The organism is Undibacterium sp. Ji49W, from assembly GCF_049340205.1.
Taxonomy (GTDB): domain Bacteria; phylum Pseudomonadota; class Gammaproteobacteria; order Burkholderiales; family Burkholderiaceae_D; genus Undibacterium.
Map to the genome: position 1 here is coordinate 1 of NZ_JBMPOW010000014.1, position 57671 is coordinate 57671.

Annotated in this window: 41 protein-coding genes; 23 read left to right on the forward strand and 18 right to left on the reverse strand. The window is 51.6% G+C overall.

What is annotated here, in order from left to right:
* Positions 1-299: 299 nt before the first annotated feature.
* Positions 300-965 (reverse strand): TetR/AcrR family transcriptional regulator, encoded by a 666-nt coding sequence (locus tag ACO0LK_RS17395; RefSeq protein ID WP_422977198.1) that lies wholly within the window; start codon positions 963-965, stop codon positions 300-302.
* A gap of 42 nt (positions 966-1007) precedes the next feature.
* Here ACO0LK_RS17395 and ACO0LK_RS17400 point away from each other — a divergent pair, with 42 nt between their 5' ends.
* The 3 genes from ACO0LK_RS17400 (at position 1008) to ACO0LK_RS17410 (ending at position 4879) form a co-directional block, all read left to right on the forward strand.
* Positions 1008-1823, forward strand: coding sequence for an inositol monophosphatase family protein (locus ACO0LK_RS17400; RefSeq protein ID WP_422977200.1), 816 nt, complete (start codon positions 1008-1010; stop codon positions 1821-1823).
* 209 nt (positions 1824-2032) lie between these two features.
* Complete coding sequence (locus tag ACO0LK_RS17405) at positions 2033-2716, forward strand: NAD(P)H-binding protein (RefSeq protein ID WP_422977202.1); 684 nt, start codon at positions 2033-2035, stop codon at positions 2714-2716.
* Positions 2717-2941: 225 nt separating this feature from the next.
* The gene (locus ACO0LK_RS17410; protein WP_422977204.1) at positions 2942-4879 is read left to right on the forward strand and encodes a peptidase M61; all 1938 of its coding nucleotides are present in this window, start codon (positions 2942-2944) and stop codon (positions 4877-4879) included.
* 49 nt (positions 4880-4928) lie between these two features.
* On the opposite strand, the gene ACO0LK_RS17415 is transcribed toward ACO0LK_RS17410, so the two are convergent.
* The 4 genes from ACO0LK_RS17415 to ACO0LK_RS17430 all read right to left on the reverse strand — a co-directional run bounded on the left by ACO0LK_RS17415 (position 4929) and on the right by ACO0LK_RS17430 (position 9523).
* Positions 4929-5795 (reverse strand): LysR family transcriptional regulator, encoded by an 867-nt coding sequence (locus ACO0LK_RS17415; RefSeq protein WP_422977206.1) that lies wholly within the window; start codon positions 5793-5795, stop codon positions 4929-4931.
* A 162-nt stretch (positions 5796-5957) separates the two neighbouring features.
* On the reverse strand, positions 5958-6950 hold the full coding sequence (locus ACO0LK_RS17420; RefSeq protein WP_422977208.1) for a hypothetical protein: 993 nt from the start codon (positions 6948-6950) through the stop codon (positions 5958-5960).
* Positions 6951-7068: 118 nt separating this feature from the next.
* Positions 7069-8118: a pectinesterase family protein gene (locus ACO0LK_RS17425; RefSeq protein ID WP_422977210.1), complete on the reverse strand. Its 1050-nt coding sequence runs from the start codon at positions 8116-8118 to the stop codon at positions 7069-7071.
* A gap of 151 nt (positions 8119-8269) precedes the next feature.
* On the reverse strand, positions 8270-9523 hold the full coding sequence (locus ACO0LK_RS17430; RefSeq protein WP_422977212.1) for a glycosyl hydrolase family 28 protein: 1254 nt from the start codon (positions 9521-9523) through the stop codon (positions 8270-8272).
* A 498-nt stretch (positions 9524-10021) separates the two neighbouring features.
* Here ACO0LK_RS17430 and ACO0LK_RS17435 point away from each other — a divergent pair, with 498 nt between their 5' ends.
* A complete protein-coding gene (locus tag ACO0LK_RS17435; protein ID WP_186946172.1) occupies positions 10022-10537 on the forward strand; it encodes a hypothetical protein in 516 nt (171 codons plus the stop codon).
* Between the two features lie 124 nt (positions 10538-10661).
* Here the strand turns inward: ACO0LK_RS17435 and ACO0LK_RS17440 are convergent, their stop codons facing one another.
* The gene (locus ACO0LK_RS17440) at positions 10662-11696 is read right to left on the reverse strand and encodes a LysR family transcriptional regulator (protein ID WP_186946173.1); all 1035 of its coding nucleotides are present in this window, start codon (positions 11694-11696) and stop codon (positions 10662-10664) included.
* Between the two features lie 214 nt (positions 11697-11910).
* On the opposite strand from ACO0LK_RS17440, the gene ACO0LK_RS17445 reads away from it, so the two are divergent.
* The 4 genes from ACO0LK_RS17445 to ACO0LK_RS17460 all read left to right on the forward strand — a co-directional run bounded on the left by ACO0LK_RS17445 (position 11911) and on the right by ACO0LK_RS17460 (position 18904).
* On the forward strand, positions 11911-12801 hold the full coding sequence (locus ACO0LK_RS17445; RefSeq protein ID WP_422977215.1) for an alpha/beta hydrolase: 891 nt from the start codon (positions 11911-11913) through the stop codon (positions 12799-12801).
* A 77-nt stretch (positions 12802-12878) separates the two neighbouring features.
* On the forward strand, positions 12879-14144 hold the full coding sequence (locus ACO0LK_RS17450; RefSeq protein WP_422977217.1) for an efflux RND transporter periplasmic adaptor subunit: 1266 nt from the start codon (positions 12879-12881) through the stop codon (positions 14142-14144).
* A 35-nt stretch (positions 14145-14179) separates the two neighbouring features.
* Complete coding sequence (locus ACO0LK_RS17455; RefSeq protein WP_422977219.1) at positions 14180-17389, forward strand: efflux RND transporter permease subunit; 3210 nt, start codon at positions 14180-14182, stop codon at positions 17387-17389.
* A gap of 9 nt (positions 17390-17398) precedes the next feature.
* On the forward strand, positions 17399-18904 hold the full coding sequence (locus ACO0LK_RS17460; RefSeq protein ID WP_422977221.1) for an efflux transporter outer membrane subunit: 1506 nt from the start codon (positions 17399-17401) through the stop codon (positions 18902-18904).
* Positions 18905-18986: 82 nt separating this feature from the next.
* On the opposite strand, the gene ACO0LK_RS17465 is transcribed toward ACO0LK_RS17460, so the two are convergent.
* The 4 genes from ACO0LK_RS17465 to ACO0LK_RS17480 all read right to left on the reverse strand — a co-directional run bounded on the left by ACO0LK_RS17465 (position 18987) and on the right by ACO0LK_RS17480 (position 27144).
* Complete coding sequence (locus tag ACO0LK_RS17465) at positions 18987-20249, reverse strand: DUF2264 domain-containing protein (RefSeq protein ID WP_422977223.1); 1263 nt, start codon at positions 20247-20249, stop codon at positions 18987-18989.
* Between the two features lie 53 nt (positions 20250-20302).
* Positions 20303-22687: a beta-galactosidase gene (locus ACO0LK_RS17470; protein ID WP_422977224.1), complete on the reverse strand. Its 2385-nt coding sequence runs from the start codon at positions 22685-22687 to the stop codon at positions 20303-20305.
* A gap of 286 nt (positions 22688-22973) precedes the next feature.
* Positions 22974-24134 carry a glycoside hydrolase family 88 protein gene (locus ACO0LK_RS17475; protein WP_422977226.1) on the reverse strand — a complete coding sequence of 387 codons (1161 nt, stop codon included), beginning with the start codon at positions 24132-24134 and terminating at the stop codon, positions 22974-22976.
* A 139-nt stretch (positions 24135-24273) separates the two neighbouring features.
* Positions 24274-27144 carry a TonB-dependent receptor gene (locus tag ACO0LK_RS17480; protein WP_422977228.1) on the reverse strand — a complete coding sequence of 957 codons (2871 nt, stop codon included), beginning with the start codon at positions 27142-27144 and terminating at the stop codon, positions 24274-24276.
* A gap of 526 nt (positions 27145-27670) precedes the next feature.
* On the opposite strand from ACO0LK_RS17480, the gene ACO0LK_RS17485 reads away from it, so the two are divergent.
* From ACO0LK_RS17485 to ACO0LK_RS17510, 6 genes are all read left to right on the forward strand, one after another.
* Positions 27671-28702, forward strand: coding sequence for a LacI family DNA-binding transcriptional regulator (locus ACO0LK_RS17485; RefSeq protein WP_422977230.1), 1032 nt, complete (start codon positions 27671-27673; stop codon positions 28700-28702).
* A gap of 16 nt (positions 28703-28718) precedes the next feature.
* Positions 28719-30080 (forward strand): MFS transporter, encoded by a 1362-nt coding sequence (locus tag ACO0LK_RS17490; RefSeq protein ID WP_422977232.1) that lies wholly within the window; start codon positions 28719-28721, stop codon positions 30078-30080.
* 99 nt (positions 30081-30179) lie between these two features.
* Positions 30180-30809 (forward strand): ABC transporter ATP-binding protein, encoded by a 630-nt coding sequence (locus ACO0LK_RS17495; protein ID WP_422977234.1) that lies wholly within the window; start codon positions 30180-30182, stop codon positions 30807-30809.
* Between the two features lie 87 nt (positions 30810-30896).
* On the forward strand, positions 30897-32030 hold the full coding sequence (locus ACO0LK_RS17500; protein ID WP_422977236.1) for a hypothetical protein: 1134 nt from the start codon (positions 30897-30899) through the stop codon (positions 32028-32030).
* Positions 32027-32704, forward strand: a complete 678-nt coding sequence (locus tag ACO0LK_RS17505) for a hypothetical protein (RefSeq protein WP_422977237.1) — start codon at positions 32027-32029, stop codon at positions 32702-32704. The genes ACO0LK_RS17500 and ACO0LK_RS17505 overlap by 4 nt, the downstream gene beginning before the upstream one ends.
* A 147-nt stretch (positions 32705-32851) precedes the next feature.
* Positions 32852-33472 carry an SLATT domain-containing protein gene (locus ACO0LK_RS17510; RefSeq protein WP_422977239.1) on the forward strand — a complete coding sequence of 207 codons (621 nt, stop codon included), beginning with the start codon at positions 32852-32854 and terminating at the stop codon, positions 33470-33472.
* 40 nt (positions 33473-33512) lie between these two features.
* On the opposite strand, the gene ACO0LK_RS17515 is transcribed toward ACO0LK_RS17510, so the two are convergent.
* Positions 33513-33947, reverse strand: coding sequence for a cupin domain-containing protein (locus ACO0LK_RS17515; RefSeq protein ID WP_422977241.1), 435 nt, complete (start codon positions 33945-33947; stop codon positions 33513-33515).
* 228 nt (positions 33948-34175) lie between these two features.
* On the opposite strand from ACO0LK_RS17515, the gene ACO0LK_RS17520 reads away from it, so the two are divergent.
* Complete coding sequence (locus ACO0LK_RS17520) at positions 34176-36701, forward strand: TonB-dependent receptor (RefSeq protein ID WP_422977243.1); 2526 nt, start codon at positions 34176-34178, stop codon at positions 36699-36701.
* Between the two features lie 122 nt (positions 36702-36823).
* Here the strand turns inward: ACO0LK_RS17520 and ACO0LK_RS17525 are convergent, their stop codons facing one another.
* The 3 genes from ACO0LK_RS17525 to ACO0LK_RS17535 all read right to left on the reverse strand — a co-directional run bounded on the left by ACO0LK_RS17525 (position 36824) and on the right by ACO0LK_RS17535 (position 40960).
* A complete protein-coding gene (locus tag ACO0LK_RS17525; protein WP_422977245.1) occupies positions 36824-37867 on the reverse strand; it encodes an aldo/keto reductase in 1044 nt (347 codons plus the stop codon).
* The gene (locus tag ACO0LK_RS17530; RefSeq protein ID WP_422977247.1) at positions 37788-38288 is read right to left on the reverse strand and encodes a MerR family transcriptional regulator; all 501 of its coding nucleotides are present in this window, start codon (positions 38286-38288) and stop codon (positions 37788-37790) included. The genes ACO0LK_RS17525 and ACO0LK_RS17530 overlap by 80 nt, the downstream gene beginning before the upstream one ends.
* A gap of 221 nt (positions 38289-38509) precedes the next feature.
* Complete coding sequence (locus ACO0LK_RS17535) at positions 38510-40960, reverse strand: eCIS core domain-containing protein (RefSeq protein WP_422977249.1); 2451 nt, start codon at positions 40958-40960, stop codon at positions 38510-38512.
* 358 nt (positions 40961-41318) lie between these two features.
* Here ACO0LK_RS17535 and ACO0LK_RS17540 point away from each other — a divergent pair, with 358 nt between their 5' ends.
* A complete protein-coding gene (locus ACO0LK_RS17540; RefSeq protein ID WP_422977251.1) occupies positions 41319-42266 on the forward strand; it encodes a hypothetical protein in 948 nt (315 codons plus the stop codon).
* 114 nt (positions 42267-42380) lie between these two features.
* Here ACO0LK_RS17540 and ACO0LK_RS17545 read toward each other — a convergent pair whose 3' ends face one another.
* Positions 42381-43289 carry a LysR family transcriptional regulator gene (locus tag ACO0LK_RS17545; protein WP_422977253.1) on the reverse strand — a complete coding sequence of 303 codons (909 nt, stop codon included), beginning with the start codon at positions 43287-43289 and terminating at the stop codon, positions 42381-42383.
* 151 nt (positions 43290-43440) lie between these two features.
* Here ACO0LK_RS17545 and ACO0LK_RS17550 point away from each other — a divergent pair, with 151 nt between their 5' ends.
* From ACO0LK_RS17550 to ACO0LK_RS17560, 3 genes are read left to right on the forward strand one after another with little or no spacing between them, the layout of a single operon-like run.
* Positions 43441-43977 carry an ester cyclase gene (locus ACO0LK_RS17550; protein WP_422977255.1) on the forward strand — a complete coding sequence of 179 codons (537 nt, stop codon included), beginning with the start codon at positions 43441-43443 and terminating at the stop codon, positions 43975-43977.
* Between the two features lie 15 nt (positions 43978-43992).
* Positions 43993-44709, forward strand: a complete 717-nt coding sequence (locus tag ACO0LK_RS17555) for an SDR family oxidoreductase (protein ID WP_422977257.1) — start codon at positions 43993-43995, stop codon at positions 44707-44709.
* Positions 44710-44749: 40 nt separating this feature from the next.
* Positions 44750-45616 (forward strand): polysaccharide deacetylase family protein, encoded by an 867-nt coding sequence (locus tag ACO0LK_RS17560; protein ID WP_422977259.1) that lies wholly within the window; start codon positions 44750-44752, stop codon positions 45614-45616.
* 70 nt (positions 45617-45686) lie between these two features.
* Here ACO0LK_RS17560 and ACO0LK_RS17565 read toward each other — a convergent pair whose 3' ends face one another.
* Both ACO0LK_RS17565 and ACO0LK_RS17570 read right to left on the reverse strand, forming a co-directional pair.
* The gene (locus ACO0LK_RS17565) at positions 45687-46640 is read right to left on the reverse strand and encodes a sulfonate ABC transporter substrate-binding protein (protein ID WP_422977261.1); all 954 of its coding nucleotides are present in this window, start codon (positions 46638-46640) and stop codon (positions 45687-45689) included.
* A 73-nt stretch (positions 46641-46713) separates the two neighbouring features.
* Complete coding sequence (locus ACO0LK_RS17570) at positions 46714-47757, reverse strand: LacI family DNA-binding transcriptional regulator (RefSeq protein ID WP_422977263.1); 1044 nt, start codon at positions 47755-47757, stop codon at positions 46714-46716.
* Between the two features lie 200 nt (positions 47758-47957).
* Here ACO0LK_RS17570 and ACO0LK_RS17575 point away from each other — a divergent pair, with 200 nt between their 5' ends.
* From ACO0LK_RS17575 to ACO0LK_RS17590, 4 genes are all read left to right on the forward strand, one after another.
* A complete protein-coding gene (locus ACO0LK_RS17575; RefSeq protein WP_422977264.1) occupies positions 47958-50225 on the forward strand; it encodes a TonB-dependent receptor in 2268 nt (755 codons plus the stop codon).
* Positions 50226-50229: 4 nt separating this feature from the next.
* Complete coding sequence (locus ACO0LK_RS17580) at positions 50230-51516, forward strand: LLM class flavin-dependent oxidoreductase (RefSeq protein ID WP_422977266.1); 1287 nt, start codon at positions 50230-50232, stop codon at positions 51514-51516.
* Positions 51517-51609: 93 nt separating this feature from the next.
* A complete protein-coding gene (locus tag ACO0LK_RS17585) occupies positions 51610-52944 on the forward strand; it encodes an alpha/beta hydrolase family protein (protein ID WP_422977268.1) in 1335 nt (444 codons plus the stop codon).
* A gap of 279 nt (positions 52945-53223) precedes the next feature.
* Complete coding sequence (locus ACO0LK_RS17590) at positions 53224-54597, forward strand: BNR repeat-containing protein (protein WP_422977270.1); 1374 nt, start codon at positions 53224-53226, stop codon at positions 54595-54597.
* A gap of 86 nt (positions 54598-54683) precedes the next feature.
* On the opposite strand, the gene galA is transcribed toward ACO0LK_RS17590, so the two are convergent.
* Positions 54684-57557 carry a beta-galactosidase GalA gene (gene galA / locus ACO0LK_RS17595; protein WP_422977272.1) on the reverse strand — a complete coding sequence of 958 codons (2874 nt, stop codon included), beginning with the start codon at positions 57555-57557 and terminating at the stop codon, positions 54684-54686.
* Positions 57558-57671 lie beyond the last annotated feature (114 nt).

Sequence of the window (57671 nt, forward strand, 5' to 3'; positions counted from 1 at the left end):
AGCGTATTTCATCATGCGTCAGCAGTCATCAAGCGGCTGCAATAAAGACCGAATGTATGGCTGCAATCGACTACGTCAGGTTTAATTTGAAAATGCTCTTGCAAATGGGGGGCGTCCATGTATGCGCTCCGCGCACCGGCCCCCTTGTCCAAATTTTGAAGAGACAAGGCTTTGTGCGTAGCAACTTGGCGCATGCAGTAAAAGATGGCGCATGCATTGAAAGATGCTGCGCACCCTACCGGGACTATACGCCACCTTGCAATGAATCAACCTGCGAGGCTGTTGTCTGCAGGAGATATTTACTCCCCCGCATCCAGATACCCAAACACCGCCCGTCGCACCCGCTTGCGCAAATTGGCAGCGCTGGCGGGGGATTCTGAACCCGCGCGCGCTCCCGCCGCATCGACCATGCCCTTGATGATGCCCATTAAGTCGGCCATGACTTCTGTATCGCTGGCACCTTCAGGCATATCGGACTGAGAGAGTATGTCGTGCGCGGTTTTGTGCAGCCGGGCGGACTGGCGTTTGAGGTCTGAGGCTACTGGCAGGCGTAGCTCTTCTGCATCCAGTATCTTTGCCAATGCCGGTCTTTTTAGCTGGTGGGTGATGGCGACATCGATCAAATCTTCCAGTGCCTTGCGGCCGCCCTGGCTCAGGTCTATTTTCTCGGCGTCTTCGACAAGTGCCGTGGTCTGTTCCAGTATCAGGGCCCTGCTGATGGCATCTTTAGAGGGGAAGTACTGGTACAGCGAACCTATGCTGACACCGGCCTTTCTTGCCACAGCATTGGTGGAGCAGGCACTCAGACCTTCAGATTCAAGAATGTGAGCAGCAGCTTGCAAAATGGCTTCTACGGTCGCGACAGAGCGGGCTTGCGTGGGGCTTTTACGAGGGGCCAGCGGGGTCGTGGCTTTGCTGATGGGCTTGGGCATGAATGCGAGTTTTAAATATGAGCGATAACTCATATTATATCTCTACTTTATCTACCTTGGCGAAAGCAAATAATCATGCAAACACAAAACCACCATCAACAAAAAAACGACCAACAATTGCTGGATGACACCGTAATCGCCGTGCGCCTTGCAGCAGACTCTTTACTCCAGCGTTTCAAGTCTGATGCACGTCCTGCTGACTTGCCGCAGTTGATCAAGATGATAGAAGACAATGACAATGCCGTTACCGAACAACTGCGTGCGTCCTTGCTGGCACTGCGGCCCCATGCGCAATGGCTGGACGATGAAAAATCCAGCGGCCCGCTGCCTGCGGGCGAATGGTGGGTCGCTGACCCGGCAGAAGGCAACGTCAACCATATCCACGGCACGACTGAATGGGCAGTGACAGCAACACTGGTGCGTGACAATGTTCCTGTACTAACGGTAGTCGCTGAACCGCTGGCGGCAAAGCTTTATACGGCAGTGCTTGGCGGTGGTGCATATCTGAACGGCCAGCCCCTGCGTGTATCGCAAAAACCCAGCCTTGCGGCTGCCCTGGTCAGCACTGGCCAGGCGACGCCGGGTGAAGGCAAGCTGGCTTACAGCAAGATAGGTCAGTCTGTCACGGCCATGCTGGAATACGCACTGCTGGTACGCATGGCAGTACCTGCCACCATGCAACTGGTGCAAGTCGCTACCGGGCAACTGGATGCATTCTGGCAGCACGGCAATGTCTTGTCTGGCCTGGTCAGCGGTTCCTTGTTGGTGACTGAAGCTGGCGGCCAGATAACAGACTGGTCAGGCAAGCCATGGACTTTATCCAGCCCCAATTTTGTTGCCAGCGCACCTGTCATGAATGGCCAGTTGGTAGCAGTTCTGAAAAACATCTAAACAAAACCCAGGACTTCCACAAAATTGTCCCAGCAAGGCCATGCTTTAGGAAACCACCTTTGCAAGGATGGTTCGTTACGTCGGCAGACAATATATTGTCTGAAACCCCGCCTCCACCGTAGCGACGAAGACAGTACGAATAGTACGGCTAGGCGCTGCAACGCAGTTGGGGCGGTTTTGTGTAGGTCCGACAAGAAAAGAGAATGAATATGAAAGAATACGCAGTCGTCGGTGCCAGCAGCGGCACAGGTTTGGCAATTACCCGTTTGCTGGCAAGTCAAGGTCATACTGTGCGTGCCATTGCACGTAAGCCACCCGCAGCAACAGAATTTATCAAACCTGTCGTTGCCGATGTAGGCAAGCCGGAAGCCATTGCCGCAGCACTGGCGGGTGAACTGGAAGCAGTATTTTTTACGGTAGATATCCACAAGGCATTTGCGTCAAAACAGCTGATACGCTCGGTGATGTTTGATGGTTTCGTGAATGTGCTGGGCGGTGCTAAGCGTAGTACAAAGCCGCCACGCATCATCCTGCTCTCTGTCATGGGGCCGGGCAAGCCATCACTGACCTGGTTTCTGTTAAATCTGGCCAAGCGCGGCATGCAAAAGAATATCGTGGACAGAGAACAGGCACTTGTCGATAGCGGCCTGCCGTATGTGATCTTGCGTGCACCGCGCCTGGTTGATGTATTAGAAAATGAAATTGAAACGACCAGACCAGCAACAGCCGCCATATTATCTGCCCAGGCTAATCACCGCCTCGACATGAAACGCACGATAGCAAGGCCTGATCTGGCCGCTGCCATGGTCGCCGCCGCAGCATCAGCACCAGAAAACAGCGTGTGGGATGTGTATGGTGATAACGCCGGACCAGTGCCCGCATGGTATTTTTAAAAACCACCGCAACGGGCAAATCAAATTCTGGCAATGGTCCTGCGCATGAGATTATCAATGGTAAGCATGCAAACATCCGTAGATACTTTGTTTTGCGGAACTTTCTCAGCCAGAGATGGCCTGACAATGGCCAGACACGCATTACCAGGCAAGCACTACCCGTGCGCAGGCCGTTTCAATGCCTGCTGCAAAAACGGCCTGAGAACTTCCATTGACAGATTAGCCATGAATAAAATACTGCCTGCCCTTGTCCTGACTTTCTCGCAACTTGCCATGGCGCAGGCTGCATCTGTGAACACAGGGCCCAGACCCGTAGCGCCGATGCCACAGATAGAAGCACCGCGTGACCGGGTGTTTCGTGGCGTCATGAAACTTGATGTGGATGCATCTGATACCGTGCACAAGATCATCCGTGTACGGCAAACCATACCTGTGCAAAAAAGTGGCGCCATGGTCTTGCTGTATCCCGAATGGGAAACAGCCAGCCATGCAGCAACGCAATCGGTGGCCGACCTGGCAGGTTTGCTCATCATGGCGGGTGATACCAGGCTGGAATGGCAACGTGATGCGGTGAACCCATTTGCCTTTCATATCTCGGTGCCAAAAAATGTGCCTGAACTCAGGCTGGAATTTCAGATATTGCCTGCAAGTCGCGGCTTGTCGCCAGATATATTGAAGTTGCAATGGTCCAAACTTGCGCTGTACCCGGCAGGCTGGTACCTGCGTAATATCGCGAGCAATGCATCCCTTAGCTTGCCCAGGGATTTTCAGTTCGCCACTTCGCTTGATAGTGATAGGGTTGACGGCAACCAAGTCAGTTTCAAGCAAACCAGCTTTGAAAAATTGATGGATGCACCCGTGTATGCGGGGCGGTATTTCAAACGCGTAGAACTGACGACTGCTGGTGCCAAAGTGCCAGTACGCCTGAACCTGGTGGGTGATTCGGAAGCAGCGCTTGCCATTACTCCGGATTTTTTGAGCAAGTATCAAACGATGGTGACGGCTATGCCCAGGCTGTTTCGGGGACAGCCTTATCCACATTTTGATTTTCTGGTGAGCTTATCGGATGTGGTATTTTCTGGCGGTGGGGCAGAACATTCGGAATCGACCGAGATCAATCTGCCTGCTGATTTCTTTAATAATTCCGACGCACAATTACGCATTGCCAGCCTGCATCCGCATGAATATGCACATGCCTGGAATGGGCGCTTTCGCCAGCCTGCGGATTTATGGACACCCAACCTGAACATGCCCATGCGCGGCAGCCTGCTATGGATGTATGAAGGGCAGACAGAATTCTGGGGGCGCATATTGACGTCGCACCTGGGTTTCATGACACGTCAGCAAAGTCTGGATGCACTGGCGATGGATGCAGCATTTGTCAGCGCCCGCGTCGGCAGGCAATGGAAGTCGCTGCAAGACAGCACCATTGATCCCATCTATATGGCAGGTGGAAAATCTTCAGTGCGCTGGCGTGACTGGCAACGGCGTGAAGATTATTATGTCGAAGGCGTGCTGCTATGGCTGGATGTAGAAATGCTGATGCGCGAACGCTCATCCGGCAAAAAAGGGCTGGCCGATTTTGCTGGCAGTTTCTTTGGTGGCAGCAAGGTGAACAGTATCACCAGCACCTATACCTTCGCCGATATCTGCAAGGGATTGAATCATATCGTGCCCTATGACTGGGCTGCCTATTTCACTACCCGCCTGCAGGCGCACGATGCCGGTCATGCACTTGATGGCCTGACACGCAGCGGCTACCGTCTGATTTACACGGATGAGCCGACAGACTATTTCACGAAGATGGAAGCCGATGCAGGAGCGACCGATTTTTCTCAATCGCTGGGGCTCACGGTCAACAGCAAAGGCATGGTCAGCAGCGTCACCTGGGAAGGCCCGGCTTTCCGCGCCGGCATCAGCCTTGGCGCACGCTTGTTGAATGTCGGCAAAGAAGCATACTCGGACACCGTATTGAAGCAGGTAATCAAGGCGGCAGCGGTATCGAAGGAAGCGATAGAACTGACTTTCATGGCAGATGGCAAAACCCGTACTGTCAGCATTAACTACACGGGTTCGCTGCGTTATCCGCGCCTGGAGCGTATTCCTGGTACGGTAGACCGGCTGGAGAGTTTGCTGACTTCACCCGCGCATATTGGTGGGTGAGTGCGGTTAATTGCAGGTTGGGCCGCATGTTCCCCGAACTTAAAACAAGTCAGATATCATGTTCTTCAACAGCATAAGCAAGCCGTATCGCCTCCGCCAGTGCCAGACAGGCGGCGCTGGCCCCGTGTGCAGGCAAGCGCAGGCTGATGGCAAATTCGTCCAGCAAGGGTAAACCTGCTTCTGAACCAAGTATGTCCAGCCCGGGCGGCACTGTCGATGGCAGCAAGGCAGTCACTGCCAGGTCTGCCTGCACGGTGGCGGTAATGGCTTCTATACTGGGATAATCGACAACATTGCGCCAGTCTATACTGGCCCTGGCCAGTTCCCGCATGACCGTGGGTTTGAAGGCACAGGTTTCTGACACCAGGCAGAGGGGCAATGGCCGTTTTTGCCAGGCGACGCCATCCCGCCTGGCTACCCAGACGGGTCTTTCCATCACCAATAGTTCACCCCTGGCATGGGTAGCAGGTTCTTCAATGATGGCCAGATCCAGCAAGCCGCTGTCAAAGCTTTTCGTTAATTCGGTGGATGAACCTGCCATCAGAGATATTTCTACCGATGGGTAGGTTTTGACAAACGCAGGCAAGATGTTCGGCAGGTGCATGACCATCAGGTCATGTGGCACCCCTATGCGTATGGTGCCCGTCACTTCTGTGATTGTCAGCGCTGATAGGATCTCATCATTCATTTCCACCATAGCGCGTACCTTGATCAACAAGCGTTCGCCTTCAACCGTCAGATGCACACCACCCTTGCCTCTATCCAGAACACGCCTGTCCATCATTTGTTCCAGCCGTTTGATCTGCTGACTGACCGCGCCCTGCGTCATGTGCAGCCTTTGCGCAGCGAAAGTCATGCTGCCAGTCTCGGCTACATGCAAGAATGTCCTCAGCAATCCTATGTCGAGATTTTTCATGGCTGGGATCAGTTAACAGATTTCGAAATGTTGAGCACACATAAATACGTGGCTCTGAGATATTGACAGTCGGTTATAGTAAGCCCTATCTGGTATTTTGTCTTTGCAGGCCAATCCTTTAGTTGAGATTGAGTGAAGAACAATATAGGAATAGGTAAAAGTTCAATGCGACGGAAACATTAAATCGCGTGCCCGTTGTCGCTCTGCTTCAACGGGAAAAGACTTGATCAGGAGTTCCTGTGTTTGAATAACGCGTTCAGAAAAATTAAGCTGGTGATTCTGATTGATCTGGCCGGCGGCATCCAGATAGCTGGTCAGCCGGTTTGCCAGTTGTGGCCCTGTACCTGCCCAGTTGCTGAAACTGCGAATTGCCTTGCCTAACACCCATTGCATGTATAGGTCATGACGCAATTCATCGCTTTTGTTGGACCAGCTTGGTGGACGCGGAGCGCCTGTTTGCTCGTCAGATGAGAGCATGTCAGGCGTTTTCTCTTGTCTCGATATGTCTTTTAGCTGTGTTAATTCATTCAAGATCTGCGTTAACTGCGCATCATCATTCTGATACCACGCATGCACGACTACTTCACCCAGAAAGCCGAGTCGCAGGCGATCCCGCTGATCACGCCAGGTGCTGATACGTCGTATATCTTGCAAGCTGATATCTTTGCCAGCGCCATTGAAATTATGTGCTGCAAGTAAGTCGTCATGCGCTTTCATGTAGGCCTGATAGTGTTCGACGATGAGAATTGCTTCCGTATAGGCAGGCGGTGGCAGCATACTTTTTAGATGGCTGCGCAATGCACTTGCACGGTCTGGCGAAACTTGTTCAAGCAAGAAAAAATTGATGACGTCCAGTAGCGCACTATTGATGACGAGTTGTTGATTTTCAGTTGTAAGCCCGGTAGGTAACAAGCGGCTGTCAATCGCAGAAAAATTCGCAGAAAATGCAATTTCCGAAGTATTACCTGACGGCGCCATCTGGCCCGGACCAAAGACCATGCTGGACAGGTTTGGCTTTGCACGTATCGGTGCAATGTCTTCCGGCTCATCCTGCCAGAAATAGCGTATCAATAACAAAACCATGACTAGCGCAATGGTGACAGGGACATTTATCCCGTAGTGTTTCTTGGCCTGGTCTTTGAGTGAAGTCGACATGCGAGTGAGTATAAATTGCCGGTTTGATCGATATGGGCATGGGCTGGAATGCTGTATCCAGCCCATACCCCGGAAAAATTTTATACAAAAAGCCTGATGCAAAAAATACGGCAGCGGCTTAGAAAACAGATGTGGGAACCCAGGCGTCAGAGCCAGCCAGGAAATTGTTTGGCTGGTACTGCGTAGTCTGGGAAGACGTCAGGTAGACGGTATATTTTTCACGTTTTTTTGCAGTGAAACCTGCGGCACCAGGTCCGGAAGAGCCGTATTCCGCAAAGTACGATGTTGGCAAATTGTTGGTGGACCCTGGGGTAAATTCAATCATTCCTGCTGCATTGATTGGCGCCTGTATATTGGTGTTGATGAATATGTTGGAAGCCAATGCACCCCATGGACGACCCAGGAAAGCATTCGTCAGACCAGTCTGCGGATTGCTGGAAATGGTGCTGTTATAAAAGACATAGCCGCTAAGATAATTCGTGAAATGTCTGTTTTGCGCAGTAATGGTGACTTCTCCGCCCAGGCTTCCATGTTGGTCAGCAACGATGACGCAATTGTCAAAGACAGCGGCGCCATCACCAAAGATGAAATCGACATTGCCTTCGATGGTTACGCCATAAAAGTAAGAACGGGCCGCAATGCAGGTCGTGGAAGTACAACCCAGGCTGCCGACATACAGGGTATCTTGCCGGCCGATCAGGCGTACATTGCGCAGTACGGATTTATCAGATGCAAGATACAGTGCAAGTGCCTGTGTTTCAGCATTCCCATCCTGGGTGTAAGTGTTTTGTATGGTGATATTGTTTGAAAAAAAACCTGCACCTGTGACGATGACTGTTGATGAGCCCTTGTCGCCTACAGTTCCACCGCTGCCGTTGGATTTTTGCGCCCAATAGCTTTGGGTAATAACGGTAGAGCTAGCATGCGCGCCCTGGCCTACCAGGCGTACATTGGGTTTGGTAATCGTCACCTGTTCGGTATAGGTTCCAGCTGTCACATCGATTTCACCACCGTTGGACGGCAATGCGTTGACGGCCGCCTGAATGGTCGTGTAATGACCTGCACCAGTACCGCCAACTGTTACTTTCGTAATGGCATTGCTCGCCGCACTGCTCAATAACAATGCGACGGTCAACGCAATTTTCCATACGCTATTTTTATGTTTCATATTGTCTCCTTGTGCCGGGACACGATGGCCGTGTCCCGGCTATTGCAGTGATCTGATTCACTGCTTTATTTGTTTATGGACCGGATGTCTGTTCACCCGCTCATTTGAGCAAGATCAAATTGAGCGGGGTTAAATTGAACAGCGGGAAAAATCAGAACGTGCAGCTGGGAACAGCGCCACTCATCGTAAAGTTACTGGTAGTAACGCCCGTGCCGGATGGGACATCATTCGAACTATCGAGTCCGACATTGGCATACTGGTCACCACTTTGTGCAGTCGCGTCCAGATTGACATGTGCCAGATAAGCATTGACCGGAAAGCTGGCGTTGCGACCAGCTATGCGGGTATAGGCGCCAGATACGGATGAAGTTGCATAGGCACCATTGACAACAATGTTTGACAGCGTTGGTGTACCGCCAGATACAGGACATGCATGGTAGTTGGTATCCATGATAACCAGATGTTTTGCGCCAGTAATACAGGTGTTGACGTAACTAACTTTGCTGACCGTCAAAGCACAGGGGCCGGTTTTGATGTTGATGGCATTGGCGTTGGCTGAGGTGGTTCCAGAAAGGTCCGCGCCGTACACATAGTTATTTTTGAACAGGATATTTGAGACGGTATTTTTGTAGATGCTACCGATGGAAAGCCCGTGCGTGCCGTAAAGCTGGCTATTTCTGACGGTGATGTTTGAGGCATCACCGGAGTTGGTTTTGACTGCAATGCCATCATCCCCGGCTTCAATGGAAGAATTTGCGACCGTTGCATTGGTGAGGCTGTCAATATCAATACCGTCAGCATTGGTGCGGGTCGACGGTGTGCGTATTGTCAGCTTCCATGCGGTGAAACCGTTGCCGCCCTCGACATACAGATTCGGGAAAACGGATTCCTTGATGGTGACGTTGTAGACAGTAAAGTTAGTGATGTTTTTGGCTTGCACCAGACGTGCACTGCCACTGAGAATATCGCCACGCCCGTCAACGGCACCCGGCCCCATCAACGAAGCATTGCTGCCATTGAACAGGATGAATTGCGCGTTGCCGGCATAGCTATTATTTCCATACAGGGTTACACCGGAATTAATGACCAGGCCAGCGCCATTGACGTTCAAACTGTTACTGTAGAAAGCATTCTTTGAACCTGATGCAGCGAGTACCACGCTTTTTCCGGTTCCTGCGCAATTGGTCAAGGCAGTTTGCAAGCGGCTTGTGTCATCAGAAGAGGGTGGTGCTGCGCGTTGCGAGCTTGTAAATTGCGCGGTAAGCGTGGTGCAGACACCAGGGTAAGTCGGTTCGGTTACTGTGCGGCTGTCGCCAGTGGCCAGAGTTTGTGCCCCGGCAGAGGCAGAAAATACGAGTAATGTCGCGGTTAAGGCATGGCAGCGAATTGCATTGATTGCAGTCATAAAAGTCCCCTAATAAAATATTATGATTATGTAATTTTTTGGGTGAAACCGATATTGGCTGGGCCAAATGCAAATTGGTCCAACCAATACCAGTTCACGTTATAGGTATTTCTTTTCCCTTTGTCAAGGAAAGTCATGTTGCTGTTAATGCGGAAAAGACACAAAGGCCTGGGATGCTAAGAAAATAATATATTTAATTAAAACAAATTCTCAACGCCTGCGGCCAGCATTGCGGAAGAGGGATTTGACTGGAACTCATTGTCGGGGCGTGTTGACCTGTCTTGCAGGCGCAGCTTTGCGTTGCGAAAATCATGCATCGTGAAGTCATGCGTTGTTTGCTGGCTGCAAAACCTTGGTATCCCTGTGCTGAGAATTTTCATGGCCGCATTCAGATGATTCATGCATTAGAGTTTGTAATGCATTGCATTATGAATATTCGATTTATTAATGCTTGATGTCTGGCTACAGTGAACGAATAAACTTCGCCGAATGAAAGCCATGAAATTAATTTCTCTACTTACTCTTGCAAGCAGCATGACGATGGCCAGTGTCGCTGCTGCGTCGCTTCCGTCGCCAGTTGATTTTCAATCGCATTACCTGAGCACTGCCGAGGACAAGCTGGCTATTGAGCATTTGCTCAACAGCTATACCACATCAGTCAGTAACGGTGATGGCAAGACCTTCGCCACATTGCTGCTGGATGAAAAAGTACCGTTCATGGCGGTGCGCGGTGTGCCTGATATTGTTAACAAAGGCGATGCGCTGGATACCCGTCGCTATGCAGATTTTCGTGAGGGTGTCTTTGGTAGCGGACGCAAGCTGGAACAGGCGTTCTTCAATGTGAAAATCAATCAGGACGGTGCACTCGCACAAGTGTCACTGGATTTTATTACCAAAGAGGCAGGCACACAAAAAGGGGGCTTTGGCTGGAAACTGCTGCACCTGCTGAAGGTCAACGGTCATTGGAAAATAGCCAGCGAGTTTTATACAGTAAGAGCGCTGCCTGTTGAATAAGTCTGTTTCAAGTAAAGCCTGACTTAGAAAAATTCCAGTATTGGAACTCAAAATAAATATGGTGGATAGCCAGACAGCTATCCACCATTTTTTTGACTACGAAATGCGCAATGGAAAATATTAATTAAAACACCGTTTCGGCGATATTCTGATGCTCCAGCACGGCGCGCAGGGTATTGCCTGTACTGCGTTGTTGATCCTGTTTGCCGGCAAATTCACATTCGCTCATGCCGTTCAACAGTTCTGCATCACGTCCGCTGAACAATGGGCAGCGCGGGAACAGTTCAGCCACCCAGTCAACAAAGGCGCGTACCTTGGGTGACAAATGCCGGTTGGCCAGATACACGACAGAGATAGGCATGGGCGCAGGCGTCCATTGCGGCAATACTTCACGCAGTGCACCCGACTGCAGATGCGGCATCAGCATGAAACGCGGTGCCTGTATCAAACCAAAGCCCTTGATGGCGCAATCGATATAGGCTTCAGAATCATTCACAGAAATCTTGCCATTGACGGTGACGTCTATGGTTTTGCCATCGACGATGAAATCCCAGTCCAGGTTACGGCCCGTGCGGCTGGAAAAATAATGCACGGCCTGATGGTGCTGCAAATCGTCTATGGTCTGCGGTTCACCATGGGTATCCAGATAATCTGGTGCCGCGCAGGTGATGCTCTGGAAGGTGCCTATGCGTCTGGCGATCATGCTGGAATCCTGCAGTTCACCCACCCGTATCACACAATCAACGGCTTCCTGCACCATGTCCACCATACGGTCGCCCATACCCATGACCAGTTTGATGTCGGGGTAGCGTGAATAAAATTCGCAGACTTGCGGCAGCAATATCAGTTTGCCTATCGAGGTAGGTACATCAATGCGCAACTGGCCTTTCGGCCCGCGTGCCACATTCTGGAACGACGCTTCGGTTTCATCCACATCCGCCAGGATGCGCACGCAGCGCTCATAGTAGGCGGCACCATCCGGCGTCAGGCTAAGGCGGCGTGTGGTCCGGTTTAGCAGGCGCACCTGCAACAGACTCTCCAGGTTCTGGATGGTCGTGGTCACGGTCGTGCGTGGCAAGCCCAGGCTGTCGGCGGCCCTGGTAAAGCTGTTTGAATCCACCACCCGGGTGAATACCTGCATTGCTTGAAAGCGGTCCATTATTGATTCCCTTCATGATGCCGGAGATGACATTTGATAAAGCGTAGACGCGTTGAGTGATTTTTAAGTGTAGCCAGTATAAATGCATTTTGGGCTCTGATTAGTCGACCTGGTGGAATAGTGATGTTGGATTATCGGTGTTTATCCCGAATCGGGTAGCGCCTACTATTCGTTCCAATCCTTAATCCCTGGAGCGGATATCCGCGACGACATGATGAACGCAACAAGTACCATTGCCCGAAAAACAAGAAGCAAGATCACCAAAACGGCTGAACCAGCTTTGCATATAAGCAATTTTCTTATCCCTGGCCCGCTGGGTTCCATCCCTGTGCGCCTGTACCGGCCACAAGGTGATGCAGTCTTGCCCGTGGTGCTGTATTTCCATGGCGGTGGCTTCATCAGCGGGTCGCTGCATGACGCTGATGTACCAGCGCGCTTTATTGCCAGAAACAGCAATGCCCTGGTCTTGTCGGTTGATTATGCTCTGGCACCGGCCAAACCTTTTCCCGCTGCGCCGGAAGATGCTTATGCAGCCATGGTCTGGGTGGGCAAGAATGCCGCCAGCATCCATGCCGATGCCAGCCGTCTGGCTGTCGCTGGCGATGATGCCGGTGGCAACCTGGCTACCTGCCTGACCCTGATTGCCCGTGACCGCAATGCTCCACCGATACTGGCCCAGGCCCTGATCGGCCCCATGCTTGATCCCAGCATGACACGTCTGGGTGACGCAAAACAACTGGAATCCGACATGACACCGCAGGAATGTGCGAATTGTTATCGCCAGTACCTGCCCATGTCTTTGCAAAGGCTGCATCCGTATGCAGCGCCGCTGGAATCGCGTCGCCTGGGTGGTTTGTCCCCGGCCTTTATCGCCACGGCTGAGCATGATGTCTTGCATGTAGAAGCAGAAAAATATGCGACAGCGCTGATCGCGGTCGGCGTGCCCACCCAGGTGGCCCGCTTTGCCGGTGTCAAGCATGCGTCGCTACGTGAACATGCGCCCGTGCTGGTGGAAGTGGCCGAATTCCTGCGCCGTCGCCTGGCCGCGCCCTCTGAATTGAAACAGCCAGTTTTTGAATCCACAGACGAGCAAGACCATGCCTGACAACACAACAGCAGAATGTAAAGAACACAGCCACCCGCGTATCCACTATCCGCTATCTACTATCCACGAGGAATATCATGTCTAATCGAGCCAATACCATCACTTCATCTGCCAAACGCAGTTCTTTGTCCATCGCCATCAGCACCGCCATTGTTCTTTTGATCGCAGGGGCTGGCACCGTAGGCGCAATCCGGGTCCAGGCCAGCAATACCGACGCGAAAGGCGCACCGCCGGCAACGACCGTTGATGTCGCCGAAGTCGTCAGCCGCAATATCGTTGACTGGCAAAACTATTCCGGCAAACTGGAAGCCGTCGACAGGGTAGAGATACGCCCGCTGGTTGGTGGCACGCTGACAGCCGTACATTTCAAGGACGGTAGCCTGGTCAAGAAAGGTGATTTGTTATTCACCATAGACCCGCGTCCGTATGCTGCTGAAGTCGCCAGGTTCCAGGCGCAACTGGCCGCCGCCGAAGCACGCGCTGCCTATACAGGTTCTGATGTGGCACGTGGTGAACGACTGCTGGGCGAAAATGCCATTGCCCGCCGTGACTTTGAAGAAAAACAAAATGCTTCGCGTGAAGCTGCCGCCAATGTACTGGCAGCACAGGCAGCTTTAAAAACCGCAAAACTGAATCTTGAATATACCCAAATCACGGCACCTGTTGCTGGCCGCATTTCGCGTGCCGAAGTTACTGTGGGTAATGTCATTGCCGTCGGTGCCAGCTCACCAGCTTTGAGTACGCTGGTTTCCGTCTCGCAGGTGTATGCATCTTTTGATGTGGATGAACAAAGCTTTTTGAAATACGTCAATCCGGCACAGGCAAAAAATACCCAGGTACCAGTCTTCCTTGGCCTGGCCAATGAAGAAGGCTATTCCCGCCAGGGCAAGGTAACTTCCATCGATAACCGTGTTGACACCTCATCCGGGACCATACGCGTGCGTGCAGTGTTTGAAAACCAGGATGGCTTGTTGCTACCTGGTCTGTATGCCCGTATTCGCCTTGGTGGCAGTGCGCCGCATGCAGCATTGATGATAGATGAAAAAGCAGTAGGTACAGACCAAAGCAAACGCTTCGTGCTGGCAGTGGACAAAGACAATCACACCGCTTATCGCGAAGTACGTCTGGGCACCAGACAGGAAGATTTGCTGATCGTTGAATCTGGCCTGAAAGCGGGTGAACGCATTGTCGTCAACGGCTTACAACGTACACGTCCCGGTGACACCATCACGCCGAACATGGTACCGATGAGCAAAGTGGCTGCTGCGCCTGCTGGATCTCCTGAATCTGCTGCACCCGAGACGGCTGCCACAGCAGAAAAAACTGCTGCCAAAAAGTCTTGATCGTTACGTAAAAAATATAGACAACGAAATCTATCATGAATATTTCAAAATTCTTTATCGATCGCCCCATCTTCGCCGGGGTGCTGTCGGTAATTATCTTGCTGGCCGGTGGGCTGGCCATGTTTCAGTTGCCCATCTCGGAATATCCCGAGGTGGTGCCGCCTTCTGTCGTGGTACGGGCGCAGTATCCCGGCGCCAATCCCAAGGTGATTGCAGAAACCGTGGCTTCGCCTTTGGAAGAATCCATCAACGGCGTGGAAAACATGCTGTACATGCAGTCACAGGCAAATAGTGACGGCAACCTGACTGTTACCGTCAACTTCAAGTTGGGTGTAGATCCCGACAAGGCGCAGCAACTGGTGCAGAACCGTGTCTCGCAAGCCTTGCCACGCTTGCCTGCTGACGTGCAACGTCTGGGTGTAACGACCATCAAAAGTTCACCTGCATTGACCATGGTTGTGCATCTGATTTCACCGGACGACCGCTATGACATGACTTATCTGCGCAACTATGCAGTGCTGAATGTCAAAGACCGGTTGGCACGCATCAAGGGTGTGGGTGAAGTGGGCTTGTTTGGCTCTGGCAATTACGCCATGCGCGTCTGGCTGGATCCGCAAAAAGTGGCACAGCGTGGTTTGACTGCTTCTGATGTTGTCAACTCCATACGCGAACAAAACGTGCAGGTTGCAGCGGGTGTCATTGGTGCATCACCAAATGTGCCGGGTACGCCCTTGCAATTCAATGTGAATGCGCAAGGCCGTTTGAAATCAGAGGCAGAATTTGCCGAGATCATACTCAAGACTTCTGCCGATGGTGCAGTCACCCGCCTGGCGGATGTGGCGCGCATAGAGCTGGATGCTTCTGAATATGGCTTGCGTTCTTTGCTGGATAATAAACCGGCAGTAGCGATACCTATCTTCCAGGCACCTGGTGCCAATGCGTTGGATGTGTCTGACCAGGTGCGTGCGGCGATGAAAGAATTGTCTGTAGACTTCCCAAGCTCAGTGCAATACAAGATCGTGTATGACCCTACACAATTCGTGCGTTCAAGCATTCATGCAGTGGTCGAGACCTTGCTGGAAGCGATTGCGCTGGTGGTGCTGGTGGTGATCGTGTTCTTGCAAACCTGGCGTGCTTCGTTGATCCCTTTGCTGGCCGTGCCGGTTTCCATCGTTGGTACTTTCTCGCTGATGCTGGGCTTTGGGTATTCCATCAATGCCTTGTCGCTGTTTGGCATGGTGCTGGCTATCGGTATCGTCGTCGATGATGCGATTGTGGTGGTAGAGAATGTGGAGAGAAATATCTCGGCTGGCTTGTCACCAAAAGAAGCGACTTACCGCGCCATGCGTGAAGTCAGCGGCCCTATCATTGCTATCGCCCTGACGCTGGTTGCCGTATTCGTACCACTGGCCTTCATGACAGGTCTGACCGGGCAGTTCTACAAACAGTTTGCGATGACGATTGCTATTTCGACTGTGATCTCGGCTTTCAATTCTCTGACTCTGTCACCAGCACTGGCAGCCATCCTGCTCAAAGGCCACGATGAAAAACCAGACTGGCTGACGAAAGTCATGAACCGCTTGTTTGGCCGTTTCTTTGATGCCTTTAACCGCATGTTCAATCGCGGTTCTGAAAAGTATTCCAAGGGTGTGGCTGGCGTGATCTCGCGCAAGGCTTCCAGCATGGTGGTGTATGTGGTATTGCTGGCGGCAGCCGTTGGTATTTCTTACATCGTGCCGGGCGGCTTTGTGCCGGGGCAAGACAAGCAATACCTGATCAGCTTCACGCAATTGCCCAATGGTGCGACGCTGGACAGGACTGAAAAAGTCATCCGTGACATGTCGGCCATCGCCTTGAAAGAACCGGGTGTGGAAAGTGCAGTTGCCTTCCCTGGTTTGTCCATCAATGGCTTCACCAATAGTTCCAGCGCCGGTATTGTTTTTGTGACGTTGAAACCTTTTGAAGAACGCCGCAGCAAGGAACTGGCAGCCGATGCAATTGCAGGCAAGCTGAACCAGAAATATTCAGCAATCAAGGATGGTTTCATCGCCGTCTTCCCGCCACCGCCTGTCATGGGTCTGGGTACAGTGGGTGGCTTCAAGATGCAGATAGAAGACAAGGGCGCATTGGGCTATGCAGAATTGGATGCCGCTGCACAAGCCTTTATTGCTGCTGCCAAAACAGCACCAGAACTGGGGCCCATGTTTTCCAGCTACCAGATCAATGTGCCACAACTGGATGTCAATCTCGACCGCGTCAAGGCCAAGCAACTGGGTGTGCCGGTGACTGATGTGTTTGACACCATGCAGATTTATCTTGGTTCCCTGTACGTGAATGACTTCAACCGCTTTGGCCGCGTATATCAGGTACGTGCCCAGGCAGATGCGCCTTACCGTGCCAAGCCTGAAGACATCCTGCAACTGAAAACCCGCAACACTGCTGGTGAAATGGTGCCGCTGTCTTCCCTCGTCAAGGTGACACCAAGCTTTGGCCCTGAAATGGTAGTGCGTTATAACGGCTACACAGCGGCGGATATCAATGGTGGCCCAGCCCCCGGTTATTCGTCGAATCAGGCGCAGGCTGCGGCAGAGCGTATTGCTGCCAAGACCCTGCCTGCCGGTATCAAGTTTGAATGGACGGATCTGACTTACCAGCAAATCCTGGCTGGCAATGCCGGTGTCTGGGTATTCCCTATCAGTGTCTTGCTGGTCTTCCTGGTATTGGCAGCACAGTATGAAAGCTTGACCTTGCCACTGGCAGTCATCATGATCGTGCCCATGAGTTTGCTGGCTGCCCTGACTGGTGTCTGGCTCACAGGTGGTGATAACAATATCTTCACCCAGATTGGTCTCATGGTGCTGGTGGGGCTATCGGCCAAGAATGCCATCCTGATCGTGGAATTTGCACGGGAGCTTGAACTGCAGGGCAGCACACCCTTGCAGGCGGCGATTGATGCCAGCCGCTTGCGTCTGCGTCCTATCCTGATGACATCCATCGCCTTCATCATGGGTGTAGTGCCACTGGTGATTTCCAGCGGCCCTGGTTCCGAGATGCGTCATGCTATGGGTGTGGCGGTGTTCTTTGGGATGCTGGGTGTGACCCTGTTTGGCCTGTTCCTGACACCGGTGTTTTATGTATTGCTGCGTACTCTTGCAGGTGGCCGCAAGCTGCATTCTGCTGTCGTGCATGAAGCACCAGCCATTGCACATGACTACACTCATGAGCACGCTACTGTTAAAGTTTGAGAGAGCATGATGATGAATACAATCAAACCCCTGAAGTCGGCTTCATCCCTGTTGATGTTATTGCTGGTGCTGGCTGGCTGTTCAGTTGCACCGACTTATCAGAAAGCGGAAGTGACAACACCTGCTGCCTATAAAGAAGTGCAGGCAAGCAGTAACTCGAGCAACTGGAAAGAAGCACAACCTTCAGAAGAAGTTGCTCGTGGTGAGTGGTGGAAAATCTTTGCAGACGACAGTCTGAACGAGATGGAGGTTCAGGCCATGGCGGCCAACCAGAATCTCAAAGCCGCTGCTGCACGCCTGAAGCAGTCACGTGCCTTACGGCAGGATGCACGTGCTGGCCTGTTCCCGCAAGTGAATGCGGGCCTGGGTGCCAACCGTGGGCGTGCTGCACCGGCGTCCCAGGGTTTGCCTGACAATACCAGGATGCCTACCAGCACGACTTACAATGCCCAGCTTGGTGCATCGTATGAGCTGGATCTGTTTGGTCGCGTGGCTTCCAGCATAGATGCGGCAACGGCAGATACGCAAAAGAATGAGGCCCTGTTCCAGTCCGTACAACTGGCTTTGCAAGCCGATGTAGCCCAAGCCTATTTTTTGCTGCGCGAACTGGATGCAGAACAGGCTTTATATGCTGCCACGGTAGAACTGCGCTCGAAAACCCTGAAGCTGGTACAAACCCGCTTTAATGAAGGCGATATCAGCGAGCTCGATCTGGCCCGCGCCAAAGCAGAACTGGCAACGGCACAGTCTGAATCGCTGGGCCTTGCACGCAGCCGTGCGGTGGCAGAACATGCACTGGCAGTCTTGCTGGGCAAGACACCGGCAGAATTTAATTTCTTGCCACGGCCTTTGTCGCGCATCGCTGTCAACATCCCGGCAGGTTTGCCATCGGCCTTGTTGGAACGCCGTCCTGATATTGCCGCAGCAGAACGCAGCATGGCTGCCGCCAATGCCCGTATCGGTGTGGCACGTTCAGCCTTTTTCCCAAGACTGGATATCACTGGTTCCGCCGGTTATGAATCTGCCAGCCTGGGTGATTTGCTGAACTGGAGCAGCCGTACTTTCCTGCTGGGGCCTTTGTTGTCCATGCCCCTGTTTGACGGTGGTCGTCGGCAGGCCAGTGTGGACAGGGCAGGGGCAGTCTATGAAGAAGATGTCGCCAATTATCGTCAGACAGTACTGAATGCCTTCAGGGAAGTCGAAGACAATCTGGCCGACTTGCGCATACTGCGTGACCAGACCCAGGCACAAGACAATGCGGTACAGGCGGCAGAGCGTGCCGCCAAGCTCTCGCATGTGCAGTACCGCGAAGGCTCGGTCAGTTACCTGAATGTCATCGATGCAGACCGCACCGTATTGCAGCAACAGCGCATCGCCGCACAACTGGATGGTGCGCGTGCCAAATCGGCAGTCAGTCTGATACGTGCCATAGGCGGTGGCTGGGATAGTCGTCACACGTCAGACACTGTCACCAGTGATGCAGGTACCAGGACCCACGTCGCGAAAGCCGATTAACGTTCCCTTCGACCAGAGTGTATTCTGGTTTTTACAGCGCACCTGTATTGGTATCAATGCAGAGTGCGCTGTTTTTTTTGTTCTAGTAATTGACCGGATAATCCTTGGGAAACTTGCGTCCACCAAAGGCTTTCTTTTGCGTCCAGTCCTGCGGTGGCGTGGTCCAGTAAGAATCTGTTTCTGGTAAGCCCAGCGCAAGAAAGCCTTCGGATGCCAGATACATGCTGCCGTTATTGGAATACCAGTCGCCCAATTCTGGTTGATGGCCGACAAAACCTATGGTCAGGAAACCATCGCTGGTGAAATTGCTGGGTTCGGTCCAGACCGCCTTGTGAACTGCCTGCATGGCGGCGCGTACCTGGCCTTCTGGCAGGCTGGGGGGCAATTGTTTGCGCCAGGCTAACAGCCCCAGCGGCTGGAATGCTGCTGTCCTGTAGGTAAGCGAGCGACCGATGGGCGGGTAACTTCCTTCCGGCGATATGAAACGTTCCAGATGTTCACTATAACGCTGCATGCGTTTCAGGGCTTGCGCCTGCAAGTCTGCCGGTTTGGCGTTCCAGAATGGCCCTTTGAACTTGACCAGCACTTCCAGCACTTCATACAGCATGGGGTACATCACGAACGAATTGTAATAATCGAAGTGGAAGGCTTCACCATCCTTGATCCAGCCATCACCGATATACCATTCATTGATTTTACGGATGGCGACATTCATGCGCATGGGGTCATATTCTTCACCTATTGACATCAGCCAGGCTTCGTTCATCGCTGCGAACAGCATCCAGTTGATGTAGGGTGGTTCTATCCGGCGCAGGCCTTTGATCTCGTTGATGATACGCTGTTTGGTGATGCTGTCCAGCGGCTCCCACAATGCCTTGGGAGCACGCATCAGGGCATTGGTGAAATAGGCTGAATCCACCAGCGCCTGGCCGTGGCCTTTCCATAACAGATAATCCGGACTCTTTGGGTCTACCGAATGCGCATAGCTTTGCAGGGCCATTTGTTGCAGGCGCTTGCGTGTGCGGCCTTCGGGTGTATTGTCTTCTGGCAGGCCCAGCCACGGGGCTGCACCTGCGATCAGGCGACCAAAGCATTCCAGGTAGGCGACCTGCTTGTCGCGACCATCCCAGGTCGGGCTAAGCTCCAACTGAAACTTCTTTTGCAATTCGCCTTTTGCCATGGCCGACAACACTGGCTCCGCCATTTTTTGCAACAAGCCTGCCATATAGGCACGGTCGTTACCATTGTCAGGCAAGGTGGCAGCCTGCACTTGTGTGCTGCTTCCCAGCAAGCCGCTCACGGCAGAGCCTGCTACCACTGCACGCATAAAATGTCGTCGTTCCATGTCTTCCTCTTGTTATGAGTTTGCGTAATTATTTTTTTAGCTTATTGTTCAACTTAATCCTGAACAACCAGAGTATCAGCGACATATACTCGATAATGCCTGATGCGGCCGGTGACATTGTCAGCACCCTGGCGTGGCGTATAGCGTATTCCGGCCACCTCAACCTGTTTTCCCAGGTCGAGAATCAGTCTGTGTGGGTGGGCACCGAACGGTGGCTTGCCACTGTAGGCAGAGTGCCAGTGATCGGTGATCTGTCCATTGATGGCATTCAAGGCCGAGCCGTCTTCCTTGTTTGCTTCTTCGCTGCTGACGTAGGCGATGGTCCAGCTGGATTGATTGAGTGTCTTGCCATCTACCCCCAACAAGGCCAGTTCCGCCACCGATGCAAACTGTTTGCCATCGAAGGCATCCAGTGACTCCAGACACAACTGGCGTCCGCGTACGGGTTTGTCGAAACGTACATCCTGTGTCGCACTACCGGGCTGGAATTGTCCTTCTTGCGCAGGTGTCAGGCCATCCAGTTTGGGCTTTGCTGTATTCGGTGGGCGGGGCAGGTCGCGTTCGGGATGCAGTTGATCGAGTATAGGTGTGCTCAGCCCGGCAATGCGTGCGCTTTGTGGTCCTGTCAGGTCCAGCACCACGACTTCGTTGCGACCAGGTTTGATCCATGGGCCGGGCAGGTACATGGTCTGGGTTGGTCCTATGCTCCAGTACCGCCCCAGACAACGGCCATTGACCCATACCACGCCCTGACCCCAGGTCGACATGTCGAGGAAGGTGTCGCCACTGGAGCTGACATCAAAACTGCCGCGCCAGAATGCCGGACCTGCTGATCCAACAGAACCTTGTGGACGCCCCGGCTTCCAGGCCAGTGGTGGCAGTTTGCCATCGACATCGAAATCAATGGCGCGGATTTCCCAGTTTTCCAGTGCCTGTGCCTGGCCATTTTTTGGCTTGAAACTGACAGGGCCGTGCAAGCCTTTCCTGTCGTGGATTTCTACCCCAAAGTTCACCCGGGCGATGGTGTACAACAGAATGTCCACCGTGACAGGCTTGCTGCGCGCCGCCAGCTCAACCCGAAAACGATTGTGGCGGGTATCCATGGTGCCGGCCTGTTTGCCATCCACATACACCCAGGCCAGATCGCGGACCTTGGCTGCTTCCAGTACCCCTGCTGGTCCAGCCGGCAGTGTGACGCGGTAGGCCACCAGGCCACGGCTGATGTCGTACTGTTCTATCGGCTGTGGTGATGTAGTCTTGATGACACGTGGCGGCAGGTTGGCAAACACGCTGGCAGATTCTTTTAGCGCAAAGGCGGCAATCTCTATCACTGACATGCGCGGCGGTACCGGTGGCAAGCTTTCACCTTCTGCCAGGAAGGGTTGAATACCATCGCGATATGCCTTGAACTTTTCACCTGTCCATCCTGCTTCGCCGATAGGGGCGTCGTAATCATAGCTGCTGGTATCTGGACGGAAGGGGCGGTCGCAACCACCCCATAAACCAAAGGTGGTGCCGCCATGCGCCATGTAAAGACTGAACGAACCATTGGCTTTCAGCATGGTCTGGATATCGGCAACCGCCTTGCTGGCATCGCCACGGCGGTGTGGCGCGCCCCAGGTGTCGAACCAGCCTGAATAAAATTCCCCGCACATCAGCGGCCCCTGCTGTACCGAGGCGAGTGCCTTGAACCCGGCCAGGGGTTGACTGCCAAAATTGGCGACTGAAAACAGTTCGGGGATATGTGATTTGACGACCGCATTGGTCGGATTACATTGAAACAGGGGCACGTCAAATTTTGCGTCAAGCAATGCCTGACGCATCACCCGCATGTATTCGAGGTCTTCGCCAAAGAAGCCATATTCGTTTTCTACCTGCACCATCAGAATCGGACCGCCCTGGCTAATCTGCATAGGTGCCAGTACACGGCCTACTTCGTGCATCCAGCGGCGAGCCGGTTGTACGTATGCATCGTCACGCGTGCGCAGGAAATTGTCTTTGGGGTGCTTGAGCAGCCACCACGGCAAGCCACCCATTTCCCATTCGGCGCAGGCATAGGGGCCGGGGCGCAGGATGACCCACAAACCTTCCTGCTGGGCGATGCGACAGAATTCGGCGGCGTCGCGCTGGCCGCTCCAGTCATATTGTCCTTCGCGCCATTCGTGATAATTCCAGAACAGGTAGGCGCACACGGTGTTCAAACCCATGGCCTTGATGGCTTGCAGCCGGTGTCGCCAGTATTCTCGCGGCACACGGGCAAAATGTAATTCGCCACAACGGATTTGCAGGCGCTTGCCATCGAGTAAAAAATCGTTCTGGCCTATCTGAAAACGCGATGATTCTGCTGCCTGTACTTTGCCTGCAAGTGGAAAGAGCATGCTGCCAACGGCTGCTGCTGCGCCCTGGATAAGACGTCTGCGCGGATGATATGTGCTCATGATCTAAATAGTTGACGTGGGGATGATACGCATCACTACGCAATCACCATTTTAGGACTTACGCAAAATTGTCCCAACAAGGCGTAGCGACGAAGACAGTACTTTAGTACGGTTAGGAGCTACAACGTAGTTGGGGCGGTTTTGCGTACGTCCTACATTAATAAAAACAAAGGCAGCCTACAAGGCAACCTTTGGTGAAACGCCCAGGACAGGAGAGGCAAACCTGGACGGAATAAACGATACCACTACAGCACACCATCAGGCGCCGGATTGGCAGGCGTCGCCGCTAATGATCAATAAACCTGATCATTTCAGCCGCCGCCAGCAAGAAAGCACCGACGCCGAAGGATGTGGATGAATTCTGGTCTATGGTTTGCCCCGGTATGGCACGTTCACCAATAGGCTGTACGTAGCCGATCTTGCCACCCGGCTGCAATGCGACTGTACTCAGGTAGTGCCAGCTTTTCGTGACTACCGGTGTGTATTCTGCTTTATCAAGGTAGCCATGATTCATGCCCCACAGATATCCGTAGGTAAAAAACGCAGTGCCGCTGGTTTCCCTGCCAGGTGCCTGGGCCGGGTCCAGCAGGCTGCGGGTCCAGTAGCCTTCTTCTTGCTGCAATGGTTTCAGGGCTTTGGCCATACCCTGGAAGCGTTTCACGAACAGAGCATGGCTGGGATGGCTTGCAGGCAGGTCGGCCAGTACTTTCGCCAGGCCGGCAAATACCCAGCCATCACCACGTGCCCAGAAATCCTTGCCGCCATTTGCGCTCTTATGTTTGGGGTAGAGATATTTGGCATCGCGGTAATACAGATTGCTTTCCTGGTCGAACATCAACTGGTCGGCAAACAGAAAATATTCCTGAAGCTTGTCCAGATAACGGCGGTCACCGGTGACTTTATACAGCTTGGTCATGACCGGCATGACCATGTACAGGCCATCGACCCACCACCAGTAGTCATTGTTGGGCGTACTCATCTGGTATTCCATGACTTCGCGCGCTCGTGCTATCTTGCGCGGGTCTTTGCTGGCATCCAGATTGTAAAGGTCTATATACGTCTGGTAACTGACTTGCCAGTCGCCAAACATCACATGTTCATCGGTCTCGCCATAGTTGTACTTCCAGCTGGCCTTAATATCCGAATTGGCAGAGCGCCAGCGGTTGTGTTCTGCCCATGCAGTCGAGTAATCACGGTAGGCAGGGTTGCCTGTCAATGCATAGGCTTCCATATTGCCGGTGTGATAGGTGGCGATGTCCCAGAATGGCGATTGTGCAGGTGGATTGTTGCGCTGCCAGTAGCCGTTGGCCAGATTCAGCGCTGCCATCACTTCGGCCCTGCTGGTAGCAGGTATGCTGGCTGACTGTTTGACTGGCACCGTGCTGCAAGCACCTGCCATCAGCGCCAGACCTACCATCGCTGCCTGCAAATATAGACGTCTCGTCATAGGTGGTGATCTTTCGTCGTGATCTTTGTTAAAACTGGAAGGTGGCGGTGGACAGGAAAAATGCCTGTCCGCCTTGTGCCACAGCTTGCTGCATTCGTAGTGACAATCAATGCTGAATGCAGCGAAGCAACCAGGATGTTTATATTTTTCCGCGTATGCCTATCTTGATGGTGCGGCCATCGTACTTGGCATAATCCATGCGCGTTTTCTGTCCATCACCATAGCGACCGGTGGCGTCTTCGAAGTAGTCATAGGCCAGGGTGTTGGAAAGGTTGAGTGCATCTATGCGCAGCTCGAACGACTCGCTCAGCTTGTAGCTGATATTGGCGTCCATATAGCCACGGGCAGCGCGCCAGCGTATCAGGTCATTTCCGGTATTGGTCGGATTGTCACCATGCAGCGATCTGCCCTTGTAGTTGTATGACAGTCGCAATGCCAGTGGTCCTTTTTCGTAATAGCCGGTGACGCTGTAGGCATATTTGGGTACGGAATTGACTTCAATCTCTTTGCCCGCATTGGTGATCCACTTGGCGCTGTTAAATGGATTGATGTGTGTATAGCTGGCGAGTGCACCAAAGCCCCGGTACTGTTCTGGCAGGAAGTCGAATGCCTGCTGGTAGGCGACTTCGAAACCCTTGAGTGTCTGCTGGCCAGCGTTGCTATAACTGCGCAATACCATAGGCAGGTTAGGGTCGACTTTACCCTGCGCGTTCTGGAAAATTGCGCCCAGTGACGTATCCGGCAGGCCCAGTGCACCGAAGGTGGTGTTGGTTGTGCTGGCTACTGTTGCATCGGACAGGTCTTTCTTGAACAGGGCAAGCGATAACAGGCTGCCTGGCCGGAAATACCATTCCAGGCTGGTGTCAAGGTTCTTCGATTTTTGTGGCAGCAGATTAGGATTGCCAGCGGTTGCCGTATTGTCGAAAGGGTTGGGAATAACAGTCTGGGCGGCGATGATGGACAGCGAAGCGCGGCTGATTGTTTTGCCGTAAGAAACGCGCCACATCAGATTATCGGTCAGGTCCAGAGCAGCGCTGACGGCTGGAAGGACATTGCTGTAAGAACCGTTTTCAGTATTTGGCAGATAGGTGCCACCAGTACCGGTCTTTTTGAAATTGTCGATGTTGGTGTCGGTGGTTGAATAGCGTACGCCTGCATTGATGCGCAGTTCATGCTCCATGATCTGACCCTTGAAGTCGGATTGCACATACGCAGTCGATACTTTTTCTTTGGCTGTGAAACTTTGTGCCGGCGTGAAACTGGCTTCCAAGTTATAGGTCAGCGGATTGAAATTCGCATAGGTATAGCCACGGGTGAAGCTGGACCAGGCTTGCGGCCAACCGGCACCGATATCGAGATTGTCTATCGGCAGATTCGGCACCATGCCGCTGCGCAGGCTGGCAATCCCCAGCGCGTTCAACTGGGTGGTGGCAGCCGCTGTACCATTGCGCTTGTTGATGCCTTTCGTTGTTTCAACCAGGGTCAGGCCGGCTTTCAGATGACCTTTCCAGTCACCAGGCAGACCATAGTCCCAATCCGCAGCAATACGTGCCTGCTTGCCCTTGTCAGTTTCACGGGTCAGGCTGGTGCCGATACCGAAGCCGGAATAATTATTCGGGTCGGTATAACTGCTGGTTGAAGACATCGATGGATAAACGTGGTCAGACCCATAGCCGATTGTAGAGGTGATACCGTACATATTGCCACTCAGGGTATCCTGGTAGCTGAGAGCTTTGCTTTGGTTAAAACTGACCTGGCCGCTGAACACCAGGTCTTTGCTGGCTTCCCATGAACCGTTCAATGCGGTATAGCCAAAGGTGGTTTCATCGTCGCTGTAGGTAACGCCATTACTGAGTACCGTGTTGCCAAAGGTACCCGTCATCAGGTTGGTTGCCGGATCAATCCTGATGTCCATAGGCACCAGACCAGTGTGACCAGCCTGGCCGGCGGCGGCTGCACGGTTGTTGGTAAGGCTGTTGCGTATCAACAGGCCGAATGTGATTTCATCACGCTTGTTTTTCAGATTGGAATACATCGTATCCAGGCTCAGATTCAGACCGCCGCTTTTGTACTGGAGTGAAGAAACCAGACCATCACGCGAACGTTCATTGCGGGAACCATAAAAGCGATAGATACGCGGCAGATAGGCATTGTCGACATCGGAACGCGAATAACCGCTGAGGTTGGCGCGCGGGTCATCATAATCCAGCGCCATGGCAAAGAAGCCCTTGGTAGGTGATTGGCTGCCATAAAATGAATTGTTGTAACCGCCAGTCGCTTCGAAACCGGAACGGTTATTGACACCGCCAGAATGCGATCCACCGATCAGGAAGCCCCAATTGCCCCAGGTATTGGAGTACAGGCCAAAGCCGGTTGGGTCAACATGCTTGGACATGGTGTTATACGCGCCCGATACGCTATAGCGTATGGCTTGTTTCGGGTTGTCGAATGGCCGAGGTGTCTGCAAGTCGACCACGCCGCCCAGACCGCCTTCGGTCAACTCGGCCAGTGGCGATTTGTAGAAATCGACACGCCCGAACAGTTCAGACGCGAACACGTCGTAATTGAAACCACGTGCGGCAGTGCCGATAGTGCTGGTCGAAGTTGTGTTGACGGGCGCGCCGTTGAGAGTGGTGACTGAGTATTCGGTCGGCAAACCACGGATAGAGATGCGCTGGCCTTCGCCTGAACTTTCATCGCGGTTCAGAATGACACCGGGAACACGTTGCAGCGATTCTGCCACGTTCGCTTCCGGGAACTTGCCGATATCTTCAGCCACGATGGAGTCACGCGTGCCTATCGCCTTGGCCTTCAGGTTGAGTGCTTTTTGCAGGCTGGAGCGAAATCCGGTCACAACCACGGTTTCAGCTTCTGCTGGCTGGGCTGGCACATCAGTTTTGACCGGGTTGGCCTGCGCGCCTGCAGCAGACGCTTCTTGCGCGGTGGCTTCAGCGCCATAAAAGGCCGCCAGGGCGAGTGGTAGCACGGTGGCTAAAATTTTCTTTTTCACTATGGTCTCCGTTGAATTACAGACAGTCTTGAAGGCTGCATGATGTAAATACAGCACGGGGACGCTCAATCTGGCGACTTGTATTCCGCACTGCTTTAAGTTTTCAGTAATGTGTTTCAGTAATCGCTTATTCATCACTTCAACGGGCGGTATTTCATCCTGATTGAGTGACATGGTTACGTTACCACATGAAATCAGAATGTACAAAGTCAGCTAGGCGGGTGAATGATGAGCTATGTTAAGTTATTGATTTTAAACATGAAAAAATATTGAAACTAAGGCGAAATGATGTGGTATCGTTACCACATGCAGAAAATTAAACCAACAATAATCAATTATTTGATTGTTGTTGGCGATGGCAGCTTTTTCGCCACTTTTATTGTTCGGGCGGAAATTTTCTCATGCTCTTGCACATGAAAATACTGGCCCTGTTTTGCCGCTTGCGGGACAATTCTGCTCGTCAGCCTGGTGTGAAACCGGCAATGCCGGGCAACAACTGTTCGACCCTCTAATTTTTGGAAGATCAATGCGCAAAGTAAGCAAGTTAAGTGAAGTGGCCAAGATTGCCGGCGTGTCGCCGATTACTGCTTCGCGTGCGATTCGCGGTGTTGGCTATGTGTCAGAAGAAGCCCGCGCACGTATCATGGAAGCAGCAGCCCAACTTAATTACACGCCGGATATGCTGGCGCGCCGCATGCGCGGTGACAAAAGTAATCTGATCGGCGTATTTGTGAACAACTATGGTTCTTTGGTGCTGCATGAAATCATCAAGGCCATCACCCAGGAAGCACGGCGCAAGGGCTTCGACCTGATTGTCTTCAATGCAGAAAGGTTTGATCGCCCCGGTCGCATCGAAACCAGTAATATGCTGAGCCAGTTGTGCGATGGGCTCTTGCTGTTGTTGCCAAATGCCAGCGACAGCTATCTGGATCTGATAGACAAGCAGGGTTTTCCCTGTGTGCTGGTCAATTTTGATGCCAGGCAAATGAACATGCCCATCGTCGTGGCAGAAAACCGCAATGGCGCACGTACGGCTGTCGAACACCTGCTGGCGCTGGGGCACCGGCGCATCGGTTTCGTCGCCGGCACCGCTGGCACAGGCCAAAGTGCCGAGCGTGAAAAAGGCTATGTGGATGCGATGCAGGCAGCCGGCCTGTCTGTTGATCCGGCGCTGATCGTGCAGGGGCAATTCATGCAGTCGGGCGGGTATTCGGCGACTGAAATCCTGTTGTCACTCGCGGTTCCGCCTACGGCCATATTTTGTGCGAATGATGAAATGGCATTTGGTGCCATTGATGCGATCAACAGCAAGGGATTGAAGGTGCCTGATGATGTGTCGGTCGTCGGCTTTGACGATATTCCAACGGCAAGCTACGTCTTTCCGACCCTGACCACCATGCGCCAGCCCTTTGCTGAAATGGCTAATCGTGCCGTCAGCGAGGTAGTGGAAATTATCCAGGGCAGGGAAATCAAAGCAGCGAAGATTGCGTTTCCTATGGATATGGTCATCAGAAATTCCACTGCGCCGCTAAAGAAATCTGCGCAATCTGTTTCATAAGTGGCCACGGACCAGCATGCGTGACAGCGTACATCTGACCGCAGGCGATATGCCCGGCATCAGGGATAGTCCGCGCTATAGTGCAGGGACTTTGCACTATACTAGCCTTGGCTTGTTCGCCGCCATCTTGTGGTTGCTGGTGGGCGAACTGGGCATTGCCATGCGCGACCGTTCTGCCCTGCCCAGCGGGCTGGAATTTTTGCGACTGAATGCAGCCTCGGATACCACTACCTCATTGCTGATATCGACAGTACCAGCGGTTCTGAGCCTGTTACTGTTACCACTGATAGGCTACCATTCTGACCGTCTGCGCACACGCTGGGGCCGGCGGCGTCCCTTCCTGATGGCCATCGCGCCAATTGGTGCGGCAGCAGTGATCGGCCTGGCGCTATCTTCCGAAATGGGGCTATGGACGCATGTGCAACTTGCCAGTCTGTCGCCCGGTGTCCGCATTTGTAATCTGGCGTATTTCTGTGTGTTCTGGACCATCTTTGAATGCACCGCCATCACCACCTTCGCCCTGTTCACCGGTCTGGTCAATGATGTCATGCCACACCGTTTTCTTGGCAGATTTTACGCGGGTTTTCGCATCGTTGGCCTGAGTATAGGCATAGCCTTCAACAGCTTTGTATTCGCCCTGACTGAAAACTATCTGCGCGAAATATTACTCACTGTTGGCCTGGTTTTTGGCGGTTCAGTGTTGCTGATGTGCGTGATGGTAAAAGAAGGTAGCTATCCGGATGAGGTGGATACAGACAATGCAAAGCGTGCATCGTTTTTCGTGCCGCGTGCGCATATTCTGGAATGTTTTTCCCGTCCTTTCTTTCTATGGGCTGTCGCTGCTTTCATGCTGGCCAGCATGACCTTCAGCCCCTTTCATACCTTTTGCCAGTTCTATGCCGGTACACTGGGTATTTCCAAGGCTACTTTGGGCACCTTGACGGCGTATTCGTATGGGGTGTCGATCTTTCTCGCATTTGGCATAGGCTGGCTGGTTGACCGTTATGGTGCCATCCTGATTTCTGCCATCATGATGAGCCTGTATTTTGTGGTAGCGGCGGCGGGTTATCTGTGGCTGGACGGCGAACAGAATTTCCGTATTTTTTATGTTGCCCATGTGGTTGTCTCTGGTGCGTATTACACGGCGGCAGCGTCCATGCCCATGGCCTTGTTTCCCAGTGCACAATTTGTCCGGTATAACTCAAGCAAAGATGTCATGGTCACGCTTGCGGTCATCCTGGGAAGCAGCATACAGGGCCCGGCACTGGATTTTTCTGGGCATAATTATCACCTGACACTCTTGAGTGCGACCCTGTTTTCGTTATTATGTGTCATGTGCCTGGCACGCTTGCATGCACGAAAACCCCATGGCTACTGAAATGCAGGTCACAAAGCGTAACAGTAGGCATGGCAGATTTTCAATATCATGCTGTGATGACCCGTGTCCATACATGGGCGACTATTTCGCATCCGCATGATGACAAAAAATACTATTCTTTTGCAGGCAACCGAGTTGAGCTTTGCCTACCCGGGGCAGGCCCTTTTCAACAACTGGTCTGGTGAGATCACACCGGGCGTTACTCTGATATACGGTGGCGATGGCCGTGGCAAGACCAGTTTGCTGCAATTGCTGGCTGGGGTGCTACCTGTGCAGAAGGGGCAGTTGCAGATACAGGGTGCTTACCTGCACGCAGAGCCGGATGTCTATCGTAATCAGATCTTCTGGGTAGATCCGGCGACGGAAGATTTTGACCAGATGACAGTGATGGAGTATTTCGCTTCCCTGCACAAACAGTACCCACTGTTTGATGAAACACTGCTGGAAAACGTCATCGAAGGGCTGGGACTGATGCCGCATTTCGATAAAAATCTGTTCATGCTATCGACCGGCAGCAAGCGCAAGGTATGGCTGGCGGCAGCCTTTGCTGCTGGTGCCACCATCAATTTGCTCGACGATCCTTTTGCCGCACTGGACAAGGCATCGATTAACTTTGTGGTGAAGATGCTTACCCAGTTTGCACAACATTCAACCCAGGCCTGGGTCATTACCATGTACCAGGTGCCCCAGGGCGTGCCGCTGGCGGGTCTGATCGACCTGGGCGATTGATAAAAAAACCACAGAAAAATAGAAAGTATTGACAGTTTAAGTTGAAAATGTTGAACTAAAGTCATTACATTTCTTCTGAAAGATACTATGTTGGGAAGAGAATTTTCCTCTTTAGCAATTTATTGTGCGAATTTGGTTAAAAGCAACATAGAACCTGATATCGCAGATAGAGAATTAATTGCAAAATACACTGTATTTTGTGCCGAAGTTACTGCGCATTTCAATAAAAATTTTATTGTAAGCACTTTTGCTCCAGGATATTTGTGCCGTACTTTAGGGGGAAACAATTATTTTGTTCCCTATGGATTGGTAGGAGTTTTCCCTTCTGAACAACAATTAATTGCTTTGGATGGATTGATTTGTGATGCGCGTCTCAATAGGCTTAGTGCGTTTTGTATAAGTGGAAGTTCTACGTTTATGGGACAAACGGAAGCAATTACAGATATTGACTTTTGTGAGTACTTTTCTGTTAACAGCAACTTAATTTCCGCAATAAATAGCAAAACTAAGTTACTGACATCCAACCGACTCCTTCGAGTTAAATTTGACAAACTAATTTACATATATCCATTTGCTAATGATGTCGTAATTGATGAGAAGCTTTGGGATGAGCGCACATCAACTGAAATAAATGTCAAATTAGATTTGATTGCAAACATTGAGACCTTAGGTCGTATAGCGGCAACTAACGTTGTGTTGCTCGTAGATGGCGCCGATAAAGGAATAAATTTAAAACGAAGTTTTCAATATCAAGAAATTGTAGTGCTCAATGATTTAAACGACATACCACCTCGATCACTTTATGATCCGGAAGAGATAGGTCATTATTTAAATTGGCTTAGAGGCGAAATAGGGAACTATATTAGTTCTGCTACGAAAAATACTAGTAGTGTGAGCGCAGATGCTATCAAAGCTTTAAAGAGAGCGCTTTCATGGTTTTTAATGGCTGGATTAAAGGACGAAATCGTCGAAATTCTCAAAATATTTAAATCTTCTCAAATGGATATAATTGCGAAGTTCTTGAGGTCAAAGGAAGTGTCGAGAATGTTAGGTAACTTGGATGAAGAAAATAGAGAGCAATTTGGTTTTTTTGAAGCACCCGCCTGTGATCCTGAGGCGTGCGAATCTTTCTATACTTCGATTCTTGAATTAGCCGAAAGTTTGACAAATAGAATTGACGAGCTTATGGGCTCGGTACCTATTCTAAGGGATACAGCATGAGCGCCGATGAAATGGTTTCTGAAATACTTTCTTTAATTAACTCGTCAGAAAATGATTTGATTAGAGACAGTTTGAGGACAAGAGACGTTAATAAATTAGCAGACGATCTTTTAATCTTGAAGAGTGTCAAAGCACGAAGTGAAGAGCTTGCGAGAGATTTTGAAAATGGAAAAACGGCAGCCCCTTCTCACTCTTTGATTTTAAATCGGGTGAAAACGGCTATGAAAAATTTTTCGGATCAATTGACTGAGTCAGGGTTCGAAAATAAAGTATTTTCTCATCCAACTGAAAACGCAAATTTAAATAAGGTTACAGCACGCCCACCCAAAACATTGAGGCTTATTACTGGTGGTAAAGGTGCAGGAAATCGAGACACAGATACGCCGTCTGAAAAAAGTGAATTTGAAATTCGTTTGATTAGAAAAAGAGCTGGTCGTTATCTTATTGCCGTAGTTGCAAAGTTGGACGGCAGTGTCAAAGATGTTATAGGGACATATATTATGAATGGAGGGGGGGGGAGAGGATTTAATTCTCAAAAATTTGATAGGTGGGTGAGTGCAGGCGCTTTACCGACTGAAGCCGTTATGAAATTAAGAGGGGCTCTTCGGACTGGACCTAGGTTTAGCACTAATAAAAGAAAAACTGGGACTGGCCCTCATAGATATCAAAAATAAGAAGTCGTCAAGACGGATAATTTATATTCAGCTGTTATACATCGAGACTCACCGATTGTATTTTTTTCGTCAGAGTAACCTCTTGTCTTTCAGAAGTAAGCCATCTTTATAAAAAATCTCAATACAATTTCAAAATTAGACTTGCAGATGAAAAAAGAAAATGATTTTGGTAATCTTTATAAAAAGATAGATGCAACATCGAAAACTCGTTTTCACTCGTCTCGGCGGTTAAAGTTGCACACCAAGCTCTCAACGGCGACGATTGTTGTTATCTCTTTAGCGCTCATCTTAACTTCGTTGATGCAGGCGTACGAACTTGGAGTGAATATTAAGTCTAAATATCTGGCTTTAATTCAAGTATTTTCATCAATTACAGTATTGGTGTACTCGCTTCTTATTGATAAAAATGACTTTTCTAGCTTATCTGAAAAAATGTATTCATGTGCTTCAAAGTTGGGCGAGTTAAAGCAGAAAATTTACCCTTATCTTGAGAGTGGTACGCAAGAACAATACAACAAGTTCAAAGACGAATACCACGACATTTTAAAGCTATATGAAACTGCCGCCATTAACGACTTTCGCGCTGATTATGTGCGTGCTCAGCTCGATATGCCAGAAAACTACAAGTTCGGACATTGGAAGTTTTTATATTTAAATATAAAAGTTACTCTTTTGTATATCATAAATTATTTTCAATATATCGGAGTTTTTGTACTGCTCAGCAGTATGCTCTATTGGCTCTGGCTCGGTCCTTTAGCAGCGAAGTGACAACGAGATAGACTTGAACAATGGATATATTCTTAAATCCTCAATAGGGTGCATTCGGATAACTGACAATCAGGCTCAGTGGCTGGGCCCCGGTTTGTTTGATGCCGACTGTGGCACCCTTGTACAAATACGCAGCCATGCCCGGTTTCAGGGGTTGGGTCGTGCCGTCAGAATTGACTATACCTTCACCTGACAATACGTAATAAACCTCGTCATGGTCTATGCGGTGCAAGCCAATTTCTGCCTTGGGATGCAGGATACGTTTCCTGAATTCCATACTGCGCGGTGCCGGTGCGGCATCACTGATGCGGTAAGCGGTGGACATGCCTATGGCACCGTGGGGTGGTGGTTCATCGCGTTTTACATCTTCTTCATTCACAACGACCATGGGGCGAGCAGGGTCTGCCGGTGCCGCAATACAAAATCTTGAGCAGGTCAAAAGCAAACTGCAAATGAGTGTGGTGGATATCTTCATCTCTTCCTCTGTGTGGCCTGGCGTAAAAAATACCTACAATAAAAACGAAAACAAAAAAACGGTCGCGTCGATCATATGCCAAACGTACGCCAAACGTACGTCAAACATGCGCAAAAACACAGTTTGCAGGGCCTGATGCCTGCTGATACGGCATGCATTATTTCCGTGACAACAGTATTGCAATAATGTTAAATTAATATCTATTGCATAACTTGTGAAAGTGCACCCATGCCTGCTCCAACTGCGCTTAGACTTCAGGTTCGCTTACTTTCTGCCTTGTTCATGGGCCTGGCTGGCAAGTTTGGGATGGCGGCTGACGTGTCAGTAGATATGGCAGTAGATATAGCGACGGCGCCGGTAGTGGAAATCATAGGCACCACACCTTTGCCGGACCTGGGCTTGACCAGAGAGCAGATTCCTGCTGCGGTCCAGACCGCCACTAGCCGTAACATGGCTAGGAGTGGTGCCCTGAATTTTTCTGATTTTCTCAATCGTAGCCTGGGCAGCGTGCACGTCAATGACGTGCAGGGCAATCCTTTCATGAATGATGTGAATTACCGGGGTTATACCGCCTCACCCTTGCTGGGTACGCCACAAGGCTTGTCCGTCTATATGGATGGGGTACGCCTGAACCAGCCTTTTGGTGACGTCGTGATGTGGGACCTGATCCCCAAAGACGCTATTTCTTCACTGACTCTGATGTCTGGTGCCAACCCTCTGTTTGGTCTGAACACCCTGGGCGGTGCCCTGTCCCTGCAAACCAAGGATGGTCTGCATGATGCCGGTACCGCATTGGAAATCGGTGCAGGGCGCTATGGCCGGCGTTCTCTGGGTCTGGAACATGGCGGCGCCAATGAGCGTGGGCTGGACTGGTTCATGGTAGCGCATGCTTATCAGGAAGATGGATGGCGTGATGATTCGCCATCCAGCCTGGGCCAATTCTTTGGCAAGCTGGGCTGGCATGACAACAAAACCGGCCTGAAGCTCAGTTATGCATGGGCCAGCAGCAAAATGACGGGCAATGGCTCGCAGGAACAGCAGTTGCTGGCGAATAACTATGCCAGCGTCTATACCAAACCGGATGTGACGCGCAACCACGCCGGTTTTGTCAATCTGGAAGCTAAATCCAGCCTCAGCGAGCATGTCCTGCTGGCTGGCAATGTGTATTACCGCAACACCCGCACGGCCACCATCAATGGTGATTTGAATGAAGATGCGCTCGGTGAATCTGTGTATTACACCGGGCAGGCGGCAGACAAGGCCTGGTTGCTGGCACATGGATACAGCCCGGTCGTTGAAAGCAGCAACAGCAGGACCAGCACCACCAATGCCTTCCCCACCTGGCGTTGCATTGCCCAGGCCGGCGCGAATACCGAACCCAATGAAAAATGTACCGGCCTGATTACAAATACGAATACGCATCAGCAAAACTATGGTGTCAGCGGCCAGCTCAGTTTCCTGAGCAAGGCCACCGGGTATAGCAATCAGTTCGTCGTCGGCGCAGGCTATGACGCCAGCCGCACCCGTTTCTCGCAGGCCAGCCAGTTCGGCTATCTGAACGCCGATCGCAGCATTAGCCCTGTCAATGCCTATGCAGACGGCACACAGAATTCAGAAAATGCCTTTGACCAGCGAGTCGATTTAAGTGGGCAGACGGCGACCTGGAGCCTGTCCGGCAGCGACACCCTGTCATTGGATGATCGCTGGCATATTACGGCGTCCGGTCGTTATAACAATACTGCACTGAAAAATACTGACAGGCTCTATCCCTATAACAACGCTACTACCCAGGGTGGACAGCGTGGCTCGCTGGATGGTGATCATAATTTCCGGCGTTTCAATCCTGCTCTTGGCGTCAGCTTTACGCCAGATACCGCCATCAATGCCTACCTGGGTTATAGCGAAAGTAGTCGCGCACCCACCTCAATAGAACTTGGCTGTGCCGATCCGGATTTCGGCTGCCGTTTGCCTAATTCTATGGCTGGCGACCCGGCATTGAAGCAGGTCGTGTCCAAAACCTGGGAGGCAGGACTGCGTGGCAAATTGCTGGGCAAACTGGTAGAAAAAATGACCTGGAATGCCGGTTTATTCCGTGGTGATAATCTGGATGACATCCTCTTTGTTGCCAACTCTGCCGCGACTGGCTACTTCAAGAATTTTGGCCGGACCAGACGGCAAGGGCTGGAAGCAGGTATCTCTGGCGAGCTGGATAACGCCTCCTTCGGATTGAATTACACCTGGATGAAGGCGACTTACCAGAGTAGCGATAGTCTGGGGGCGCAGTACAATAGTGCGGCCAATGCCAGTGGCAACATCACTGTCAAACCCGGCGACCAGATACCGCTGATACCGCAACAGATTTTCAAGGCGCACGCCAATTACGAATTCGATACACGCTATTCCGCCGGCATTGAATTGCTGGCCATAGGCAAGAGTTTTTTGCGTGGCAATGAAAATAACGCCCATGTTGCCGATGGCATCAATAAGCTGGGCTCTGGCAGCATGCCGGGTTACGCCGTCGTCAATCTGTCTGGCAGCTACCGGCCCACTACACAGTTGAAGTTATTTATCAACATCAGCAATCTGTTTGATCAGCGCTATTACACCGCTGGCCAGCTGGGACCGTATGCCATCACTGCCAATGGTGGTTACAGTAATTCCGACGCCAAAGGCACCAACTTCTATACCCCCAGTGCACCACGCATGATCTGGGTGGGTTTGCGCTATAGCATGGGGGCAACTGCCAGGGATTGAGCTCTGGCATCATGTTTTACCTGACTTTTTATGTGCCTACAATATGTAAAGAAGGGCTATCACTAGTCTGGATAATGACAGCCCTTAACAGCTACAGATTCGTCAATCAGCCATTCAGCCATTCAGCCATTCAGTATTTTCATGCCTTCGGCGGTATAACGGGTGCCGGCTGCTGCATCCATTGGGAACAAGAGATTCAGTTCTTCCAGATCACTGGCCGTCAGCTTGACTGACAGGGCTTTGCTGTTTTCTTCCAGGTAGGTTCTGCGTTTGGTACCTGGAATAGGGACGATATCATCACCCTGTGCCAGCACCCAGGCCAGGGCCAGTTGTGATGGTGTGCAGTCATAACGCGTGGCAAGCTGCTTTACCTTGTCTACCAGCAGCAGATTCTTGCTGAAATTGTCTCCCTGAAAACGCGGACTATTGCGACGGTAATCATCTTCAGCAAATTGATCTGGCCGGGTAATCGCACCCGTCAGAAAGCCACGGCCCAAAGGACTGTATGGCACAAAACCCACACCCAGTTTGCGACACATGGCCAGCACACCCTGTTCAGGGTCACGGGTCCACAGTGAATATTCGCTTTGCAGGGCGGTAATCGCATGCACTTTGTGTGCGCGCTCCAATGTGGCAGGTGATGCTTCGGACAAACCTATGTAACGTATCTTGCCCGCTTGCACCAGTTCTGCCAGCGCGCCCACGGTTTCTTCTATCGGCGTATTGGGATCAATACGGTGCTGGTAATACAGGTCTATGGTTTCTATGCCCAGACGTTTCAGACTGGCTTCCACCGATGCCCGTATATAGTCCGGGCGACCGCTGACACCGCGTTCATGGATATTCGCCGGATTGCGTACGATGCCGAACTTGGTGGCGATAAAACATTGCTCGCGTTTGCCCTTGATCGCCTTGCCGACCAGTTCTTCATTGGTGTGTGGACCGTACACGTCTGCCGTGTCGAGAAAATTGATGCCCAGTTCCAGCGCACGGTGTATGGTGGCGATGGATTCGGCATCATCGCGATGGGAATAAAATTCACTCATGCCCATGCAGCCCAGGCCGATGGCGGAAACCAGAGGGCCGTCAGCGCCCAGCCGGCGTGTTGGTATGTGGGTTGGTGTTTGTGTTGGTGTTTGGGCTGCTGATGTGTGTGCTGTGCTCATTCGTAACGTCCTCGGAAAATGATGGTTGCGTAACGACGTTCGCTGGCAATGCGGCTTCCATCCTGGCGTACATGGCAATCTTCTGGTGCAAGACCGTCAGATTGCTTTGCAGTTCAGCGAGCGTCTTTTCCACGGTACGGGTATGCTGTTTCAGCAAATCGTTCCGTGCTGACAGACTTTCTGGCGTATTCCCCAGCCTGCGCAATTCGGCATACCGCAGCATGTCGCGTATGGGCAGGCCGGTGGTGCGCAGCTTCAGCAAAAACTGTATCCAGAGGATATCTTCCTCGCGGTACAACCTGTGCTTGTTGTCCTGCCGCGTCACCGGATCCAGCAAGCCTATGCGTTCGTAATAACGCAAGGTGTGAACAGTTAATCCGGTTACCGCAGCAGCTTGCTGTATGGTCAGAGGTGTCGTCATGGCAAGGAGTGTAGAAGTTAGAGTGCGCTCTAAGTCAAGGCCATATTAGACCTTATTTTGATTTTCTTCTTGAGCGGTGCCAAACCTTTGTTCAAGCACTTGAAAATATTTTTGTAATATTCGAAATTCCGGTACGCCGATACGATGACGCAGTTATTTCAAGTCCGACGATAACAGTATCGTCAGTCTATCGCTCAATTGGCTTGGCCGAACCTCGATTTCTATTCATCCAGGTACAGCCGAACTGTACGAATTTCTTCCTGTAACTTGTCTACGGTGGTAATTGCTTCCGCCTTGGCCAGAATAAAATAAAGCATGCCGGTAGCAACAGAACGGCGTGTACTTTCCGCATCGGCACTTGTCTGAGCTGATTGTGCTAATTCAGTCAACATTTGCTCCCATGAGATTTTTGTTTTTTTGAGTATGCTTCGCAACTTACCGATACCGCCGGGAAGTTTTTTACCAATAAATGCTTCGCCTTCACTTTCCCATTTGACGTCATTGATCAGCGATTCGAATGCTGTAACTGTATCCTGTGCAGTAACTTTCGCAACTACTTTGACCGGGCGCTTTTCTTCTTTTAATTCTATACGGTGCTCCCTGGGTTTTTCCTTGGCTACCTGACTTGACGGAGAAGAAATAACCAACTCTTGCTTTTCATCCTTTTTATCTCTTACGAGTATCTCTTCTTTTTTAGGTTTTGCTTTGGACGTAAGTTCTACCCGGGCTTTTTCAACTTCCGATACAAGATAATCTTGATATTTCTCTACTTTTTTTCCGGCACTACCATCTTTGAAACTTGCAGTTCCTCCATAGGTAGGAAGTTGTGTATCTTTGACTTTGTGCAATGTATTAACACGAGTGAACATTTCTTTGGCTTTTAATTTTGCCTCGTTTAATCCAAATTGCCCACCACTCATACGGGTTTCGAAAATACCACCTTTTCTGCGATTATCTCTCTTGTTCACAGAACTGTCGGTTTCGGGGGCGCGCACAGGTCCGACAGAATCAGCACCTATGGATTTTCCGCCAACAACAAAAGGTGCTTTGAATGTTGTAGGGTTTAGGCCAGCAACTTTAACGCCAGACTTCACTGATCTGTTAGTTTCATCAACGAGGGGATCTTCTGTGGTTGCGTCTTCTCCTCTCGCGCGTTGAAGTGCAACAGCCAGAATTTTATTTCGATAGCGGGTGTAGATTATTTTTTCTTCGTCAGACAGAGTCTTATCGACCAGATCTGAAATGGGTGTTTTCAAAAGTAAAGGGGTGAAATTTTTGATTGTTCCACCTGCTGGGACGCCACCTGATCCCACCCGAAGATATAGTGCCATAACCGCAAAAATACCTTTCAATCCAAGCAGTGGCACCTCTTTATCGCTACCCTCGCGTTCCCTCATGGCTTCTTCCATGACGGCAGCGTCACGTACTGCCTCAATCAGGCATTTCTTGAAATGAATTCTCGCTGCATTTTGTCCATCATCATCTTCTGTTTCTGCCAATTCGCTTGATTGAGAATACAGGGCAAGTAAATCCGGGATTTTCTGTGTCTCTACGCCAATATTAACCTGCATGGAATAGGCCTTATCATCCATTTCATCCGGCTTTATACCTTTCGTGTTGATCGGCCCTGCATAATAATTACCACCTAGTAGTGCGCGTTCGGTAAAGCCCTTGGTCGCAGCGCGAACATCGCTGACATGCGCAAAAATATTATCCAGAACGGCAAACATTTCTTCTTCCGTTTCAACGGCAGGTTTGAAAATGTATTCAAGAATGTTGTTGGCAAATCCTCTGGCTGGTGTCGAAGTCACGAGCGGGTTTACCCGGCTATTGTGATCTGGTGAAATAACGAAACCTTTTCCAGTCACCATCTTTATATCTTTGTCCAGCACGGATTCAGCCTGTAATTTCGCCCGGTCTTCATCTTCTGGTGCTTTCAACATCGCTTGGTTCTTAGGTTCGTCCAATATACCTTGTCCATCTGCAATGATAGGAAACTCCAGTTCCAGCCCCACTTTTCTTTGCAGCATATTTGCTTGAATATTTCCCGCCTGAGGTATTAGCGCTGGCCCTGCAACATTGCTTTCTGGTGTAGACAGGGCTTTTTGTCCCATCTGATCCGCTTCCTGCTCCAGCGTTGGATCATCATTCAGGGGAAGATTCTCCTTCATTTGCATGGTGGGCCGTACACGTCCCTGAGCCTGCTGTACGACGTGCCAGGCTTCATGGGGCAAATGCTGTTCCTGACCTGGTCCGATGTGAATGTCGCTACCCTGCGCATACGCGTGGGCATGCAATTGTGACGGCTGTGCCGAGTTGTAATGCACCTTGACATGATCCATGCTCATGCCGGATAGCGACTCTATGCCAGACTTGAGCTGGTTTGGAAGACCGGTGCGATTAGGACTGGTATGGCCAGTTTCCTTGTCTGGTGTGGACGTGGCCTGTAATTGTTTGATGCCCTGCAATTGCTTTGCTTGTGGGCTTGCATCAAGCATTGCTTGCATGGTTTTTAATTGCCTGGCCTGCTTGCTTCCCGCCGCTGCTTCTTTCAGTGCCATTTGTGCGGCCATCTGCGGGCGTGCATCAACAAAACCGGTCGTGGCCTGTGTATGGGCTGGAATGGCCCGGCTTTGCTGGCTTGCTTCTGCAGGAGTGGTGTGCGCTTTCATTCGACCTTAGCCCTACTATTAAGTACGCAGCCAGCATTCTTGCTGTGTTGAGATCACGGTGAGGATAAAGCAGTGATTGAGCATACTATTGAATTGCCAATAAGGCAATTGCAGAAAGTGTTCTCTTCAAATATTTTGTTGCTTCTTGGTAATATTGATAATCTGGCGCGATTATTACCCCATTGTTCTGTTTACTTTGATGAATTTAAAACTGAATAAATTTACTGACGTAAATACCATTCGTTCGACAGGACTGAATTTGACGTGACAAAGAATCGAAGTCTTGCGTATGTCCGTATGGCTTGACCATGTCCGGGTAGAACATCTCAAATTTTAAGAAATCAATGAATACTTCACTATGACGACACTTTCTTTTCGCCAGTTTCTCTTACGTTCAAAGCGTCTTTTTATATCTATTGCAAGTGTGTGCAAATTAATCCTGAGATATTCCGGGAATATGATTCGACGCCAAATTCTTTTTCTTCACGCCTGTTTGAAAGAGGGCGTAAAAAAGAAACTCTACCTCAATGGCTGGATAGGAAAATTACTACTTCTTGTGAGCACTCAATATTTTGTCGTTTCATGTTTTATCCGGGCGCATGACCATGCAGTAATGCGGTATTTGAACGTGTGTCTGGCACTTTCTCTTATCGGTGGTTCTTTGATAATGGCAATTCAAATCTACAATCGTTTTTGCGTGGAAGAGCTTAAGTCCGATCTTGATTGTCGCAAACTGATTAATCGACAAAAGTTGTGGGCTGAGTTTTTTTCTGCAATCGCAATTATTGCCTTTATCGGAATGTATTTTCGTTTTGGCTATGAAGATGATAAAAACAATGTGGCTGTGAGATTTGAAAATCTGCAGAAAGTGCGTTTGATCACTTCTAAGGTGATGCCGCCTTCCTATTGCATTTCAAAATATTATCGCCAAACAACATGTTTGGTAATTCAGAATGCCTTAACAAAAGCTGGCGATGGGTTGCTGTACAGGAGCGAATCAGACGTACAGGATAATATTCAAACAGCCTTGTTTAACATGGACATGTTGAATAAAGCAGGAGAGAATTTTTCTGATCAGGATTGGGATTCCTTAAAACAGGCAGAAAAATTACTTTCAGATATACGGATGGACGAATCCTGGATCAATTTCAATTTCTCTCAACTACAGTTCCTGCTCATGTTATTTGCAGCATTTTCTGTGTCAAGAAAACTGTCAATTGCGGCATTCGACGCGACATCTAAACCGCATCAAATTATTAGCTGGAAAAGTATATTGGATTTCATAAAAAAGAGACGTACAGTTTGATGGCCTGTGTTGTAGTGTCGTGAATATGGACTGAGGATGCATTTCTGTTCATGGGGTCTGACAAGACCCTCATTTTTAATGGCATATTGAGGCAATGTAATGGCGACAGACATTTCAAATCTCATCAACTTTATTTCCAAACACCTCCACCAGCAAATCAATAAACAACCTGGTCCGTAATGGCAGGTAGCGGCGTGATGGGTACATGATCTGTATCGGTGCGCTGTTGCTGCTCCATTGGGGCAGGACTTCGACCAGGCTGCCGTTGGCCAGTGCGGGGGCGACGTCCCAGATGGATCTTCTGACCAGGCCCAGGCCAGCGATGGCCCAGTCGTGGGCCTGTTCGCCATTGTTGGTGAGCCAGTTGGCGTGTATGCGTACGGTCTGCTGTTGTTTGCTGTCCGTGGATTGAAAATGCCAGTCGGTATGCATGGCGCTGGATTGCTGCATCAGTATGCAGCTATGCTGGCCCAGTTCGGCGGGTGTTTGGGGCTGGCCTTTTCTGGCGATATAGCAGGGGGCGGCGCAGACGACGCGACGGTTGTCTGCCAGCTTGCGGGCAACCAGGCGTGAATCAGTATTGGCACCTATGCGTACCACGCAATCGAAGCCAGCTTCGATAACATCCACGATGTCATCGCTCAGGGATAACTGTACCTGTATGCCCGGATACTGGCTGGCGAATGTGGCCAGGGCCGGACCCAGATGATGCCTGCCCAGTGCCACGGGGGATGAAATCCTGAGCAGTCCGCGTGGTGCTGTCTGGCCTTGCCCCAGTTCGGCTTCGGCATTGGCCACATCCAGCAAGATGGCCTGACAGCGTTCAAAGTACAGCGCGCCTTCTTCAGTCAGGCTCAGGCGGCGTGAACTGCGTTGCAGCAGGCGCGTACCCAAAGCCGCTTCCAGCCGACTCATGCGCTTGCTGCCTACCGCGGGTGAAAACCCCAGTTCGCGCCCAGCCGCAGACAGGCTGCCACTCAGTACAGCCTGCACAAATAACTTCATGTCCGCCAGCTCTATCATCTACCGCATCCTTTACATCATCTGTTCCTTTTTGGAATAGATGCTTACTCTATAAAGTCTATTATCAATTATATGGAATGGTAGCACAGTAGCGATCAGGCACATTTCGCCGTATTTATACCGCTCAACCGCATACTTGAAGGATATTTCCATGCTCACCAAACTCTTATCCAGCCTGGCCATCACAGTGGCTGCCAGCCTGCAAGTACAGGCAGCCAATCAGGAAGAGAACTTGCCGCAGCCGCTGGCAGTCATTGCCGACAATTCCATTCCGGCAGCACAAAGGCAGGACATGGCGCTGGCAGCACGACGTTATTACGCGTTCTGGCATACCGGGGAAAGCCGCTACGCAAAGATCGCACTGGCAGACAATTTCACGGACAGGAACTTGCCTGCCGGCCGGCCACAAGGGCCAGAAGGCCCCTTGTTTGCATCGAAAAACTTTCGCGCTGCCGTGCCGGATTTGACGCTGGAGGTGGACGAAATGCTGTTGGTGAGCGACCGCGTGATCGGCCGCCTGCACTTTACCGGACATTTCAGTGGCAGTTTTCAGGGCAGGCAGGGGGATGGCCGCAAGGTGGATTTCATCGCGACGGATATCTATCGCATTGCCAATGGCCGCATTGCTGAGAACTGGCATCTGGAAGATAACCTGAGCTTATTGCAGCAACTCGGTGCCATACATTAATTAAGGGAGGCAATCATGTCACTTTCTGAAGCGCGCATTGTCGTTATTGGTGGTAGTTCTGGCATAGGTCTGGCGATTGCCCGTGCTGCCCGGTTGCAGGGTGCCAGTGTATTGATAGCCGGCAGCAATGTGGCCCGGCTGGCCGATGCGGCAGGGCAGGTGCCGGGGCTGGATACGGCTGTGCTGGATATCCGTGATGAAGAACAGGTCGCCAGCTTCTTCCGGCATGCGGGGCCGCTTGATCATGTGGTGGTGACTGCCGGTGCAGCGATTGCTGCTGCGCCATTGCAGACACTGGATGTTGATGCTGCTGACAATGCAATGCAGGTGAAACTGCGCGGCAGTTTGCTGGTGGCCAAATATGCAGCGCCGCAGTTGGGTGCAGGTGGTTCCATCGGTTTTACTACTGGTGTATTGGGGCGCAAGCCTGCGCTCAATTCGCTCATCAAAACTGTCATCAATGCGGCATTGGAAGCAGCGGTACGGCAACTGGCAAAAGAACTGGCGCCATTGCGTGTGTATGCTGTCAGTCCCGGGCCGGTGAATACCCCGGGCTGGAACTTTGCTGATGAAGCCAGTCGCAGTGCCATGTTTTCCAAACTGGGCCAGACCTTGCCTGTGGGGTTTGTGGCAACGGATGATGATACGGCGGCGGCCTATCTGTTTGCCATGCAGGCCCGTGCCCTGACTGGTGCGGTGCTTGATCTCGACAGTGGTGCCCTGATTGCTTAAATTTTTTTACTGATTTTTTTATCGGATGAGAGAGATGATCATGTCCAACAAATTAATATTAGCCCCAGGCCAGTTCTGGCCAGATGGCATACGTATGGTGATATCGGTTTCCATGCAGTTTGAATCGGGTGCGCAAAGTGAACATCATAATGGTGCGCCTTTCCCGGCGATGCAGGAAACCGATTTGCCAGACCTGCCGGCGCGTACCTGGTTTGAATACGGTGCCCGTGAAGGCATACCGCGCATGCTGGATTTATGGGACAAGTTCAAGATACCAGTCACTTCACATATGGTTGGCCAGGCAGTTTTGCAGCGTCCTGAGCTGGCGAGAGAAATCGTCAGCCGTGGACATGAGGCGGCTGCCCATGGCCATACCTGGACACCACACTGGATCATGACAGAGGCAGAAGAACGTGCATCCTATGTCGCCAATATGGAAGCAATCGAAACGGCTACCGGCACCCGGCCAGTGGGCTTCAATGCCTTCTGGCTGCGTGGTACGCCGCGTACGCTGGGTATCTTGCAGTCACTGGGTTTTCGCTATCACATTGATGATCTGAGTGCGGATGAACCCTTGCTCACCCGCGTCAATGACCAGGACTTTGCCATTGTGCCCTATACCTTGCGCAATAATGACATCGCCCGCTTCGGTGCCGAGGGGCCACTTACAGCGCAGGCTTTTGGGCAGGAATTGCGCGATGAGTTTGATCAGCTCTATATGGAAGCTGGCAACAGGCGGCGCATGATGTCCATCTCCACCCATGACCGTATCGCCGGCACACCCGCCCGTGTCAAGGTGCTTGGCGAGTTTTTGCAGTATGCGCTGCAACATCCGGGTGTGGTATTCATGCGCAAGGACAAGATTGCTGAACTCGCGCATAGCTTGCCGGATGTGCCGCACAAGTAAGATGCATTAGTGATGCACCTCATTGACGTACCTCAGTGAGGTACATAAGCGACGCACATCAGTGATGTGTCTACTTGTCCGCCTTTGGCACCCATACCCATGCCTTGTCACTGATCTTGACGGCTCTGGGTATGAGCTTGTTTTGATAGAACAGATCGGCAATTTCTTGCTGGCGATTCACTACCGCAGCGCTTACCGGCATGACGCCGTAGCGGCTGCGTTGTTGCCAGGTGTTGATCACATCCAGTGGCATGCCCAGTTGGGCCGCAATAATGCTGGCAAGCTGTTGTGGATTCTTGCTGGCCCAGGCACCGGTGGTGGCGAGTTCACCCAGGATGATGTTCAAAGCCTGTGGATGTTTTTCTACCAGGCGACGTGAAGCTTCGTAAAAACTGTTCGCTGGCAGCAAGCCCTGATGATCGGCCAGTACCCTGACCGGTAAACTGTGCTGTACTGATGCCAGATACGGGTCCCATACTATCCAGGCATCGATATTGCCGCTGACAAAGGCAGCACGGGCATCTGCCGGCGACAGGTAGATGGCTTGTATGTCCTGCATACCCAGGCCAGCCTTGCGCAGGGCGGCCAGTATCAACAGGTTGGAACTGGAGCCCTTCTGGAAGGCGACTTTCTTTCCCTTCAGTTCAGCGACACTTTTGATGGGGGAATCTTTCGGTACCAGTATGGCTTCGCAGGTGGGCGAGGATGGTTCCGCGCCGACATACAGCAAATCCACACCAGCGGCCTGGGCAAATATCGGTGGTGGTGCGCCGGTCAGGCCAAAGTCTACATTGCCGCTATTCAAGGCTTCCAGCAATTGTGGGCCGGCAGGAAATTCTATCCACTTGATTTGGAATTTTTGCGCTGCCAGAGCTTTTTCCAGCGTACCCTGCGCTTTCAGGACGGATAGCAGACCGCTGCCTTTTTGAAAGCCTATACCTATCAGCCTGTCATCGGCAGCCTGTGCAGGCAGACTGAACAACAGGCTGGTTTTCAGCAAAAGAAGTAAAACTAATTTTTTCATAAATCACTTTCTTGATGGTGTCTTGAATTTGCATTCAGTTTGCGTTGACTTGGCTTAAGCTTTTTTGATAGTTTCAGGCGCTTTCGCGTTCCAGCAGTTCGCATTGCAAGAGGTTAAGGCGCTGTACGTTTTTGCTTGCTGGTATTTCACCCAGGCTTTCGAGTATGCGCATGGCGGCAATCTCGCCTATCTCTTTTGCCGGTGGTCGTATGGTGGTCAGGCTGGGCAATAACATGGATGACATGGCATAGTCACCAAAGCCGACAATCGCACATTGTTCCGGCATGCGTATACCTGCGCGTTGCCCTGCCAGAATCGCGGATGCTGCCAGGTTGTCATTGGCAAAGATGATGGCTTGGGCAGCATTGCGCTTGCGCATGGCGAGGGTTTCCATGGCCTGCTTGCCAGCGTCAAAAGGCGTGGCAGCGGTGGGTAAAAAGAACCAGGGTTCCAGATTCGCTTCCCGCATGATATCGGCATAGCCATCACGGCGATCTATGGCGCTTTCATCACCTGCCACGCTGTTCTGTGCAAAGGCGATGCGTTTGTAGCCTTTCTTCAACAGGTAGCGTGCAGCCTGTTGCCCGACTTCGTAATGCGAGAATCCTACCTGCATGTATTTGCGGCGCGGCTGGTAATCCCAGGTTTCCACCACCGGGATATTGGCTGTATTCAGCAATTGCACAGTGGCCCTGGTGTGGTATTGCCCGGTCACCACCAGTGCTGCCGGTGACCAGCCGAGGAAGGTACGTACCGCCGCCTCTTCCTGCTCAACAGAAAAATAACTGGATGCCAGCAATAGCTGGTAACCATGTGCGCTCAGTACATCACTAAAACTTTGTATCGTGTGTGCAAAGATCGGCCCCGAGATATTCGGTATCACCATGCCGACTATCCGCGCATGGGTAGACGCCAGCCCGCCTGCCGCCAGATTCGGCAGGTAGTTCAGGCTTTTTACCGCTGCGGCAATGCGCAGGCTGAGTGCCGCTGACACTTGCGCCGGTTGCTTGAAGTAGCGCGATACCGTGATGGAGCCGACACCAGCCGCCCGTGCCACATCATGGATGGTGGCGCGTCCTGATCCACGGCGTTTTCGTGCTTCGCTTTCTTGTGTCATCTCTGCATATTTCCAAAAGACATATCGATGATTGTTTTAATTCTTTGACTGAACCCATCTGCATCACAGAAACTAAAAATGGTATCGGTACCATCGAATTCTAGCAGCGGCTGTTGTGTGAACGAAGTTGCATTTCTTTCGATGCTTATTACCAATTCAAATAAGAGTGTGTGCAACGGTCGTTAATCAAAGGATTTAGTATGAAAGTCAATACAAAGAATAAGTTTTCACAACAGCGGCGTTATCAGCAATGGGGCAGTGTGCTTGCCGGTGCCGCCATATCGATGGGTGCCGTTTCGGGTGTGGCTGTGGCTGAAGAAAGCAGCATCCGCCCAGCCGCTGATGAACAGGCGACGCTGCCCTCTGTCACCGTGACAGCAACGCGGCGTGAAGCTTCATTGCGTTCGGTGCCGATCGCCATATCGGTGCTGAATGGTGATCTGCTGGAACAGGCAAATCGCAATAGCATAGACAGCATTGTTGCTGAATTGCCCAGCGTGAATTTTCGTCAGCAGGGTGGCAACAAGGATTCGACCATCTTTGTCCGTGGAATAGGCACTATTTCGACATCGCCAGGTGTAGAGCCTACGGTATCCACCGTGGTGGATGGCGTGGTGTTTGCCCGTCCGGGTCAGGCCACGCTGGACTTGCTGGATATTGATCGCATCGAAGTATTGCGTGGTCCGCAAGGCACCCTGTTCGGCAAGAATGCATCTTCCGGCGTGCTGAATATTATCAGCCGCAAGCCAGGCAAAGAAACCACAGGCTTTGTCGATGCATCTTATTTTGAAGGCAATGAGAAACGTCTGCGTGCCGGTATTTCTGGCACCCTATCACCAGAGCTGCTGAGTGCTTCCTTCACTGCGCTGGATAGTTCTTACGATGGCAACATCGATAACGTCAGCACGAAAAAGAAGGTGAATGGCTATGACCGTCAAGGCGCGCGTGCAAAGTTTCTGCTGACACCCAATAAAGATCTGGATGTCAGTGTCATTGCAGATTATCTGCGTTCCACCAGTTCGCCGACTTATGCGGTACTGCAATCCAGCAATGCCGCCTTGCTACAAGCCATCGCACCAGTGCAACCCGGCTTGAACAATCGCTCGGTAGTCTATGATCTGCCAAATGCCATCACTGATTTTAACAAGGGTTTGTCAGCGCAGGTGGACTGGCGCAACCAGGGCTATACCTGGACATCCATTACCGCTGCAAGACAATGGGATAACGAACAACGCACTACCACATCGGCCATCGGCAATAGTGCGGATGTAACGCGTATCAATGCATCCTTCCCGGCAACGCGTGATATCGGCACCTTGCACTTCCGTCAGTTTTCACAAGAACTGCGTGTCGCATCGCCGAAAGATACGGCCTTTGAATATGTTGCCGGTGCCTATTACCTGCATGGAAAAGATGAAGAAACTTACCAGCGCATCGTTACCACTGCACCAGGTGTCATCAACTATGGCTATGCACCGTATAGCGTGAAGAGTGACAGTTATTCGCTGTTTGGTGAAGGCAATTACAAATTCAGCCCGCAATGGAAGGTCCTGACGGGTTTGCGCTGGACCCGTGATGAGCTGGCCTATGCACATGCACGTATTTCTACCCAGACTGTGGCCTTCCCTGGCGTACAACCGGCAACGGCGAATGCCGGTTCCACCACAGAAAGTGCGTTTTCTGGTCGCGTCGGTCTGCAGTTTGATATCAGCAACGACATCAGCAGTTATGCCACACTGTCTCGCGGCTACAAGGGGCCTGCATACAATGTGTTTTTCAATATGCTGAATCGTGACACGCTGGCATTGAAACCCGAATTGTCAGATTCTTTTGAGATCGGCCTCAAGGCCTTGCTGCTGGACCGCAAGCTGAGCATCAACCTGGCTGCCTTCCAAACCAACTACTCGAATTATCAGGCCAACTTCTATGACACCGTGGCTGGTGCCGTGGTAACCCGTTTGATCAATGCCGGTGACGTGTCTACCCGTGGGCTTGAACTGGAACTGGAAGCCAGGCCGATATCCCGTCTGAACCTGAGTGCTTCGCTGGCCTATGTGGATGCACGCATAGACCAGTTCAACTGCCCGGTGGCAGCGGCAGCATCCTGCTCTTTGAATGGCCAGACATTACCGTTTTCACCGAAGTGGAAGTCCTTTGCCCGCGCCAGCTATGTGGTACCACTGAGCAATGGCTTGCAGGTGGATCTGGCGACCGATTTCAGCTGGCAAAGCAAGGTGCAGTATGACCTGTTCCAGTCTGCCACCACGATACAGGGCAGCGTTGGTTTGTGGAATGCCAGTGTGGCACTGGCTGCACCAGAAAATGGCTGGCGTCTGGCCTTGATCGCAAAGAACCTGGGTGACAAATCGTATGCGACCAACCTGGTGAACGGAACCAATACGGTGACACGTGCGGTACCACGCGATGACCAGCGCTATTTCGGTGTCAACTTCAGAAAGGATTTCTGAAGCCATGGCAACACGTCAATTGAAACTGGGCGCATTCCTGCTGCATAACGGTCATCATGTGGCTGCCTGGCGGCACCCGCAGGCCGATAGTGGTCGTGACCCATTTGCGCTATATAAAAAATTGGCACAGACGGCAGAGCGCGCCTGTTTTGATACGGTCTTCTTTGCCGACAGTGTTGCCCTGACCAGCGGCGTCGGTGGTCTGGAGCCCTTGACACTACTGTCAGCACTGGCGGCAGTGACCGAGCATATCGGCCTGATCGGCACTGCCACCACTACCTATAACGAGCCCTACCACGTCGCCCGTAAATTTGCCTCGCTGGACCGCATCTCGGGCGGGCGTGCCGGCTGGAATCTGGTGACATCCGACAACGCCAGTGAGGCCGCAAATTTTGGCCGCAGCGACCATGTCGCCCATGGCGAACGCTACGCCAGGGCCAGGGAATTTCATCAGGTGGTGCAAGGTCTGTGGAATAGTTGGGAAGACGATGCCATTTTGAATGACAAGGAAAAAGGCATACAGTTCGATGTAGATAAACTGCATGCCTTGAACCACAAGGGCGATCATTTTTCTGTTGCCGGGCCTTTGAATGTCAGCCGCAGTCCGCAAGGACAACCGGTGGTGGTGCAGGCTGGCGGTTCGGAAGCAGGCAAGAATCTGGCGGCACAAACGGCGGATGTTGTGTTTACCGCACACCCCAACCTGGCATCTGCCCAGACTTTTTACCGCGACCTGAAAAGCTGGGTGGTACATGCCGGGAGGCCTGCCGACAGTCTGAAGATCATGCCCGGCCTGTTCCCTGTGGTGGGAAGAACACAGGAAGAAGCGCAAGAGAAATTCCAGCTATTGCAAGACCTGGTTGTCCCGAAAGATGGGTTGGCGCTGCTGGGCCGTATGATAGGCAATTTTGATTTGTCGGCTTATCCGCTGGATGAACCCTTGCCAGAATTACCCCTGACCGACAATGGCCAGCAAAGCCGGCAAAAATTGCTGACCCAACTGGCGCAGGGGGAAAACCTGAGCATACGTGAGCTGTATCTGCGCATCGCCGGTGGCCGTGGTCACTTTACGCTGATAGGCACGCCAGAATTGATCGCCGACCAGATACAGTTGTGGTTTGAAAACGAAGCAGCGGACGGTTTCAATGTCATGCCACCGTATCTGCCAGGCGGGCTGGAAGATTTTGCCGAACTGGTGGTGCCGGAATTGCAAAAGCGAGGCCTGTTCCGGCGCAGTTATGAAGGCAGGACCTTGCGTGACAATCTGGGACTGGCCTTACCAAAAAAATAGTTTTCGCTGTTTTTTTCTGAGGTATGCTGGCCACCGTGGCGGCATACCTCTTGATCTTGCCTGTTGATTTTGCGACTCTTGATGAAATACTTCATGATGATGATAAAACTGCGTACCTTGATTGCCACCTGTATTTTGCTTGCCCCCTGCTGGGTGAGCGCGCAGGATAACCGCATAGACCAGATACGGCCCGATGCCCCCGAACTGGCTGCCTATGGTCAGCACAGGGTGGGCGTCACCAGTCTGAACCTGCTGAACCCCAGGCAGGTCGATATTCTCAATAGCAAGCCTGGTGGCGAAACGGCGTATTACGACCGCCCGCTGACGGTGGAAATCTGGTATCCCGCCACGTTGAAACCGCAGCAGGCACCAGGTGGCAAGTACCAGACCTATCTGCGCGACGGCAAGACAGAAATCAGCCTCAGCGGCCAGGCAGTGCGCGACGCAGCACCAGACAAACAGCATGGCCCATACCCGTTGCTGATCGTGTCGCATGGTTATCCGGGTAATCGTTACCTGCTGAGTCATCTGACAGAAAACCTGGCCAGTAAAGGCTATGTGGTGGTCGCGATCGACCATACCGACAGTAATTACCATGATCTCAAGGCGTTTTCCAGCACCTTGCTGAACCGTTCGCTGGACCAGCTGTTTGTCCTGAATCAGATGGCAGCCCTGAACAAGGCGGATACCAGCGGCAGGTTCAACGGCCTGGTCAATGCAGACAATACTGGTCTGATCGGTTATTCCATGGGCGGCTATGGCGTGGTGAATACCATCGGTGGTGGTTTGACAGCGGCCAGTGTGGATGGGGCTTTTGTACCCAACCGTGCGCTGGCTGTCCGGCAAGCTGGCAATGCGGCCTATCTGGCATCGCAGGACAAGCGCATCAAGGCAGCCGTTGCATTTGCACCCTGGGGCTGGAATGCAGGCCTGTGGGATGCCGCAGGTTTGTCTGCCATCCGTACCCCTGTCTTCTTTGTAGCGGGCAGCGTTGATGACATATCCGGTTATGCACCCGGTGTGCGCAATATCTATGAAAATAGTGTCAATGCCCGGCGTTATCTGCTGACCTTTGAGAATGCCAACCACAATGCCGGTGCCCCCATACCTGCTCCGAAGGAAGCCTGGCTGCCTGTACCCAGTCTGAAGAAAATTCCGGCAGAAACCTATATTGATGCCGTCTGGGATAACAACAGGATGAACAATATTGCGCAGCACTTTGTCACTGCCTTCCTGGCAAGATACCTGAAAAACGATAACAGCATGGATGCCTACCTGGATCTGACAGAGAATGCGCGGGATGGGAAATGGAGTGTGGATGCAAATGGCCTGCCCAAACCAGACCATACTTACTGGAAGGGTTTTCCTGCCCGCACAGCCGCAGGCCTGAAACTGGAAAAGAAATTGCCTGTAGCAGAAAGCCCTTAAGCCCAGCCCTGCCCAGCCTCTCTTATCCCCTTCCATCCCCTGACAACACGGCAATATTTGCCGTGTTGCTGCTGTAGGCTTTAGTGCAATACGCCCTCATAGCTACAGTAATCTACAGTATTATTCCAATCAAAGTTTTGCGCATATGCGGCTGAAACCTGTGATCATGGTCATTGCGCTGGTCCTTAAACTTATAATCGTAAGCCGTCTATAGGACAGGTTCATGGCAGTTGGTTAAAAGATGCACTGCTGCCGGATAAAAAATCAAGGAGATCACCTATGCTGAAGATCAGCCGTCCGTTGGTATGTACGTTGGTATTCACGCTGGCACTGGCGTCCAGTCATCTGGCAATTGCCGATACATCGACAGCGATGCTTGCCTCTGCACCTGCTCAGCTACCCATATCCATAGAAGCGATAGACAGGGTCTGGTCAGGGCATACGGTGCCGTTTGCCATGGCCACCAGTAAAGACCATCTGTATCTGGCTTACTATGACGCCAACCGTCAACTGACGGTGGCGCAGCGGCCATTGAATGCGCCCAGCCACTGGGTCTATCACAAGCTTGATACCTGGCTGGGCTGGGATAGCCATAACCTGATCGCGATGACACTGGATGCTTCTGGTGCAGTGCATATTGCCGCCAATATGCATGTAGACCCGTTGACCATGTTCCGTTCGGACGCCACGGGCGATGTACGCACCTTGCAGCGAGTGCCAAAAATGCTGGATGCAGCGCGAGAAAAGGCGATGACTTATCCGGTGTTCCTGAAAAATCATCAGGGACAACTGATTTTCAAATACCGCGATGGCAGCAGTGGTCGTGGCAATGAAATTTATAACATCTATGACGAGAAATCACAAAGCTGGAAAGCCCTGACAAATAGCCCGCTGACCGATGGAGAAGGGCAGCGCAATGCCTATTTCATGGGACCGACCAGGGGGAAGGACGGTTATTTCCATGTTGCCTGGGTATGGCGTGAATCACCAAGTGCCGAAACCAATCATGACCTGTCGTACGCAAAAAGCCCCGACCTTGTACATTGGGAACGTGCTGATGGCAGCCCCCTGACATTGCCGATACGCCTGAAGCAGGCCGAGATTGTGGACCCCGTGCCTGTAAGCGGTGGCATGATCAATAACAATACAGTGTTGGGGTTTGATGAAGAAGGGCGCGCCATCATCACTTACCATAAATATGATGCCGCAGGGAATACGCAAATCTGGCTGGCGCGACATGAAAAGGCTGGCTGGAAATTAAAACAGATCAGCGCCTGGACCAATTATCGCTGGGACTTTAAAGGCAATGGCTCGCTGAATTCTGAAATCTTTGTCGAAGGCGCACGCCCAGGCAAGCCAGGGCAACTGCTGGTGGCCGTGACACGTCTTGGGCAAAGACTGGAATTCAGTGTCGATTCCAGAACCTTGGAAACTGTCTCAGAAAACAAGGTGGCGGGTGTCGCAGAGATGTTCGGCACCTATTTCAAACCTGGGCCGGACATGCAGATCAATGCCACTGAAACAAGCGACGCCAACGGCAGGGTATACCGTCTGGCATGGACAGCGCAGGTACCGCATCGCGATTTGCCGCTGACGGAAATCGTACCAGCAACGGACTTGAAACTGTTTGTTTTTAACCCAGGAAAATCCTGAGGAAATCGGAGTTGAAAGTCTGGGCATTTGCTTGTTGCAGACAAATGCCCAGCTCGTTCTTCAATGCGGTATTTGAGTAGTCGTGCTTATTTTTTCGGCTCTGCAATAATATTTCCTTCCAGTCCGGCCTTCTTGCCGGGCTCGGCTTCCACCAGTACCGTCAGTTGCGCTGGCCCTTCGCCAGCGGGCAGGTCAACACTGAGATCACCCGTACCCAGCGAGATTTTTGATCCCAGTAATTTCCCGTTCAGCCAGATTTCTGCCTTGCCGTTGATACGTGAAAACAACAGACGTGTCTTGCCGCTGCCCAGCCTCTTGTCCTGGGTAAAATCGCTGCGGAACAGATGGAAGTGATTTGCTTTGTTTTCACTCTCTTTGGTGCCACTTTCCAGCAGAGGTGGCTGGCCCCAGTTCCAGGTATTCATATCATTGTCTGCCAGCATCTGGTTGGGGTCGGGTCGTGTTGCATAAGGGGGCGAGATGCGCCAGTTTTGCAGGTACAGCACGGGTGCATCACTCACCGGGACAAAGGGCAGGCCCGCCGTTTTTTGTACCGGTATTCGCACGCTGGCTGCTTGCAAGCCGGGTGCTGTAGCGGTGATCAATAGCTCACCATTGCTGTCAAAGCGACTTTGCAAGATCAGTTGCGCCAGGCCATTAAACAGTCTGCGTGTCTTGCCTTTTTCATCTTCATGGGAATTGGGGTCACCATTACCATGACCTATGGATTGACCCGCACCGGAGATATCGAAGCTGACCTCGCTATTGTCTATCGGCACGGCACGGCCTTGTGCATCCAGCGCACGTACAGTAACTGGCATGGCGTCACGCCCATCGCCTGCGAGTGATGCGCGGTCTGGCAGCAGCTCCAGCCTGACGGCCTTGCCGGTGGTTTCTACGCTGGTGCGTATTATTTCCTTGCCGCCTTTGTAGCCCAGTGCCTCCAGCTTGCCGGGTTCATAAGTGACCTTGAAGGTATTCATGCGATACGGGTCAACCTGTTGCTCGCCCAGTTCGTGGCCATTCAGCAAGAGCTTGATACGTTCCACATTGGCCATCACCATGACGCGGATTTCCTTGCCCTCCTGGCCTTGCCAGTTCCAGTGCGGGGCGATATGGATCAGCGGGCGATCCTTGATCCATTGCACCTGATGCATGTAGTAGGCTGTTTTGGGGAAACCGTTCAAATCCATGATGCCGAATACCGAACTGACCGATGGCCATTCATTTGGCGTCGGTTCGCCACGGTAATCAAATCCGGTCCAGACAAATCCACCGGCGACATACGGGCGGCTGTCTATGGCTTGCCAGGCATCGCGGTGGCTATTACCCCATTTGGCAAAGTCATCGTCATAACTGGCAATCAGGTTCCTGCTTTTATCTGTAGTGAATTCACCGCGTGTCATGAAGGCCGAGGTATCTTCCGCGCTGGTGAAGGGTTTGTTGGGATTGGCCTTGTGATAGCGGTCATAATCCGGTACCTGGTAATTGGCTCCCAGCACATCGACTGCATGCGATACATTCAGTGCAGTAAAAAAGCCACCATTCATCGCGGCTGTTACCGGACGGGTATCGTCCAGGGCTTTGACGGCAGCCGTCATGCGCCTTGCCATTTCATAGCCTATTTCGGTACCTTGCACTGGTTCTTCATTGAATACTGACCACAGGATCACGCCGGGATGATGGCGGTCACGCCGTACCATCCATTCCAGTTGCTTCATATAATCTGGCGAAGGATTGAAATTGCGATTTTCATCCATGACCAGAAAACCCATGCGGTCTATCATGTCCAGCACTTCGGGGGCTGGTGCATTGTGGGAAAAACGTATCGCATTGACACCCAGTTCCTTCAGGCGTCGCAGGCGGTATTCCCAGATGGAATCCGGCACGGCCACACCGACCCCGGCATGATCCTGATGCAGGCAAACGCCTTGCAGCTTGACATGCTGGTTATTGAGAAAGAAGCCTTGCTGGGCATCAAAACGTATGCTGCGAAAGCCCGTTTTAAGATGCACTTCATCAATTACCTTACTGTCTTGCAGCACCACGGTTTTAACGCTGTACAGTGCAGGCTTGTCCAGGGTCCAGCGTTCTGGCTGTTTGATTGTCACAGGCAAACTGGCGATGGTCTGCCTCAGCAAGGGAACGCGGACTGTTTGTGTCTTGCTGGCGACGACTTTATTGTCCGGGCTGAAGACGGTGACTTCGACCCTGACGTCGGCGGCTTGCTTGCCGCTGTTATCCAGTGTCACTTCTACCGGGATTTGCCATTGTTTGTCATTCAGTTGCCTGGGTGTCGCATGTACACCGTCGGTGATGATGTGGACAGGATTTGATTTCAGTAACCATGCATGGCGATAGATGCCTGCACCTTCATACCACCAGCCTTCCATCTGCTCGGCATCGACACGGATGGCGATGGTATTGCTGGCATCGCCATAACGCAGATAGGGTGTGATATCGATATTGCTGGCATTGTAGCCAGACCAGTTGCGGTGCACGATATTGCCGTTCACCCAGATGCTGGCATGGGTGGCAATGCCGTCAAACTGCAATTCAAAATAACGGCCACGTTCACTTTCATCTACCCGCAGATAACGGCGATACCAGGAAATACCACGTGGGCGATAACCTTGCGAGATATTCGCCTTGGGGTCAAATGGTCCTTCCACCGCCCAGTCATGTGGCAGATCCAGTTTGCGCCAGTCACTGTCATTGTAGCGGGTACCCGCTGCCCCCTGGGCATTACCTGCCTTGGCATTGCCATAGGTCGCGCCATGTCCCTTGATGTCCGGCATGGGGATATCACCCAGATGAAATAACCAGCCCCGGTCCAGCGACAAACGCTCACGCCCAGTTTCAGCAAGGGCCAAAGATGAAAACAGGGATGAACAAAGGACCAGAATGCTGATGGCATAAAGTTTCCATCCCTGCCTGACTGATGTGGTGATTGATGTCATATTTTTTATAATGATTCTTATCCGTTGAAGCGGAATGATGATGAGCGGATTGATGATGGACAGGTGAGGCGCAAGATATTCTATGAGAGTATGCGCGGGCTTGAAGCTGCGTGC

What these genes read in the sequence shown, in the direction of transcription:
- ACO0LK_RS17395 (WP_422977198.1), bottom strand. Translation starts at nt 965, where the DNA reads ATGAGTTATCGCTCATATTTAAAACTCGCATTCATGCCCAAGCCCATC.
- ACO0LK_RS17400 (WP_422977200.1), top strand. Translation starts at nt 1,008, where the DNA reads ATGCAAACACAAAACCACCATCAACAAAAAAACGACCAACAATTGCTG.
- ACO0LK_RS17405 (WP_422977202.1), top strand. Translation starts at nt 2,033, where the DNA reads ATGAAAGAATACGCAGTCGTCGGTGCCAGCAGCGGCACAGGTTTGGCA.
- ACO0LK_RS17410 (WP_422977204.1), top strand. Translation starts at nt 2,942, where the DNA reads ATGAATAAAATACTGCCTGCCCTTGTCCTGACTTTCTCGCAACTTGCC.
- ACO0LK_RS17415 (WP_422977206.1), bottom strand. Translation starts at nt 5,795, where the DNA reads ATGAAAAATCTCGACATAGGATTGCTGAGGACATTCTTGCATGTAGCC.
- ACO0LK_RS17420 (WP_422977208.1), bottom strand. Translation starts at nt 6,950, where the DNA reads ATGTCGACTTCACTCAAAGACCAGGCCAAGAAACACTACGGGATAAAT.
- ACO0LK_RS17425 (WP_422977210.1), bottom strand. Translation starts at nt 8,118, where the DNA reads ATGAAACATAAAAATAGCGTATGGAAAATTGCGTTGACCGTCGCATTG.
- ACO0LK_RS17430 (WP_422977212.1), bottom strand. Translation starts at nt 9,523, where the DNA reads ATGACTGCAATCAATGCAATTCGCTGCCATGCCTTAACCGCGACATTA.
- ACO0LK_RS17435 (WP_186946172.1), top strand. Translation starts at nt 10,022, where the DNA reads ATGAAATTAATTTCTCTACTTACTCTTGCAAGCAGCATGACGATGGCC.
- ACO0LK_RS17440 (WP_186946173.1), bottom strand. Translation starts at nt 11,696, where the DNA reads ATGGACCGCTTTCAAGCAATGCAGGTATTCACCCGGGTGGTGGATTCA.
- ACO0LK_RS17445 (WP_422977215.1), top strand. Translation starts at nt 11,911, where the DNA reads ATGAACGCAACAAGTACCATTGCCCGAAAAACAAGAAGCAAGATCACC.
- ACO0LK_RS17450 (WP_422977217.1), top strand. Translation starts at nt 12,879, where the DNA reads ATGTCTAATCGAGCCAATACCATCACTTCATCTGCCAAACGCAGTTCT.
- ACO0LK_RS17455 (WP_422977219.1), top strand. Translation starts at nt 14,180, where the DNA reads ATGAATATTTCAAAATTCTTTATCGATCGCCCCATCTTCGCCGGGGTG.
- ACO0LK_RS17460 (WP_422977221.1), top strand. Translation starts at nt 17,399, where the DNA reads ATGATGAATACAATCAAACCCCTGAAGTCGGCTTCATCCCTGTTGATG.
- ACO0LK_RS17465 (WP_422977223.1), bottom strand. Translation starts at nt 20,249, where the DNA reads ATGGAACGACGACATTTTATGCGTGCAGTGGTAGCAGGCTCTGCCGTG.
- ACO0LK_RS17470 (WP_422977224.1), bottom strand. Translation starts at nt 22,687, where the DNA reads ATGAGCACATATCATCCGCGCAGACGTCTTATCCAGGGCGCAGCAGCA.
- ACO0LK_RS17475 (WP_422977226.1), bottom strand. Translation starts at nt 24,134, where the DNA reads ATGACGAGACGTCTATATTTGCAGGCAGCGATGGTAGGTCTGGCGCTG.
- ACO0LK_RS17485 (WP_422977230.1), top strand. Translation starts at nt 27,671, where the DNA reads ATGCGCAAAGTAAGCAAGTTAAGTGAAGTGGCCAAGATTGCCGGCGTG.
- ACO0LK_RS17490 (WP_422977232.1), top strand. Translation starts at nt 28,719, where the DNA reads ATGCGTGACAGCGTACATCTGACCGCAGGCGATATGCCCGGCATCAGG.
- ACO0LK_RS17495 (WP_422977234.1), top strand. Translation starts at nt 30,180, where the DNA reads ATGACAAAAAATACTATTCTTTTGCAGGCAACCGAGTTGAGCTTTGCC.
- ACO0LK_RS17500 (WP_422977236.1), top strand. Translation starts at nt 30,897, where the DNA reads ATGTTGGGAAGAGAATTTTCCTCTTTAGCAATTTATTGTGCGAATTTG.
- ACO0LK_RS17505 (WP_422977237.1), top strand. Translation starts at nt 32,027, where the DNA reads ATGAGCGCCGATGAAATGGTTTCTGAAATACTTTCTTTAATTAACTCG.
- ACO0LK_RS17510 (WP_422977239.1), top strand. Translation starts at nt 32,852, where the DNA reads ATGAAAAAAGAAAATGATTTTGGTAATCTTTATAAAAAGATAGATGCA.
- ACO0LK_RS17515 (WP_422977241.1), bottom strand. Translation starts at nt 33,947, where the DNA reads ATGAAGATATCCACCACACTCATTTGCAGTTTGCTTTTGACCTGCTCA.
- ACO0LK_RS17520 (WP_422977243.1), top strand. Translation starts at nt 34,176, where the DNA reads ATGCCTGCTCCAACTGCGCTTAGACTTCAGGTTCGCTTACTTTCTGCC.
- ACO0LK_RS17525 (WP_422977245.1), bottom strand. Translation starts at nt 37,867, where the DNA reads ATGAGCACAGCACACACATCAGCAGCCCAAACACCAACACAAACACCA.
- ACO0LK_RS17530 (WP_422977247.1), bottom strand. Translation starts at nt 38,288, where the DNA reads ATGACGACACCTCTGACCATACAGCAAGCTGCTGCGGTAACCGGATTA.
- ACO0LK_RS17535 (WP_422977249.1), bottom strand. Translation starts at nt 40,960, where the DNA reads ATGAAAGCGCACACCACTCCTGCAGAAGCAAGCCAGCAAAGCCGGGCC.
- ACO0LK_RS17540 (WP_422977251.1), top strand. Translation starts at nt 41,319, where the DNA reads ATGACGACACTTTCTTTTCGCCAGTTTCTCTTACGTTCAAAGCGTCTT.
- ACO0LK_RS17545 (WP_422977253.1), bottom strand. Translation starts at nt 43,289, where the DNA reads ATGATAGAGCTGGCGGACATGAAGTTATTTGTGCAGGCTGTACTGAGT.
- ACO0LK_RS17550 (WP_422977255.1), top strand. Translation starts at nt 43,441, where the DNA reads ATGCTCACCAAACTCTTATCCAGCCTGGCCATCACAGTGGCTGCCAGC.
- ACO0LK_RS17555 (WP_422977257.1), top strand. Translation starts at nt 43,993, where the DNA reads ATGTCACTTTCTGAAGCGCGCATTGTCGTTATTGGTGGTAGTTCTGGC.
- ACO0LK_RS17560 (WP_422977259.1), top strand. Translation starts at nt 44,750, where the DNA reads ATGTCCAACAAATTAATATTAGCCCCAGGCCAGTTCTGGCCAGATGGC.
- ACO0LK_RS17565 (WP_422977261.1), bottom strand. Translation starts at nt 46,640, where the DNA reads ATGAAAAAATTAGTTTTACTTCTTTTGCTGAAAACCAGCCTGTTGTTC.
- ACO0LK_RS17570 (WP_422977263.1), bottom strand. Translation starts at nt 47,757, where the DNA reads ATGACACAAGAAAGCGAAGCACGAAAACGCCGTGGATCAGGACGCGCC.
- ACO0LK_RS17575 (WP_422977264.1), top strand. Translation starts at nt 47,958, where the DNA reads ATGAAAGTCAATACAAAGAATAAGTTTTCACAACAGCGGCGTTATCAG.
- ACO0LK_RS17580 (WP_422977266.1), top strand. Translation starts at nt 50,230, where the DNA reads ATGGCAACACGTCAATTGAAACTGGGCGCATTCCTGCTGCATAACGGT.
- ACO0LK_RS17585 (WP_422977268.1), top strand. Translation starts at nt 51,610, where the DNA reads ATGATGATGATAAAACTGCGTACCTTGATTGCCACCTGTATTTTGCTT.
- ACO0LK_RS17590 (WP_422977270.1), top strand. Translation starts at nt 53,224, where the DNA reads ATGCTGAAGATCAGCCGTCCGTTGGTATGTACGTTGGTATTCACGCTG.
- galA (WP_422977272.1), bottom strand. Translation starts at nt 57,557, where the DNA reads ATGACATCAATCACCACATCAGTCAGGCAGGGATGGAAACTTTATGCC.